Source organism: Clostridium sp. (assembly GCF_047718555.1).
In the GTDB taxonomy this organism is placed as follows: Bacteria; Bacillota; Clostridia; order Clostridiales; family Clostridiaceae; genus Clostridium_I.
The window spans coordinates 1-57,671 of the sequence record NZ_JBDNRK010000008.1; the positions used below are offsets into that span (position 1 = coordinate 1).

General features: G+C 29.5%; 59 protein-coding genes and 1 pseudogene (1 of these 60 running past the window's edge). 47 read left to right on the forward strand and 13 right to left on the reverse strand.

Annotation, left to right across the window (positions count from 1 at the left end):
* The first annotated feature begins 203 nt into the window (after positions 1-203).
* The 6 genes from ABF633_RS04905 (at position 204) to ABF633_RS04930 (ending at position 4,126) form a co-directional block, all read left to right on the forward strand.
* Positions 204-425, forward strand: a complete 222-nt coding sequence (locus ABF633_RS04905; RefSeq protein WP_415522529.1) for a hypothetical protein — start codon at positions 204-206, stop codon at positions 423-425.
* Between the two features lie 129 nt (positions 426-554).
* Positions 555-968: a nucleoside-diphosphate kinase gene (gene ndk / locus ABF633_RS04910; protein WP_415522530.1), complete on the forward strand. Its 414-nt coding sequence runs from the start codon at positions 555-557 to the stop codon at positions 966-968.
* Positions 969-1,047: 79 nt separating this feature from the next.
* Positions 1,048-1,872 carry an MBL fold metallo-hydrolase gene (locus tag ABF633_RS04915; protein ID WP_415522531.1) on the forward strand — a complete coding sequence of 275 codons (825 nt, stop codon included), beginning with the start codon at positions 1,048-1,050 and terminating at the stop codon, positions 1,870-1,872.
* Positions 1,873-1,934: 62 nt separating this feature from the next.
* A complete protein-coding gene (locus ABF633_RS04920; protein WP_415522532.1) occupies positions 1,935-2,342 on the forward strand; it encodes a hypothetical protein in 408 nt (135 codons plus the stop codon).
* A 194-nt stretch (positions 2,343-2,536) separates the two neighbouring features.
* A complete protein-coding gene (locus ABF633_RS04925; RefSeq protein WP_415522533.1) occupies positions 2,537-2,959 on the forward strand; it encodes a PPC domain-containing DNA-binding protein in 423 nt (140 codons plus the stop codon).
* Between the two features lie 144 nt (positions 2,960-3,103).
* Positions 3,104-4,126 carry an ABC transporter substrate-binding protein gene (locus ABF633_RS04930; RefSeq protein ID WP_415522534.1) on the forward strand — a complete coding sequence of 341 codons (1,023 nt, stop codon included), beginning with the start codon at positions 3,104-3,106 and terminating at the stop codon, positions 4,124-4,126.
* 315 nt (positions 4,127-4,441) lie between these two features.
* On the opposite strand, the gene ABF633_RS04935 is transcribed toward ABF633_RS04930, so the two are convergent.
* From ABF633_RS04935 to ABF633_RS04950, 4 genes are all read right to left on the reverse strand, one after another.
* Entirely contained in the window at positions 4,442-4,660 is a 219-nt protein-coding gene (locus ABF633_RS04935) for a glycosyltransferase (RefSeq protein WP_415522535.1), read from the reverse strand.
* Between the two features lie 13 nt (positions 4,661-4,673).
* Positions 4,674-5,327, reverse strand: coding sequence for an NAD-dependent epimerase/dehydratase family protein (locus tag ABF633_RS04940; RefSeq protein WP_415522630.1), 654 nt, complete (start codon positions 5,325-5,327; stop codon positions 4,674-4,676).
* A 15-nt stretch (positions 5,328-5,342) separates the two neighbouring features.
* Positions 5,343-5,528, reverse strand: a complete 186-nt coding sequence (locus ABF633_RS04945) for a hypothetical protein (RefSeq protein ID WP_415522536.1) — start codon at positions 5,526-5,528, stop codon at positions 5,343-5,345.
* A 187-nt stretch (positions 5,529-5,715) separates the two neighbouring features.
* Positions 5,716-6,231: a DUF2127 domain-containing protein gene (locus tag ABF633_RS04950; protein WP_415522537.1), complete on the reverse strand. Its 516-nt coding sequence runs from the start codon at positions 6,229-6,231 to the stop codon at positions 5,716-5,718.
* 430 nt (positions 6,232-6,661) lie between these two features.
* Here ABF633_RS04950 and ABF633_RS04955 point away from each other — a divergent pair.
* The 4 genes and pseudogenes from ABF633_RS04955 to ABF633_RS04970 all read left to right on the forward strand — a co-directional run bounded on the left by ABF633_RS04955 (position 6,662) and on the right by ABF633_RS04970 (position 10,158).
* Positions 6,662-7,305: pseudogene (locus ABF633_RS04955) on the forward strand (sulfite exporter TauE/SafE family protein).
* A 659-nt stretch (positions 7,306-7,964) separates the two neighbouring features.
* The gene (locus ABF633_RS04960; protein WP_415522538.1) at positions 7,965-8,129 is read left to right on the forward strand and encodes a hypothetical protein; all 165 of its coding nucleotides are present in this window, start codon (positions 7,965-7,967) and stop codon (positions 8,127-8,129) included.
* Between the two features lie 234 nt (positions 8,130-8,363).
* Entirely contained in the window at positions 8,364-9,164 is an 801-nt protein-coding gene (locus tag ABF633_RS04965) for a hypothetical protein (protein ID WP_415522539.1), read from the forward strand.
* Positions 9,165-9,474: 310 nt separating this feature from the next.
* Positions 9,475-10,158, forward strand: coding sequence for a polysaccharide deacetylase family protein (locus ABF633_RS04970; protein ID WP_415522540.1), 684 nt, complete (start codon positions 9,475-9,477; stop codon positions 10,156-10,158).
* Between the two features lie 212 nt (positions 10,159-10,370).
* On the opposite strand, the gene ABF633_RS04975 is transcribed toward ABF633_RS04970, so the two are convergent.
* Positions 10,371-11,150, reverse strand: coding sequence for a transglycosylase domain-containing protein (locus ABF633_RS04975; RefSeq protein ID WP_415522541.1), 780 nt, complete (start codon positions 11,148-11,150; stop codon positions 10,371-10,373).
* Positions 11,151-11,598: 448 nt separating this feature from the next.
* Between ABF633_RS04975 and ABF633_RS04980 the strand changes: the two genes are divergently transcribed.
* Together ABF633_RS04980 and ABF633_RS04985 are read left to right on the forward strand one after the other, a co-directional pair.
* Complete coding sequence (locus ABF633_RS04980) at positions 11,599-12,168, forward strand: phosphatase PAP2 family protein (protein WP_415522542.1); 570 nt, start codon at positions 11,599-11,601, stop codon at positions 12,166-12,168.
* A gap of 26 nt (positions 12,169-12,194) precedes the next feature.
* Positions 12,195-12,371: a hypothetical protein gene (locus ABF633_RS04985; RefSeq protein ID WP_415522543.1), complete on the forward strand. Its 177-nt coding sequence runs from the start codon at positions 12,195-12,197 to the stop codon at positions 12,369-12,371.
* Positions 12,372-12,400: 29 nt separating this feature from the next.
* Here the strand turns inward: ABF633_RS04985 and ABF633_RS04990 are convergent, their stop codons facing one another.
* A complete protein-coding gene (locus ABF633_RS04990; protein ID WP_415522544.1) occupies positions 12,401-13,270 on the reverse strand; it encodes a LysR family transcriptional regulator in 870 nt (289 codons plus the stop codon).
* Positions 13,271-13,629: 359 nt separating this feature from the next.
* Between ABF633_RS04990 and ABF633_RS04995 the strand changes: the two genes are divergently transcribed.
* Positions 13,630-15,918: a hydratase gene (locus ABF633_RS04995; protein WP_415522545.1), complete on the forward strand. Its 2,289-nt coding sequence runs from the start codon at positions 13,630-13,632 to the stop codon at positions 15,916-15,918.
* A gap of 181 nt (positions 15,919-16,099) precedes the next feature.
* On the opposite strand, the gene ABF633_RS05000 is transcribed toward ABF633_RS04995, so the two are convergent.
* Positions 16,100-16,282 (reverse strand): hypothetical protein, encoded by a 183-nt coding sequence (locus ABF633_RS05000; protein ID WP_015616410.1) that lies wholly within the window; start codon positions 16,280-16,282, stop codon positions 16,100-16,102.
* Between the two features lie 353 nt (positions 16,283-16,635).
* Here ABF633_RS05000 and ABF633_RS05005 point away from each other — a divergent pair, with 353 nt between their 5' ends.
* The 5 genes from ABF633_RS05005 (at position 16,636) to ABF633_RS05025 (ending at position 21,090) form a co-directional block, all read left to right on the forward strand.
* Positions 16,636-17,397 (forward strand): ABC transporter ATP-binding protein, encoded by a 762-nt coding sequence (locus tag ABF633_RS05005; protein WP_415522546.1) that lies wholly within the window; start codon positions 16,636-16,638, stop codon positions 17,395-17,397.
* A complete protein-coding gene (locus ABF633_RS05010; RefSeq protein WP_415522547.1) occupies positions 17,394-18,200 on the forward strand; it encodes an ABC transporter permease in 807 nt (268 codons plus the stop codon). The genes ABF633_RS05005 and ABF633_RS05010 overlap by 4 nt, the downstream gene beginning before the upstream one ends.
* A gap of 146 nt (positions 18,201-18,346) precedes the next feature.
* Positions 18,347-19,276, forward strand: a complete 930-nt coding sequence (locus ABF633_RS05015; RefSeq protein WP_415522548.1) for a patatin-like phospholipase family protein — start codon at positions 18,347-18,349, stop codon at positions 19,274-19,276.
* 229 nt (positions 19,277-19,505) lie between these two features.
* Positions 19,506-19,631 carry a hypothetical protein gene (locus ABF633_RS05020; protein WP_415522549.1) on the forward strand — a complete coding sequence of 42 codons (126 nt, stop codon included), beginning with the start codon at positions 19,506-19,508 and terminating at the stop codon, positions 19,629-19,631.
* Between the two features lie 340 nt (positions 19,632-19,971).
* On the forward strand, positions 19,972-21,090 hold the full coding sequence (locus ABF633_RS05025) for a hypothetical protein (RefSeq protein ID WP_415522550.1): 1,119 nt from the start codon (positions 19,972-19,974) through the stop codon (positions 21,088-21,090).
* A 145-nt stretch (positions 21,091-21,235) separates the two neighbouring features.
* Here ABF633_RS05025 and ABF633_RS05030 read toward each other — a convergent pair whose 3' ends face one another.
* Positions 21,236-21,634, reverse strand: coding sequence for a hypothetical protein (locus ABF633_RS05030; protein ID WP_415522551.1), 399 nt, complete (start codon positions 21,632-21,634; stop codon positions 21,236-21,238).
* Positions 21,615-23,102: a nicotinate phosphoribosyltransferase gene (locus tag ABF633_RS05035; protein WP_415522552.1), complete on the reverse strand. Its 1,488-nt coding sequence runs from the start codon at positions 23,100-23,102 to the stop codon at positions 21,615-21,617. The genes ABF633_RS05030 and ABF633_RS05035 overlap by 20 nt, the downstream gene beginning before the upstream one ends.
* A gap of 361 nt (positions 23,103-23,463) precedes the next feature.
* Between ABF633_RS05035 and ABF633_RS05040 the strand changes: the two genes are divergently transcribed.
* Entirely contained in the window at positions 23,464-25,470 is a 2,007-nt protein-coding gene (locus ABF633_RS05040; protein ID WP_415522553.1) for an ATP-dependent helicase, read from the forward strand.
* 300 nt (positions 25,471-25,770) lie between these two features.
* On the opposite strand, the gene ABF633_RS05045 is transcribed toward ABF633_RS05040, so the two are convergent.
* Complete coding sequence (locus ABF633_RS05045) at positions 25,771-25,905, reverse strand: hypothetical protein (RefSeq protein WP_415522554.1); 135 nt, start codon at positions 25,903-25,905, stop codon at positions 25,771-25,773.
* Between the two features lie 299 nt (positions 25,906-26,204).
* Between ABF633_RS05045 and ABF633_RS05050 the strand changes: the two genes are divergently transcribed.
* The 8 genes from ABF633_RS05050 (at position 26,205) to ABF633_RS05085 (ending at position 35,080) form a co-directional block, all read left to right on the forward strand.
* Positions 26,205-26,384, forward strand: a complete 180-nt coding sequence (locus ABF633_RS05050) for a hypothetical protein (protein ID WP_415522555.1) — start codon at positions 26,205-26,207, stop codon at positions 26,382-26,384.
* 364 nt (positions 26,385-26,748) lie between these two features.
* Positions 26,749-26,952, forward strand: coding sequence for a hypothetical protein (locus tag ABF633_RS05055; protein ID WP_415522556.1), 204 nt, complete (start codon positions 26,749-26,751; stop codon positions 26,950-26,952).
* Positions 26,953-27,448: 496 nt separating this feature from the next.
* Positions 27,449-28,294 (forward strand): polysaccharide deacetylase family protein, encoded by an 846-nt coding sequence (locus ABF633_RS05060; RefSeq protein WP_415522557.1) that lies wholly within the window; start codon positions 27,449-27,451, stop codon positions 28,292-28,294.
* A gap of 303 nt (positions 28,295-28,597) precedes the next feature.
* Positions 28,598-28,897, forward strand: a complete 300-nt coding sequence (locus ABF633_RS05065; RefSeq protein WP_415522558.1) for a hypothetical protein — start codon at positions 28,598-28,600, stop codon at positions 28,895-28,897.
* A 98-nt stretch (positions 28,898-28,995) separates the two neighbouring features.
* Positions 28,996-31,107: a cell division protein FtsA gene (locus tag ABF633_RS05070; protein ID WP_415522559.1), complete on the forward strand. Its 2,112-nt coding sequence runs from the start codon at positions 28,996-28,998 to the stop codon at positions 31,105-31,107.
* Between the two features lie 25 nt (positions 31,108-31,132).
* Positions 31,133-32,311, forward strand: coding sequence for a M20 metallopeptidase family protein (locus tag ABF633_RS05075; protein ID WP_415522560.1), 1,179 nt, complete (start codon positions 31,133-31,135; stop codon positions 32,309-32,311).
* A gap of 177 nt (positions 32,312-32,488) precedes the next feature.
* Positions 32,489-33,442: an RluA family pseudouridine synthase gene (locus tag ABF633_RS05080; protein WP_415522561.1), complete on the forward strand. Its 954-nt coding sequence runs from the start codon at positions 32,489-32,491 to the stop codon at positions 33,440-33,442.
* Positions 33,443-33,463: 21 nt separating this feature from the next.
* Positions 33,464-35,080 carry a putative polysaccharide biosynthesis protein gene (locus tag ABF633_RS05085; RefSeq protein ID WP_415522562.1) on the forward strand — a complete coding sequence of 539 codons (1,617 nt, stop codon included), beginning with the start codon at positions 33,464-33,466 and terminating at the stop codon, positions 35,078-35,080.
* On the opposite strand, the gene spoVB is transcribed toward ABF633_RS05085, so the two are convergent.
* Positions 35,072-36,577, reverse strand: a complete 1,506-nt coding sequence (gene spoVB / locus ABF633_RS05090; RefSeq protein ID WP_415522563.1) for a stage V sporulation protein B — start codon at positions 36,575-36,577, stop codon at positions 35,072-35,074. The genes ABF633_RS05085 and spoVB overlap by 9 nt on opposite strands.
* A 353-nt stretch (positions 36,578-36,930) precedes the next feature.
* Here spoVB and ABF633_RS05095 point away from each other — a divergent pair, with 353 nt between their 5' ends.
* From ABF633_RS05095 to ABF633_RS05155, 13 genes are all read left to right on the forward strand, one after another.
* Positions 36,931-37,455 (forward strand): hypothetical protein, encoded by a 525-nt coding sequence (locus tag ABF633_RS05095; RefSeq protein WP_415522564.1) that lies wholly within the window; start codon positions 36,931-36,933, stop codon positions 37,453-37,455.
* Positions 37,456-37,649: 194 nt separating this feature from the next.
* Positions 37,650-38,210 (forward strand): ferritin-like domain-containing protein, encoded by a 561-nt coding sequence (locus ABF633_RS05100; protein ID WP_415522565.1) that lies wholly within the window; start codon positions 37,650-37,652, stop codon positions 38,208-38,210.
* 72 nt (positions 38,211-38,282) lie between these two features.
* Positions 38,283-39,602 (forward strand): PQQ-dependent sugar dehydrogenase, encoded by a 1,320-nt coding sequence (locus tag ABF633_RS05105; RefSeq protein ID WP_415522566.1) that lies wholly within the window; start codon positions 38,283-38,285, stop codon positions 39,600-39,602.
* Between the two features lie 40 nt (positions 39,603-39,642).
* Positions 39,643-40,365, forward strand: coding sequence for a zinc dependent phospholipase C family protein (locus ABF633_RS05110; RefSeq protein WP_415522567.1), 723 nt, complete (start codon positions 39,643-39,645; stop codon positions 40,363-40,365).
* Between the two features lie 110 nt (positions 40,366-40,475).
* Positions 40,476-41,012, forward strand: coding sequence for a hypothetical protein (locus ABF633_RS05115; protein ID WP_415522568.1), 537 nt, complete (start codon positions 40,476-40,478; stop codon positions 41,010-41,012).
* Positions 40,987-42,666 (forward strand): B12-binding domain-containing radical SAM protein, encoded by a 1,680-nt coding sequence (locus ABF633_RS05120; protein ID WP_415522569.1) that lies wholly within the window; start codon positions 40,987-40,989, stop codon positions 42,664-42,666. The genes ABF633_RS05115 and ABF633_RS05120 overlap by 26 nt, the downstream gene beginning before the upstream one ends.
* An 83-nt stretch (positions 42,667-42,749) precedes the next feature.
* Positions 42,750-43,256, forward strand: a complete 507-nt coding sequence (locus ABF633_RS05125; protein ID WP_415522570.1) for an ECF transporter S component — start codon at positions 42,750-42,752, stop codon at positions 43,254-43,256.
* Positions 43,257-43,637: 381 nt separating this feature from the next.
* Complete coding sequence (locus ABF633_RS05130; RefSeq protein ID WP_015616381.1) at positions 43,638-44,471, forward strand: Rpn family recombination-promoting nuclease/putative transposase; 834 nt, start codon at positions 43,638-43,640, stop codon at positions 44,469-44,471.
* A gap of 389 nt (positions 44,472-44,860) precedes the next feature.
* On the forward strand, positions 44,861-45,631 hold the full coding sequence (locus ABF633_RS05135; protein WP_415522571.1) for an ABC transporter ATP-binding protein: 771 nt from the start codon (positions 44,861-44,863) through the stop codon (positions 45,629-45,631).
* A 2-nt stretch (positions 45,632-45,633) separates the two neighbouring features.
* On the forward strand, positions 45,634-46,761 hold the full coding sequence (locus tag ABF633_RS05140; RefSeq protein WP_415522572.1) for an ABC transporter permease: 1,128 nt from the start codon (positions 45,634-45,636) through the stop codon (positions 46,759-46,761).
* Complete coding sequence (locus tag ABF633_RS05145; RefSeq protein WP_415522573.1) at positions 46,758-47,951, forward strand: ABC transporter permease; 1,194 nt, start codon at positions 46,758-46,760, stop codon at positions 47,949-47,951. The genes ABF633_RS05140 and ABF633_RS05145 overlap by 4 nt, the downstream gene beginning before the upstream one ends.
* 133 nt (positions 47,952-48,084) lie before the next feature.
* Entirely contained in the window at positions 48,085-49,218 is a 1,134-nt protein-coding gene (locus tag ABF633_RS05150; RefSeq protein WP_415522574.1) for a histidine kinase, read from the forward strand.
* Positions 49,219-49,379: 161 nt separating this feature from the next.
* Positions 49,380-50,009 carry a response regulator gene (locus ABF633_RS05155; RefSeq protein ID WP_415522575.1) on the forward strand — a complete coding sequence of 210 codons (630 nt, stop codon included), beginning with the start codon at positions 49,380-49,382 and terminating at the stop codon, positions 50,007-50,009.
* Between the two features lie 50 nt (positions 50,010-50,059).
* On the opposite strand, the gene ABF633_RS05160 is transcribed toward ABF633_RS05155, so the two are convergent.
* Entirely contained in the window at positions 50,060-50,560 is a 501-nt protein-coding gene (locus ABF633_RS05160; RefSeq protein WP_415522576.1) for an amidase domain-containing protein, read from the reverse strand.
* A gap of 187 nt (positions 50,561-50,747) precedes the next feature.
* On the opposite strand from ABF633_RS05160, the gene ABF633_RS05165 reads away from it, so the two are divergent.
* The 5 genes from ABF633_RS05165 (at position 50,748) to ABF633_RS05185 (ending at position 55,532) form a co-directional block, all read left to right on the forward strand.
* Positions 50,748-51,068 carry a putative heavy metal-binding protein gene (locus ABF633_RS05165; RefSeq protein ID WP_415522577.1) on the forward strand — a complete coding sequence of 107 codons (321 nt, stop codon included), beginning with the start codon at positions 50,748-50,750 and terminating at the stop codon, positions 51,066-51,068.
* Between the two features lie 134 nt (positions 51,069-51,202).
* Positions 51,203-51,889, forward strand: coding sequence for a GntR family transcriptional regulator (locus ABF633_RS05170; RefSeq protein ID WP_415522578.1), 687 nt, complete (start codon positions 51,203-51,205; stop codon positions 51,887-51,889).
* 181 nt (positions 51,890-52,070) lie between these two features.
* Positions 52,071-53,087, forward strand: a complete 1,017-nt coding sequence (locus ABF633_RS05175; RefSeq protein ID WP_415522579.1) for a zinc-binding alcohol dehydrogenase family protein — start codon at positions 52,071-52,073, stop codon at positions 53,085-53,087.
* 225 nt (positions 53,088-53,312) lie between these two features.
* Positions 53,313-54,632 (forward strand): gluconate:H+ symporter, encoded by a 1,320-nt coding sequence (locus ABF633_RS05180; RefSeq protein ID WP_415522580.1) that lies wholly within the window; start codon positions 53,313-53,315, stop codon positions 54,630-54,632.
* A gap of 330 nt (positions 54,633-54,962) precedes the next feature.
* Entirely contained in the window at positions 54,963-55,532 is a 570-nt protein-coding gene (locus tag ABF633_RS05185) for a non-canonical purine NTP pyrophosphatase (RefSeq protein ID WP_415522581.1), read from the forward strand.
* A gap of 111 nt (positions 55,533-55,643) precedes the next feature.
* Here the strand turns inward: ABF633_RS05185 and ABF633_RS05190 are convergent, their stop codons facing one another.
* A complete protein-coding gene (locus ABF633_RS05190; RefSeq protein ID WP_415522582.1) occupies positions 55,644-56,327 on the reverse strand; it encodes a DUF4397 domain-containing protein in 684 nt (227 codons plus the stop codon).
* Between the two features lie 274 nt (positions 56,328-56,601).
* On the opposite strand from ABF633_RS05190, the gene ABF633_RS05195 reads away from it, so the two are divergent.
* Positions 56,602-56,925, forward strand: coding sequence for a HesB-like protein (locus ABF633_RS05195; protein WP_415522583.1), 324 nt, complete (start codon positions 56,602-56,604; stop codon positions 56,923-56,925).
* A gap of 414 nt (positions 56,926-57,339) precedes the next feature.
* Positions 57,340-57,671 carry the 5' portion of a metallophosphoesterase gene (locus ABF633_RS05200; RefSeq protein WP_415522584.1) on the forward strand. The gene runs 847 nt beyond the window's last position, so 332 of the gene's 1,179 nt are visible here — the first part of the coding sequence; its start codon is at positions 57,340-57,342; the stop codon falls past the right edge of the window.

Sequence of the window (57,671 nt, forward strand, 5' to 3'; positions counted from 1 at the left end):
ATTTAAAAGAGTTAATTTAAATGTTTAAACATTTTTTCATACTTTATGAATGTAATTAAAGGTATAAAGTAAAAAATATTTTTTAAATTTCTGTTAATTGTTATCATTTCAGTAAAAACTATTTATTTTTCTATCATAATAAGCTATAATGGAAAAAAAGATCAATGTAAACATTATCATTATTTATGGGAGGGGTTGTTATTATGGTCAAATGTCCATTTTTAAGTACTCATGATGGAATTGTAGAGTGCTTTGAAAATTGTGCATTTTATAATTTTGAGGATACAAAAGGGGAGTGTCCTTTTAAATCAATTAAAGGAAACGTTAACAGTAAAGTGAGAAGGATGGATTATAATTATTATGTAAATCCCGAGGAGGATATCTTAGATTTTGATGAGGAATATAGAAAAGTAGGATATCTATAAAAAATTAATAAACATATATGAATTTTTATAAAAACCTCTAAATTTTTAGAAGATTCATTTATTAAGGCATATGAAAATAAATAGTCTAGTTATTTATTTAAATGTTCCTAAAGTAAGGGGTTGTGTATTATGGAAAGGACTCTGGTATTAATTAAGCCGGATGGAGTTAAAAGAAAACTTATTGGGGAAATTATAGGCTTTTATGAGAAAAAAAATCTCAATATAATTGCTTTGAAAATGCTCAGGATTAATAGAGAATTGGCAGAGGAACATTATAGCCAGCACAAGGGAAAACAATATTTTAATGAATTAATTGAATATATAACAGAGGATAAACTCTGTGCTATGGTGATAGAGGGTAGAGATGCAATAACTATTGTGAGAAATATTAATGGGAATAAAGATCCTAAAATTGCACCTATGGGAAGCATTAGAGGCATTTATGCCAGTGACACTACAAAAAATTTGGTTCATGCATCAGATAATATGGAAAATGCAGAAAGGGAAATAAAAATATGGTTTCCAGAGTTTGAAATTTGTTAGAGATAATATTAGAATAAAGTAAAGGTATTTTATAATGCCTTTACTTTTTTATTTTTGAAGATATTTGGAGGTAATAAATATGAAAAAGCCCCGAATTATTAAAATGTTTGGTTATATGTATGAACTTAATAAACGTAATTTAAGAGTATATAGAGTTCCAAGGAGAATTCCTAAAGCTGCTCCAATTATAGAAAATTCTATTCATTGGGTAGGACATGCTACTACAGTTATAAATATGTATGGAAAAGTTTTTTTAACAGATCCTGTGATGGGAAATCTTGGACACCTAAAACGACTTGTAGATCCATCCATAGATTTAAGTAATATTAATAAACTGGATTATATACTTATAAGTCATGGACATATGGATCACTTAAATTATAGAGCACTGAATAAGCTGAACAAAAAAGCTACAATTATTGTTCCTAAGGGAATAAAAAGCATGCTCAGGCTGTTAGGCTTTAAGAATGTGCATACTTTAAGTGCAGGTGAGGTATACAAGGATAAAGCTATTACAATTAGAGCTATAGAGGCAAATCATGTAGGAAGAAGATATCCTGGCTTTGGCTTTGGAAACAGCAATTCTTATATAGTACAGCATAGGGATAAGAAGGTATTGTTTGCAGGGGACACAGCCTTTACAGATATATACAAGGGAATCACTGTAGATGCGGCCATAATGCCGGTTGGATGCTATAAACCTGATGAATTTACAAAAATGCATTGTACACCTATGCAAAGCTATGAAATGTTTAAAATGATGAATTCAGGAATAATGATACCAATTCATTATAAAACTTATATTCTAGCTCAGGATGAAGATAGGGAAACTGAAAATACCTTAAATAAGATAAATGATAGTACAATAAAAATTATTGATATAGGTGAGACTGTAAAGATATAAAAAGTATAAAAATTTGTTATCTTCCTAATAATATTTAATATATTCCAAGGGAGGTAACAATAGTGAAAAAGAGTTTAGTTACAATTTTATTTTTATTTCTTATGTTAAATACAATAATTCCTGTCTATGGAGAAGTGAATTATAGTAACAGAGGAGATGTTTTATCTAAAAATCATAATTTATCAGCTGGAGGTTTTGTTCATCCTATACTATCTATAGAAACTGTTTTAGAAAAAGATTTAGGTTTTAGTAAAGAAGAGATTCAAAAATCAAAAGCTTTAGGGGAAAATGCCTTTGACTTAGCTAAAAAAAATGGCATCACTAAAGAACAGCTCAAGGATAGTATAATAGAAGTAAAGTGCAGGAAAGTAGATGAAGTATTTAATAAAGGTATTATTACTACAAAACTGTCTAATATGATGAAAAGTATTATAAAATCCAGAACTGAAAAATGGGACGGAAGTTTTTGATATTATATTAAGGCATATTCAAATAAATAACTAGTCAGTATGCTATCCTATTTTGAATCCTACTGCGTCAGCAGAACCCTCAGATAGTACAACTATCCTCGGAACCTGCTTCCTTGTTGGATTCAAAATATTCGTCGCATCTTTGACTTACTATTAATTTTCATATGCCTAATATATTTTTGGGGGGATAAAGTTTGAAATTCAAGAAAGTTGATAATAAGTGGATAGTGAGAATTGATAAGGGAGAGGAAATTATTTCTACATTAAAAAAATTCTCTAAAGACAATAATATAAAATGTGCCTTTATAAGCGGAATTGGAGCTACTGATAAGATACAATTAGGTGTATTTGATGTTAAAAAGAAAGCCTATAATTTAAGAGATTTTTCAGGTGATTTTGAAATTACATCTCTTATGGGCAATATTACAACTCTAGATGATGAGGATATCTATATACATTTACATGCAACTATTGCAGATATACAGTGCAATGCTCATGCAGGACATGTAAAAAGTGCCTATGTAAGTATAACTTCCGAAATACTTATAGATGAAATAGAAACTGAAGTTGGAAGAGACAAGGATCCGGATTTGAAAATTAATATATTTAAATTCTAATAAAAATTTTTGTATCAAAAGCTGCCTTAAATTCATAGTATATAACAATGAATTTAAAATTGGGCATTAAAGAAGATTAATAAGTCAAAGGTATTAAATAAATATAATGACTGGGTATTTCTTTATCGTGCCAAGGAGGTAGCTATGAAAAAAAAGATATTTTATTTCTGTACTTTGCTTTTATCTATGATTTTAATTGCAGGGATTTTCACAGGCTGCGGCAGCAGCAATAAAACTTCCCTTAAAAAAGTACGATTAAATGAAGTAGCTCGTTCAGTATTCTATGCTCCTATGTATGCTGCCATAAGTCAGGGATATTTTAAAGAAGAAGGACTTGATATTGAGATTAGTACTGGCCAAGGGGCAGATAAAACCATGCAGCAGGTAATAAGCAGAAGTGCAGACATAGGTTTTTGTGGACCGGAACAGTCAATTTACATTCAAAATCAAAATAAAGAAGACTATCCTGTAGTTTTTGCACAGCTTACTCAAAGAGACGGATCTTTCCTAGTGGGTAGAAAAGACGAGAAAAATTTTGATTGGAGTTCTGTTAAAGGTAAAACCATTATTGGTGGAAGACCTGGGGGAGTACCAGAGATGACACTGGAATATGTGCTTAAAAATCATGGTATAGATCCTAAAAAAGATGTGAATATAATAACCAATATAGACTATACTGCTACTGCAGGTGCCTTTAAAGCAGGAACTGGTGACTACGTGGCACTTTTTGAACCTACAGCAAGTATTTTAAGACAGAGTAATTCTGGATATATTGAAGCCTCTGTTGGAGCTTCTGCAGGACCTATACCTTACACCTGTTATTTTACAACAAAATCCTATATGGATAAAAATCCAGATGTAATTCAGAAATTCACAAATGCTATTTATAGAGGGCAGAAATGGGTGAATAGCAATAGTGATGCAACGGTAGCTGAAAACATTAAATCATTTTTCCCTGGAACTGATGTAAAACTTATAGAACAAAATGTTAAAAACTATAGAGCTGTAAATGCCTATGCACCAAATCCTGTAATACAGGAAGCAGATATAAACAGACTTATGGATATAATTCAAGGATATCAAAGCAGTTTGATTAAACAGAGACCAGCATTTAATAAGCTTGTAAATACTGACTTTGCTAAGAAGGCTGTGAAAGAGATTAAGTAAATGCTTTCATGATATATTTTCAAATGAGGTGTACATCTTATTGATGTATTTATTATAGGGTTTATATAGATACAAGTTTTGCTGGATAAATTTATAGATAATGAAACAGAGTACCATGAAAATTTGTTGAGATTAATAAATTTTCATGGTGCGCTGCTATATTTCAATGATATATAGTATTAATTCTTTATATTTTACTATACTTCAATTTATAGATAAATATAAAATCTTGTTAGCACTTTATTAAAATTTAATTGAAATTTCTACAAAAATAAAAACAATAGTAATATTACGATTCAAAGAGAATACTTGATTCTAAAATGTACTCTTTTTTTGAAAAAGCTTATTGTGCATATAAATAGTTTTATAGTAAAAATCCAATAAATGTTGTGATGCTTTATCCCAGCTATTTTGTTCAGCTTCTTGCCGAGCATTCTTTTTCATAGTTTGTAACAGTTCCTTGTCATCTAACAGCTTTATTGCATTTTTTATGCTTTTCAAATCCTCATTTTGAAAGATTAATCCATTCTCCATATGTCTAACCTGTTCAATTTTTAGCAGGATTATTAACAGCTATTTCTATACATCTTACTGTATCCTCAATATTTAAAAATGCTCTTGTCTGTCCTCCTTTACCATATACAGTCAAATCATATCCAACTGCTGCTTGAATTAGAAATCTGTTTAAGGCTGTGCCATAAACCCCATCATAATCAAATCTATTATTTAAAATCGGATCAATCATGGTCTCCTCAGTACGTAACCCATATACTATACCTTGATTTAAATCAGTAGCACGTATATTCCAAATTTTACATGCAAACATAATATTATTACTGTCATGAACCTTTGATAGATGGTAAAACGATCCTGGCTGCTTAGGATATGGCAATCTATCCTTACGACCTTTGTGCTCTATTTCAATAAACCCTTCTTCTATATCGATATTTGGATTCCCATATTCACCCATGGTTCCTAGTTTAATTAGATGACAGTCAGGAGCAAATTCCTTGATTGCATATAGTACATTTAGATTTCCTAATACATTGTTAGATTGAGTATAAACTGCATGCTCTCTATCTATCATAGAATAAGGTGCGGAACGTTGCTCTGCAAAGTGAATGAAGGCCCCTGGATTAACTTGACGGAATACCTCACTTAAAAAATCATAGTGATTTAAATCACCTATGTAGATTTTTATTTTATTTTTTGTAAGTTATTTCCATTTATCTACTCTTTTTTCTAAGGAGGCTATTGGTGTTAAAGAGTTAGAACCTAATTCTTTATCGATCTTCCTTCTCACTAAATTGTCTACAATGGCTACAGCATGTCCTTGCTTTGAAAGATAGAGTGCTGTTGGCCAGCCGCAAAATCCATCTCCTCCTGCTACAATTATATTCATAACTTTACCTTATCTTCCTCCATCTATATTATCTATGTTTACCATAGATATGTTTTATTCAATAGTGATATTACTTGTAAAACTAATCATTTTATCGCTACTCTTTTTTTTTATTATATTTCATGAAGATTAAAATTATATTAAAGTTATGTTGAATAAGTGGCTTTTTTATTAAATAAATAGTTAATTATTCAACGATTTTATCCCTAATATGGTTGTATTCTATAAGTGTTAATATTATCATTACAATATCAAAAATTGTTAATACAATAAGCCATAGCGAATGCCTAATTGTATAATGATATATTTGATATATAATAAATAGAGCTAAAGAAAATATAGTAAGTGGATAGGCGAACATCTTTTTATTCCATAACAAAATAACAAGAACTAATTTTATCATCCCATGAGAGATCAAATAAAAGACAGCAAAATGTTGAACACTTAAATTAAATCCTAAACTTGATTTTACAATAAAGTTTGCAATGGTATCTCTTGGATTTTTTGATAATTCATGCTGCGTTAATAAAACAACTATTCTACTTATTCTATGTGGATTTAAGAATGTCAGTAAGATTCCACCTGTAATTTGTAGTATTGAATCAATTCCTTTTAATAATATTCCGATTTCAAAACTTTTATGGAGTATATCATTTTCTTTATTGATTTTCTTACTTTCTAATAGCTCATTGTTAAGCATCATTATTTATTCTCCTCAACATTATATTTAACTTTAGTTTTAATATATTACTTATTTGATATTCATGTTTTACCAAGAATTCATTAAAATATCATTAAATTATCATTAAAATTTTGGTAACATTGAAATATACTTTTTTATGCGGCAGGCTTTCTTTTACTCTAATTTATTAATTCTTTTCATATAAAATAATGGATTGAAAAGAATAGTATAATATAATTTCTGCATAAATTAAGTAAGCCCTATAAAATATTACAATATAACGAGTATTTTTAATAAATATTTTTCGTACAAATTACTTTAAGTGAATCACAATCATAATTAGAAACAGCGGAGGAGACATATTTTTATGAATTTAATATTTTATTTATTAGCAATAGGTATAGGTGTTATCACTGGCGGTATGACAAGTCTTATAGGCGCTAGTGGAGTTATGATTATAGTTCCTATTTTAACTATGTTCTTTAAAGTTGCTGTTCATACCGCAATAGGTACAAGCCTTTTTGTAGATGTTATAGCTTCTTTAACTGTACCTTATTTTTACTACAAGAATGGCAATATAGACCTTAAATCAGGTGTTTGGATAGCTTTAGCTTCTGTTATTGGAGCTCAATTAGGTGCATCATTTGCAAACAAAATGGATCCTCTAGCTTTGGAATTTTTTTAGTTATTGGAGGTCTATCGATGTTTTATAATAGCTTTAAAAAGAAAAATAATTCATTGGATACTGTAAGAGGATTTATTCATTTTAAAAGAGAATGGCAAAGAATATTAGTAGTTATAATAACAGGATTAGGTATAGGAATATTAAGTGGACTGTTTGGAGCTGGTGGTGGAGTTATGATACTTATGTCTTTAATAATATTAATGTCATTTCCACTTCATAAAGCTATAGGTACTTCTACTCTTATAATGTCTGTAACGGCTTTTTCTTCTGCTGTAGGTTATGCGGCTAGAGGTAATATCAGCCTTACATTAGGTAGCTTCTTAGCTGTGGGAGCAGTCTTAGGTGGAATTTTAGGTTCTCGTTATGCTAACAAGGTTAATGAAAAGACTTTACAAAGTGCTGTGATATAATGATACCTCCTGTAATAAGCATTAATGCAGTAGAATTTACTATCCCCAATACAGATCCTGCTATAGATGCAACAGCGGCTGAAAATATTAAATCATTTTTCTATTGAACTGATGTAAATCTTATAGAACAGAATGTTAAAAATGTGTCTATTAAACCAGATACACTACGACTTGTTTTTACTATGTTAAAAGAATATTAATACATATTTAAAATAATATCTACATTGTAGCCAGTAATTTTAATGAAATTTTAATTTAGAAATATCAATATAGAAATGTATATTGGCAACATACATTTATAGATAAAAAACACATTCAGACTTAGCACTGGCAGAAATACCGTTACTTTTGTTGTTCTTAAAATAAATTAAAGATGTAATTAGAAAGAGGAAAACAAACATATTAGTAAAAATATAGGATGATAATGAGTACTATAACCTTTATGGAGTAGATAAATATCTGAAATATAACCATGCTATATCTTCTGTGTGTAGTAATTTATAAGACTTATACGCAGCCAAAAATAATATTTGCATAATGAAAAATACTTAAAGTGAAGTAAAAGATTTATCTAAAACTATGATTAAGTTTTTAAATGAAATGTTATGGAATATTTAAAATAGGACAGGAGATGTTGGTCTATGTTTATCCAAACTCATATGTTAATAGCTAAGCATATTAACAAAGTCATCCAAGAAAATTTTAATATCATGATAAATTTTAATGGTTTTAGATATGGAAGTATTAAACCAGATATAGATCCTAGAATGATATCAATACCACATTATAAAAATGATTCATTAGAAAATTTCATGTCACTATAGCAACGATTAATGATAAAATGCTTTATTTAATTGTCATAGAAATTATATTTTATAAAAATCAGGGCTTTTATAATACAATAGAGAAATATTAAATCAAATACAAGTACCTCAAATTTTCTATTATTGTTCATTAACAAGAGTAGAAATAAGTTTGCGTTATTTTTGGATACCGCCCAAATCTAGTGTGGACTTTGCAGTGTACAAATTAATGAATGCAATTGGAGGAAATAGCATATGAATAAACCTTTATCTGACACCATGAATAACACACAGCGCGTCTTTACTAAGGTTCCAGAAATTACGGTCTACTTTTGGATTATTAAAGTGTTAACTACTGGAATGGGTGAGGTAACATCCGACTATTTAGCCCACCAGATAGATCCGGTGATTGCGGTAGCTCTCGCAGGAATTGGTCTAGTAGCCTCGTTAGTACTGCAGTTCTTAGAACGCCGATATGTAGCATGGATCTACTGGCTAAATGTCGTTATGGTAAGTGTTTTTGGTACAATGGCTGCTGATGTTTTGCACGTTGGGTTTGGCATTCCATATATTGTTTCAACTATATTATTTGTGGTGGTATTGGCAATTATCTTTGTAACCTGGTATGCGAATGAGAAGACTCTGTCTATGCATAGCATCTACACTCGCCGTCGTGAGCTTTTTTATTGGGCCACTATACTGACCACATTCGCACTGGGAACGGCTGCCGGGGACATGACTGCGGCAACTATGCACTTAGGGTATTTCTTTTCAGGTGTGCTGTTTGCCATCTTGATTGCTATCCCGGCTTTTGCCTACTGGCTGTTTGATTTTAATAAAATTTTTACATTCTGGTTTGCCTACATAATTACACGCCCGTTAGGTGCCTCATTTGCAGATTGGATAGGGGTTCCCTATAATCGCGGCGGTCTTGGACTTGGAACTGGAGCAGTTAGCTTGGGATTAACAATTATTATCCTTTGTCTTGTTGGCTACTTGGTGATTACCCACAGGGATGTCAAAGCTATTGATGAGGATGATAAGATTCAATATTAAATTTTATATTCTATTAAAAATTTTATCGTGTTTGCCATTTCTATAGAACATTCTTTCTTATGAACTTATTATACATATTTTCCTATGTATCTATTTTTAGAAGAGAATAATAGAAATCAAAAGTATCTTTTAGCAACCCCAACTGCTAGTATTTATGCATCCTACATAATAGTTGAAACGGGTAAACCTGTAATGGCTTAATGAAGTAAGAGAACCTTATGGAAAGATAAAAAGTATTTAATTTAGAGAGATACAATTTTTAATGTTATTAAAAAAAATAATAGGACATTGATAGAAAGACGTGTGAGAAATGAATTTATTTATTTTTTGTATAGTAGTATATGTTATATTACCTAATTTGTATTATAGAAAATTCTCAAAAAAAATAATAAAAAAAGTTTCATCGAAAGAAAAAGTAGTTGCTCTTACTTTTGATGATGGACCAGATCCAAGATATACTCTTGATTTACTTGATGTACTCAAACAGAATAATGTAAAATGTACTTTTTTTGTTCTTGCGGAAAAAGCACAAAAATATCCAGAAATAATTAAACGTATTGAAGAGGAAGGACACTATATTGGACTTCATTCTTTAAAACATATAAATGCTATCTTTAGATCTCCTAACAAAATTGAAGAAGATTTTTTAAAATCAATAAAAATAATGAATGAACTCGGGTTAGAAATTAAATTTTTTAGACCGCCTTGGGGTATGTTTAATCCTGTAACGTTTTATTATGCTAAAATAAATAATTTGAAAGTTGTACTATGGTCAATACATGCTATGGACTGGAGCAGATGGGTAACTGTAGATTATATTAAAAATAAACTTATTAACAATGTGAAATCTGGAGATATAGTATTATTACATGATGGAAGAGGTGCTCAGCAATCTCCATTAAAAACAATTAATGCTTTAAAATTTGCTTTGCCTTATTTAAAAAGTAATGGTTATAGGTTCGTTATGATTAATGAAATATTTTCTAATTATTAACTATATAAAAATGGACGTGGAGTAAAAAACATAAGCTTTAAATTTTATGACACTCACGATGGTATTAGGCCTTATGATAATTTAAATTGTTTTGAATCATCTGTAGCTATGTGATAAATAATTAGAAAAATACTGCAGAAGACTCAAGATATTAAATTGGCAGACCATAAAAAATGTATGATGATAATGAACTTTTGACTTAAGTTAGTTTTTTAGTTTTTACTAAGATTTAATACTATTTTATAATTAATAGCATTGTTATATTGTTCATCTGTTATATAATTGTTTTCCTTCATTTTTTCCAATATTAAATTTCTTCGCTGTAAAGTATTATTCAGATGTTTTATTGGATCATAATATTCAGGATTATTAGGTATAGCTACTAATAAGCATAATTGTGAGAGATTTAGTTGACGACAGTCTTTGTTAAAAAATTTTCTGGCAGCTGGATTAATTCCATAAGCACCGTTACTAAAATTAATATCATTAATATAAAACTCTAATATTTGATCTTTTGAGAACTTTTGTTCTAATTTAATGGCAATAAACATTTCCTCTAACTTTCTATCATAGCTTTTATCAAAATTTAAAAATACATTTCTTGCCAATTGTTGGGTAATAGTACTCCCACCTTGGGTTATTTCTCCACCATTAGCAAAAAACGAATACATGGCTCTAAAAACAGCTTTTATGCTTACTCCACCATGTTTATAAAAGTTTGTATCTTCAATAGCAACAAAAGCATTTTTTACATAAGTGGGAATTTGATTAGATTGTAAATATGATGAATTAATATTATTTAAAGAATTTGCTTTATTTTTAAAAGTATCTTCTGAACAATTATTTACTTTTATAGTTGCATCTTTATATAAATATGTAACAGTTGGCCAATATTTAAGATAAATAAATCCACTGAAAATGATTAGCAATGTAAAAATACTTAGAAATAAATGCATTATTGATTTTTTCACCTTAGTTTTTTTCTTTTTCATTTAAAGTATCCTTTCGTAAAACTAAATTTCTCTTTTGTAAAATTGTGGAAATATCATTCTGTTTGTTTTATATAGAAGTGCTATAAAGAATTATATTTGTTCTTTATAACTTGAACTTGTTCACCATAATTAATAAGATTGCCATTATAAATAATTACTATTCTATTACACATAAGTTCAATTTCAATCTGTTATATTTATATTAAATACATGTAAGATTAAAATTAGCTTAAAAAATGTTAAAAGAATTTTTTGCATATATTTTGTTTAACATTTTAGTTTTTATAATAGCTTTTAATTTAATGTAATTTTAATCTTGAGTATCCATAATGAAAAAACATTATATCAAAGATATTTATAAAAGAATATCTTAAGAAAGCAAATTTAATTGCTGCTATAATAATATCTATTATTATAGGAATAGTTATATTTGATAGAGAAAAGAAAAATGGAGGCAATAAAGAAGATGATGTCATTAATACAGAATCTTGATAATTCTATTCTCTTGTATATAGAGAATAATATGCATGGACATATAATGGATAGGACTATGGTTATTATAACTTCTTTAGGTAATTGGGAAATCATATGGATTATAATATCTATTTTATTAATGATTAATAAAAAATACAGGAATATAGGTTTTATGACTTTAGGAGCTTTATTATTAAGTACAATGCTAGGAGATGGGATATTAAAACATATTGTTCAGCGGGCAAGACCTTCAGCAGATATACCGGCGGTTAATCTTTTGATTTCAAAACCGTTATCTTATTCTTTTCCATCAGGACATGCTGCTTCTTCATTTGCAGCTGCAGGAGTATTAGCAAAGTATTTCAAAAATTATACACTTGAAATTTTCACATTAGCTTTTTTAATAGCCTTTTCAAGATTGTATTTATATGTTCATTATCCTACAGATGTTTTAGCTGGTATTATTCTAGGATTAATATGTAGTAGAATAATAATTTATATGTTTAATAGAGTAAATCAAGAAGATATTATAATTTCTGTGTAAAAAAGAGGCGATTATATATACTTATTATGGATGTAAAAGAGGTTAGGAAAGATGAGTGGGGGGGTGACTTTGTTACAAAGGAAAAAGAGGCTGATACTTATCCTGTAATTGGATATAGTGTTGTTAATGTAGAAAAACAAAAATGTGGTGACTATAAGGGCATTATAATAAATGATGGAGGTTCAGCTATTAGAATCAGGTGAAACGTAGTGGACTACTTTTCATTGAATATCTATTTTTCATAATTTCTCTCATTATTCAACAAATATTCTATAAATAATTTAACCTGTGGCAGTGAATAGTAAAGATCCTTATACAAAATATAAGTACTGCGGGTAAAAGGAGTACCATCTGTAAAGTAAAGATTTTTCACGTATCCATGAAAGTTTTCAAGACAAATCTTTGGAAGTATTGCCCATCCAAGCCCGTGCTTTGCCATTTCTACACAGGTATCAATATTATCAATCCAGATTTTTGTATTATCCGTGGATAATCCATTTTCAAGAAGCCAAGTTTGAATTTTTCCATGAAGAATACTATCAGTGTGTCTGCCTATGTATGGATAGGAATCAAGAGGACGTTTTGAGTTTTCATTGCTGCATACCAGGCACATGGGTTCTGTACATAAATGTATTAACCCTTGGTTCCATTTATATTCTCCCCTTAGAACTGCAATGGAGATATCATCATTTTCAAGCATGTTGTATAGGTTTTTACTTTGATCAGTAATTATGCTTACATCAACATTTGGAAATGACTGCATATAATTTTTCAGAGTTTCAGGCAGGCGATAATGAGAATAATTTAAAGATACTCCAATGCTTAAACTTCCGCCTATAATGCCGTGATTAGAATCTATATGCTGACGCATTTGTTTCAGAGTATTTGTCATAGTCCTTATATAGGGAACTATGCTTTCACCTTCAGGAGTAAATATTACCCCTTGCTTGGAACGAATTAGCAGCTGGATTCCAAGGATTTTTTCTATTTTTTTAATTCGCTTTGTAAGTGCAGGCTGAGTCATAAATAATTTTTTTGAAGTTTTAGTCATGTTTTTTAAATTATATAACGATAGAATTACTTCATAATCTTTCTCATCCATAGTAAATTATCCTTTCATCCATTACTTTTAGTTATGACCTTTAATAAAATAATACTATTGTACATTATGGAATTCAAGATATATAATAAATACATATGTATACTTAAAGAAAAGTTTTTTATTTATATGAAAATATATCCCAAAATGTTTTGTATGTCTTTCTGCAAATGTTCTAAATATTTTAGAATTGCTAAAGATAGTTTTTGCACACTGGAACATAAAAAATACTAATAAGTATTTAAAATTTAGAATTATCTAATATAATGTCTAAATTTAGAGGAGAATTGTAAATAATAGTTTCACATTACTTGGGATATAATTTTAGTATATAAAAATTAGAGATTTTAGGAGGAATACTAATGATTACTTTACATGATGAAGGTGCATATTTAGTAAATGGAAATGAGATCTATTTTAACAATAGGCAATCTGATGCAAAGCTTAAAGAGAGATTTGGCAGTAGATGTTCTTTAGAGGATGCAAAAAAGAATACAATTGCCTATTCAATTATGCAGAAACATAACACTTCTGGTGATGATACAAATTTGAAGCTTAAATTTGATGCATTAGCTTCTCATGACATTACGTTTGTAGGTATTATACAGACAGCCCGTGCCAGTGGACTTGAAAAATTCCCAATACCTTATGTGCTTACTAACTGTCATAACAGTCTTTGTGCTGTTGGTGGTACTATAAACGAAGATGATCATTTATTTGGACTTTCTGCTGCAAAAAAATATGGTGGAATATATGTACCTGCCCATTTTGCTGTAATTCATCAGTATATGCGTGAAATGATGGCTGGATGCGGTAAAATGATTTTAGGATCTGACAGTCACACTCGTTATGGTGCGTTAGGTACTATGGCAATCGGAGAAGGTGGAGGAGAGCTTGTAAAGCAGCTGCTTTCAAAAACTTATGATGTACAATCTCCACAAGTTGTGGGTGTATATCTAACAGGAAAGCCACAAAAGGGTGTAGGACCTCAGGACGTTGCCCTTGCAATAATCGGTCAGGTATTTAAAAATGGTTTTGTTAAAAATAAGGTAATGGAATTCGTGGGACCTGGTGTAGATAATCTATCAGTAGAATACAGGCTTGGTATTGATGTTATGTCAACTGAAACTACATGTCTTAGTTCCGTATGGAAAACTGATAGCAAAGTAAAAGACTATTTAACAGTGCACTGTAGAGAAAATGAATACGCAGAGTTAAACCCTGGAGAAGTTGCGTATTATGATGGAATGATTTGCGTAGATTTATCAGAAATAAAACCAATGATTGCAATGCCTTTCCACCCAAGCAATATATATACTATTGAAGAGCTAAATCAAAATCTTGATGATATTCTTGGAGAAGTAGAAAAACAGGGTCAGAAACAAGTGGGAAACAAAAATTTAAAATTCTCTTTAAGAGACAAGATAGTTGATAACAAATTATATGTGGAACAGGGATGTATAGCAGGCTGTGCCGGCGGTAACTATGAAAATGTCTGTGAAGCTGCTAGTATACTTGATGGACACTCCATTGGAAATGATGAATTTGCACTTAGCGTTTATCCGTCAAGTCAGCCTGTTTATTATGAACTTGTAGAAAATGGACTAGCATCAAAACTCATGAATTCTGGTGCAGTACTTAAAACTGCCTTCTGTGGACCATGCTTTGGAGGTGGAGATACTCCTGCAAATAATTCACTTAGCATAAGACATACTACAAGAAATTTCCCTAATCGTGAAGGTTCAAAACCAAATGAAGGACAGCTTTCCTATGTAGCCTTAATGGATGCACGTTCTATTGCAGCTACAGCAGTTAATAAAGGTTTCTTGACAGCAGCTACAGATATAGAAGATGTTAAATATGATATACCTAAATATTATTTCAACAAGAAAATATATGATGATCGTGTATATAGCGCCTTTGAAAAGCCAAATGCTGAAAAAGAACTTAGACTTGGACCTAATATAAAGGATTGGCCTGTGGTTCCAGCACTTGCAGATAATTTAATTTTAAAGGTTGCCTCTGTAATAAAGGATCCTGTAACTACTACAGATGAACTTATACCTTCCGGAGATACTTCTGCATATCGTTCAAATCCATTAAGACTTGCAGAGTTTACATTATCACGTAAGGACCCTGAATATGTAGGAAAGGCTAAGCAGATCCATAAGTCAGAAGAAGCAAGAATTACTGGCAAAGAGCCTTTTGAAGAAAATAAGGATTTAGAGAAGGTATTTAATACAATTAAGGAAAGCTTTAAAGATATAAATCTAGAAAATACAGGAATCGGTAGTGTAATATATGCCATAAAACCTGGAGATGGTTCTGCCCGTGAACAGGCTGCAAGCTGTCAGAAAGTTTTAGGTGGTTATGCAAATATTGCAAAGGAATATGCTACAAAGAGATATCGTTCTAATTTGATTAACTGGGGTATACTTCCTTTTATTATGGATGATGAACCTAAGTTTGAATGTGATGACTTTATATTTGTACCTAATATAAGAAAAGCACTTTCAGACAAATTATCAGAAATGGATGCCTATGTAATAGGAGATAAAGTGGAAAAAATCACTTTAAAAATTGATAAATTATCTAAGGATGAGACTGATATTCTACTATCTGGATGCTTAATTAATTATAATAGAAGTTAATAGTGATGATATTACCCAAAATTGCACCTTCTGGGTGCAATTTTTTTCAGTGAATTTTATGGAAAAAACATTTAATTCATCTTATTCTAATAGATTGAATTAAGTAGTGAGTTTATAATAAAAGGTGATATAATATATAAAAGTGAAGGATTTTTTATTCCTTCACTTTTTTAAGTACAGTTTAAACTTCTTCTAGTGTAATATTGTAGATCCAAGTATTAAAGCTCTCTACATTAACGACTTTGTAATTTTTACCTTTTTTAGAGAATACACCATCTTCAACTTCTTCATATCCATTATCTTCTAGAGCTTCTACGCTATCTCCATAATGCTCATTAATTTCTAATTTTGTTGTTTTGTCCATTTTTCAATGCACTCCTTTAGTTTTTATATTTTATTTTATTTTACTATATTAAAAACATTTTGACTAGTGCGAATTTATACTTTTTATTGATGTAAACGTTATTTAATAAAAAAATTATAAATACATTATATATTTAATAAAAAAATTGTAATGAATATGAATTTCTATTGCTAAGCTTTCAATATTGTTTTCACATAAGGCAATAAACGACTTATTTTGCATTTACAAAAATTGTGAAAAATATATTGTAGTCATTAAAAATATCTGAATTATATTTGTAATGGTTTTTAAATTACACAATATATATACATTTCTCATATAATAGTATATCAGTATAATGTGGGGGATGAAAAATGAACAAAATTGATGTAAAACATATATTTATGAATTATCACTCCATGAAAAGTGAAACAGAGGCAATAAGTGATGTAAGCTTCAGCTTGAAAAAAGGTGAGTTTCTAAGCATTGTAGGACCTTCCGGCTGTGGAAAATCTACTTTACTTAATATAATATGTGGACTTGTAAAACCATCTGGAGGAGATATATTTGTGGATGGTAAAAAGCTTCAGGGATTAACAACAAAAATAGGTTATATGTTTCAAAGAGATCATCTCTTTGAATGGCTGACAGTGTGGGATAATGTGTGTATTGGCTTAAAAATACAGCATAAATTGACAGATAACTCTAAAAGAAACCTTAAAGAATTGCTTAAAAATTATAAGTTGGAAGAATTTAAAAATTATCATCCCAGTGAACTCTCAGGGGGTATGCGTCAAAGAGTAGCGTTAATCAGAACTCTAGCACTTAATCCAGAAGTACTTCTTTTAGATGAACCTTTTTCTGCATTAGATTATCAAAGCAGGTTAAAAGCCAGCGATGAAATTTTTAAAATAATAAAGCAGGAAAATAAAACGGCTATAATGGTTACTCATGACATTTCTGAGGCAATTTCTATGTCGGGCAGAGTAATAGTCTTTTCCAAAAGGCCTGCAAAAATAAAAAAAGATATCAGTATAGATTTTTTAGATGATTCAATTACACCCTTAAATAGAAGAGATCATCCAAAATTTAGAGAATATTTTGATATCATTTGGAAGGAGCTTGAGTTTAAATGATTAAGGCAAGCAGCAGTGAACATATAGAGTATATAAAAGAAATGAAAAAAAAGAATGTTATGGTTTTTATAACAAGATTGTTGATACTGGTTGGAATATTTGCATTGTGGGAAGCAGCAGGCGATTTTAAATGGATAGACCCCTTTCTCATAAGTACACCTTCAAGAGCTTTTAAGAGTCTTATAACCATATATAATGAAGGAACACTTTTTAAGGATATTGGAATAACTTGTATGGAAACAGTACTGGGTTTTACTATTGGAACAGTGCTTGGAACAGCCATTGCAGTTTTACTTTGGTGGTCTAACTTCGTTTCTAGAGTTTTAGACCCTTACTTAGTAGTATTAAATGCACTTCCTAAAGTGGCTTTAGCTCCAATTATAATATTCTGGGTAGGAAATGGAATAAAAGCTATAATTGTAATTGCTCTTTTGATATCTATTGTAGTTACTATAATAAGTATTTTGGAGGGCTTTAGGCAGGTAGATGAGGATAAGATAAAACTTTTAAAAACCTTTGGATCAAGTAAATGGCAGATACTCTCCAATTTGATAATTCCTGCCTCTGTACCTACTATAATTTCAGCATTGAAGATTAGTGTTGGTCTTTCCTGGGTAGGAGTAATAATGGGAGAATTTCTTGTAGCTAAAGAAGGATTAGGTTTTTTAATAGTTTATGGAGGGCAAATATCTCAGCTTGACATGGTGATGATGAGTATAGTAGTTCTTGCATTTTTGGCTTATATAATGTATGAAATTGTATCATTAATAGAAAACAAAATAAATGCTAAATTTCAGAAGTAATTAAGTTCAACTAAAGAAATAGTAATAAAAATAGTCTAATATACTGACAGACTGTTATTTGAATATGCTTTAAAATGGTAAATTATACATTATTGTAAATAGTATTTAAATTCGCTGATAAATTAATTATATAAGGAGATTGTATTATGAAGTTCGATGCAGTATTCCAAGGAGGAGGCGTGAAAGGTATAGCTTTTGTAGGGGCAGCAGACTGTCTTCAAGAGAATGGATATAAATGGCAAAATTTAGCTGGAACCTCTGCTGGATCAATTGTGGCGGCTCTTTTAGCTGCAGGCTATACAGCAAAAGAATTAAAAGAAATTATGATAAATATGAGTTACACAAAACTTTTGAAGAAAAATATTTTAAATGATATTCCTGTGGTAGGAAATGTATTTCAACTGGTTAATGATTTAGGTGTATATAGCAGCAGGGTAATAGAAAACTGGATGTTTGAAAGATTATGGGAAAAGGGAAAGACTAAATTTAAGGATATTGAAAAAGAAGGCATTATGCTGAAAATTATTGCAGCAGATATTACTAGGAGAAGCATTTTAATTTTGCCAGATGATTTAAAAAAATATGGTATTAATCCAGGAGAATTTAGTATTGCAAAAGCAGTTAGAATGAGCTGCAGCATTCCCTTTTTCTTTAAACCTGTAAAGCTGGAATACGATGATAAAATAGATTATATTGTAGATGGGGGACTTATAAGTAATTTCCCAATCTGGGTATTTGACAGCGATACTGCCCCAAAATGGCCGACTTTTGGATTTAAGCTGACAAATGATTCTGGAAAAAATCATTTCAAAAAAAATATAGCGGAAAGTAAAAAAAATTTGATATCTTATTCTATTGATGTAATCAACACTGCTTTTGACAGAGATGAAGAAGTTTATGTGGCAGACAAGGATTCAGTAAGAACTATCAATATTCCCACAATGGGAGTAAATGCTACAGATTTTGCCATATCAAAAAAAAAGACTATGGAATTGTATCATTCAGGCTATAATAGTACTAAAGTTTTTTTAGATAGCTGGAACTTTGGTGAGTATATTTTAAGATACAGAATGTGAAAATTTTTTTCCCGATGACTAGCCACTCTAATACTCCCATCGCATTCTGTAAAAGTGATTTACTTGCTCTCTACTTTTTTTAAAATGAGAGTAAAGAGTGGCTAAGTCCCTGGATAACGAATTCTAAGCATCAGATGGAATAAAAAACTCCACCTGATGCCAAGAATTCTGTTTATAGGAATAAAATCATTTTCATCGGTAAAAATATTAATAGAGAGGAAGTGATTTTATGTCTCATGAAGTTGGTAAAAAGAAAACAAGAAAACAGGCTATGAAGATGTCAAAGCCGCAGGAGGTCCATGAAGATGATATTAAAAAGAACACAACTCCTGGAGTGATAAAAGGGGAAAGATAGATTTTAACACAATCTATCCCTTTATTATTTTTACTTAAACAGAGCTCTTAATATTAGTATTTATGATACTTAGAAATTGTTGTCCTTTAGGGTAAATCGTTATCTGAAGGCTGTAGCCACTCTTTACTTCCACTTATGAAAAGTGGTGGGAGTAAAGAGTGGCTAGTTATCGGATGAATTAATCAGGTAAAATACTACTTGGATAATAATTTGGACTGTAATGGATGCAATATTAGAAAATTGGAGCAATTGACACTTAGTATATAAAAATGTAAAATATGAATAACTACATAAATAATGACTAAGCATAAGATAAAGTATTGATATGAGGGGATTAACAATGAAGAAAAAAATAAAATTAATGCCAATGATTTTTACTGTTTTATTGACCATAAATATTGCAGGTAGTAATTTTAATTCTTTTAAACAATTTGAAGACATTTTAATACATAAGTATGTCTTAAAGGATACCACAAATGTAATATTGCTGGAAGCAGGAGATAATTCTAGCAGTGCAGCTTCAGCAGAAACTTCAGTGGGAAATACTGGCAATACATCGGGGGAAACGGCCAATAGTGGAAATATATCGGATAATGCCTCATCAACAGGTAATGGAACCTCTGAAAGTACAAATGAAAATAATTCTAGTGAAACTGTAAGTAAGGATAACTCTAGTACTGTGGAGCCAACACAGCCAACAGCACCAGCAGAACCTAATGTACCAGTAGCGCCAGCAGCACCTACGCAATCCACGGTTCCAAGTCCTTCGGTAGAAAATAGGACAAGTGTTTCTGGAAGTAGCACAAGTTCCACAACAAGTTCTAACACTAGTACCTTTGGAAAAAGCAGGACCCAAAGTAGTACCTCAACTAGCAAAAACAGTACAAGCACTAACAGTAGTATTTCAACATCGAAAGCTAAGGATACTAATGAAAATATTTTAAATGAAGATAAGCAAGCTGAAAATGCAGCTGAGCAACCAGCTACATCAAGCAATAATAATCAAAGTAATACTGAGGAAGCAGCTAAAAATTCAAATTTACTTTTAATTAAAGCTAACTTGGATAAAGGTAATGTAAATCTAAATGATAAGTCTAATGAAATAAAGCTTACCAGTGACGATCCAAACTTTAAAGAAATTTATTATGTAATTTCTAAAGATAAAAATGTAAATCCTGATGAAAAATGGGTCAAATATTCTGCTCCTTTAAAATTTGATAAAAATGGTATATGGTATATACATTATAAAGCAGTAGACAAAAATAATAGTGAGAATTATGGATATTTTGGTCCATATAATGTAGTTTATAATTATCAGGCCCTGGAAGCAAATGCGCCTGATAGCTCAGTAAAGAAAAAAATTATAGGATTTTCTATGATAGCCGTTATAGTAATTTTAGCTGTTCTCTATATTATAAAGACAAATAAATCTCCTTATCCAAGACCAGAGAATAAGTAAATGAAGGAAAAAAGAGTTTAAATTTAAGATATGAATAGTACACAATAATTTAAAGCCTGGATTAAATATTTTAACAATTTATTTAATCCAGGCTTTAAGGTACATTCAAATAAATGATTAGTCAGTATACAGTGTATTATATAGATTATTTATCTTTGTGAGCACACTGATTGTTAGATTTTTCAGAGCAGCCAGAGCAGTTGGTGCATCCACCTTTAGAGCAGCTGGCTAAACTATTATCAAAAGGTACACATTTTAACATAAAGGTAGAATTCTTATATATTAAATTTATACCTTTGATTTTATCCACTATTTCTTTAGAATAAGCAATGGGAATATCATTATATTTTTGAATAAAATCATGCTCATTGAGCTCATCTAAAATTATATCAACCCGAGCACTTTTACAGCAGGAACTCACATAGGAAAATCTTACACAGTTATATTCTTTATGCACTAATAAAAGATTAAGTAAATTTTTATATGCCTCCTGCGATATTTCTATTTTAGGGGTAATATTCATTTCATTCTCCTTGTTCTTCATATATATCTGAATAAGAATGTAATAGGCTTTGTTTTAAATCCCACAGCTTATTGGATAAATCCACATAATAAGTGTGAGGATTTTCAAGTCTTAAAACCTCAGGCCAAAGCTTATCAGTTTCTGTTTTAGCAAATTCTTTTATTTCGCTTACGCTGGGACTTTCATAAATAGCTTCCCCATTTTTAAAGATTTGAACCATCAATTCTTTAACATAATAATTTTTTAATTTTTTCTTTTTCCATGTATAAGTTGGATTAAATATTTCTAATCTTTTATTTTCATCAATTGTCTCATCATGCAATGTAATCAAATCCGCTAGTGCCTTATCTGTAGATTTATCAAATATTCTATATATTTTTTTAAAACCTGGATTGGTAATTTTTTCTTCATTTTCGCTTATTTTTATCCTAGGTATAATAGAATTTTTATCCTCTACAGCAGATAGCTTATATACTCCTCCGAATACCGGTTCAGATTTTGCAGTTATCAATCTCTCTCCTACTCCAAAACTGTCTATGCAGGCACCCTGAACTAAAACATCTGTTATTATGTGTTCATCTAAAGAATTTGAAATAGTTATTTTAGCATCACTGTAACCAGCTTCATCAAGTATTTCTCTGCATTTTTTAGAAAGATAGGTTATGTCTCCACTGTCTATTCTTATTCCCTTAGGTCTTATACCCAGTGGTTTTAAAATTTCATCAAAAATCTTTATGGCATTTGGAAGTCCTGATTTCAATACATTGTAAGTATCTACTAGTAACAGGCAATTTTCTGGATATGCCTTTGCCCAGGCTTTAAAGGCTTCATATTCACTATCAAAAAGTTGAACCCAGGAATGTGCCATAGTTCCTATAGCTGGTATTCCAAACATTTCCTCAGATATTGTACAAGCGGTAGCACTACATCCTCCAATAACAGCAGCACGTGATCCGTAGATGGCACCATCATAGCCTTGAGCACGTCTTGAACCAAATTCCATTACAGGTCTTCCTGCAGCAGCTCTGCATATTCTATTGGCCTTGGTAGCTATGAGGGTTTGATGATTAATAGTTAAGAGTATCATAGTCTCTACAAATTGAGCCTGTATAGCTGGTCCTCTAACTGTAACTAAGGGCTCATTTGGAAAAACTGGATTGCCCTCGGGTATGGCCCATACATCACAGCTAAATTTAAAATTTCTAAGATAATCTAAGAAATCTTCGGAAAATCCGCCCTTGGATTCTAAATAATCTATATCGTCTTTACTAAATTTAAGATTTGATAAGTATTCAATTAGCTGTGTGACACCAGCCATAATACAGTATCCACCGCCATCTGGTATTTTTCTGAAAAACATATCGAAATAAGCTATTTTATCTCCTACACCGTTTTTAAGGTAACCATTACCCATGGTAAGTTCATAGAAGTCAACAAGCATAGTGAGATTTCTTTCATTTCTCACATCAAAATTTTTAGTAAGTTCCATAAAAAATTTCTCCTATCTTTTTAAATAAATATAAATTTGTATATAATGTATAATAAGTATATTCAAATAAATAATTTTTTAGATTTATATTTTCTATTATAGGCTAAACACAATTATATTTAATTTATAATAGAATTATATTTATTGTAATACCTAATCATTTTTTATACAATAGCTTTGCTGTTTATCATAGACTGCTAACTTTAATATTCCTATATTTTCAGAATAGGAGTAAGGGGGAATGGGTACATAGATAATGGCTTTTAAGGAGATGGTGAAATAATAACTCCATCTTATGCCAAGAACTCGGTTTAGCTTTTATTGGTAATATTATATGTTACTTTGGGGGTAATAATTAAAGATGAAGTATAGTTTAGATAAAAATCAATTAGAAGCAGTTACTACAGAATATAATAATGTATTAATTGTAGCAGCACCGGGCTCTGGAAAAACTACAGTTATAATAAACAGAACGGCATACCTCATAAAAAATAAAGCTGTAAAACCTGAAAATATTATTATTATAACCTTTACAAAAGCTGCTGCATTAAATATGAAACAAAGATATAATGCTTTATTTAATAATATTGGAGAACCATTTTTTGGTACATTCCACGGCCTTTTTTATAAAATTTTGAGAAGACACTGCGATTCCATAAATATTATACAAGCCTATGAAGGTTATAGAGTAGTAAAAAAGGTTCTTGAACCCTATATGGATGAAGTAAGTGAGGATAAATTAAGGGAAATAATAAATGATATCTCTAAATATAAAAATTTCAGATATTCTTTTGAAGAATTTATACCATCTATTGAAAAATCTATTTTTAAACAGTGTTATGATGCTTATGAAAGCTATAAATTTGAAAAAAACCTTATGGATTTTGATGATTTACAGCTAAAGTGTTTGGAATTATTTAAAAAAGATGAAAGGCTTTTAAAGGGCTATAGAAATTTATTTAAATATATGCTGGTGGATGAGTTTCAGGATTGCGATTCTCTTCAAATAGAAATGCTTAAGCTTTTAAATGAAAATAATAATTTATATGCAGTGGGAGATGAGGACCAGTGTATATATGGTTTTAGAGGCTCAAGACCAGATTGCATGGTAGATTTTCATAAGATATTTAATCAGGGTAGAAAGATATATTTGAATATAAATTACAGAAGCGTATGTAATGTAGTTAACATATCAAAAAATCTCATAAAAAATAATATTATGAGAAATGAAAAGAACATAAAGGCCAATAAAAATGAAAAGGGAAATATCAGCATATTAAATAACGTAAATGAAAATTCTCAGGCAGAGGATGTATCTGAAAATATTATAAAGCTTAAAATTATAAACAATTTGCAATTTAAGGATTTTGCCATTCTATACAGAACTAATGTGGAAAGTCGAAGTTTAATAGATAATTTTATAAGAAAGAATATACCTTTCAGACTTTTGGATAAAGAGTATAATTTTTTTGAGCACTTCATATGCAAGGATATACTTTCTTATTTAAAGCTCAGTATTAATAGCAGTGATAAAGAGGCCTTTTTAAGGATAATAAATAAACCCTTTAGATATATTGGAAAGTCAAATTTAGATATATTGAGAAAACATGAGTATAAGGAAGATATGTTTGAAGTACTGAAAAACATAGAGGACTTGCCAGTTTATCAGATGAAAAACATAGACAAATTAAAGAGAGATATTCAAAAACTTAATAAAATGTCTTTAGGCCTAGCTATACAATATGTAGTAATTGAACTGGGATATAGGGATTATATTGTGGAGTATGCTAAAAAATATAAGCTTGAAATTCAGGAATTGGAGGATATAATAGAGGAATTTAAAAAAGCGGCAGAGGGATATAATGCTATAATTACGTTTTTGGCTCATGTAGAGGAAGTAGGGGAGACATTAAAAAATAATAGAAAAGAGACTAAAAAGGATGGTATCATACTCAGTACTATACATGGCGTAAAAGGCATGGAGTTCAAAAATGTATTTATTATAAATTGCTGTGAAGAAAATATACCCCATAAAAATAGCTTGCCGGATAATATAGAGGAAGAGAGGAGACTTTTTTACGTGGGTATAACAAGAGCTATTGATAATCTCTGGATATGCTTTAGCAGGGATATAAGGGGTAAAGATAAAAAACCTTCAAGATTTATAAAGGAATGTGAGCTTGATTGTAATGAAGATTGTAATGGAGGCTTCAATGTAGGCGACAAGGTAAAGCATATGTCCTTTGGAGAGGGTAAAATAATATTTTTGGATAGCAAAATTATAGAAATTGAATTTTCTGATGGAGTAAATAGAAAATTTGATGCTGTCATCCTGGGGAATAATAGGCTCATTGATAAGGTTCATTAATAGGAATAACCCTCATGCCACTCCAAAGCATAAGGGTTATTCCCTACAATGAATAGAAACTTCAAGTTTATCCGATGACTACCCACTCTAATACTCCTATCTTTTTCAAAGTGGGAGTAAAGAGTGGCTACGTCCCTGGATAACGATTTCTAGACATCAGGTGGAATAAAAACTCCACCTGATATCTAGAACTCTGTTTATGTGAAAATATATTTAAATGGGGTATGATTAAATAATATCAATAAAATGTGGAAGAAATATAAAATAATTATGTTATAATTATGTGATTTTTAGATATTACTACTTTCTTCTAATAAAATTATATATCAATGCTACAATTCCAATAAAAAGTAAAAATTTTATTGCTACTACTGTAATTCTAAGCAATAATATTAAAAAGAATATAAATATAATTCCATGTATTATTCTAAACACGTTTTTTCCTCCTTAGTATGCTCTTATTTTTTCTATACATTGCCAATAAGTAAATTGATTATTTGCAAAAATTGGTCACTTAACGCCACTCTCAGTAATTTTAATTAATAATCAAAATTGTAATATAACGATTATAACATGTTCTATAGATAATAGTAAATTTTATGATTTATATATTTTATTAGAGTTAAAATAATATATTTAATAAAAAAATGTTACTAAATTTGATAAATTATGATATAATTATCGTCAATTAATAATGTAATCTAAAAAATTAAATTTCAGGAAGGGGAGATATTATGGGAACTCAGGGAAAGACTTTAACAGATGAAGTAAAATCAGATATACTTAAAAAATTTAAAGAAGGAAAATTAGTAAGTGAAATTGTCAAGGAAACTGATTTAAGCAGAAGTGAAATTAAAGATGTTATAGAAGATTATCTTAATGCTAAACTTATTTCAGAAGACAAAACAATATAATATTTTTAATTTTCAGCTTTAAATTGAATATAAGGTCAATGAGAGAGTCTCAATGTGATCCTATTACTAAATTGTCAGTAAATAATCAGTTTAGTAAAGCTTAATAAATGCCGTAAATTTCTTAGAATTTACGGTATTTATATTATCATATTGACTAAGGCAGATTCAAATAAATAGCTAGTGTGCTAGGGCTAGGCTATTTTCAAACTTACTATATATTTTCATATACCTAAAGTAAGTGTAATTATTTACTTGTTATGATATTATATAAAATAAATTAACTCTAAGAAACAATAAGTAAGATTCTTTGATAAATCAGTGTTGTTTTTGGGGGATTAATAAAATTTTAGGAGTTGATATATAGGTGATAAATGCAATTGTAAATATGCTTATGGGTGTAAATATTTTATACATAATAGTTGGAGTAATAGCAATAGTTATTATTTTAAAAGTAGTAGGAAAGATATTAAGAATTGCACTTGTAGTGGGTGTTATAGCTTTAGTTCTATATAAAATAGGAGCATTTCCTCTTATACAGGATTTGTTAAAAACAATAGGTATATACTAATAGGATTCTTTATTTATATAGGTATAATTACTGTCAGATATTTATTTTCTAGACCTAAGACAATTTTAAACTAGCTTTAAATTTAAATTAATATTTACTCCCTTATTTCAGTCTTAAGAAATAAGGGAGTTTTTATAGTTTCTTTAATTACTAATTACTGGATAATTAATTCATTAAACAATTCACTGCTGTTTAAATAATATTTTCTTATTTTTATCATATAATTACTCAGTGAAGAAGTATTATACTGGCATAGGAGATAGGTTTAAAGTAACAACTTATAAAATATATTGTAGGTGATGAATGTAAAAAATATATAACAAAAAATAATTTTTTAAAAACATTGAAAAAAATATATACAAGCATTATTATGTAAATGTGTATACAATTAAGTTGTATTTTATAACTAATTAGCAAAGTATGTATGGGAAAAATTGGAATTATAATACATAATATCCACTAAGAGTTAATAAAAAATAATAGAGGAGATTTTCTTATGGAAGAAAGTAAAAAGAGTATTATTAGACGTTCGTTAATTTTATTCATAGCAATAGGTATATTGTTTAGTGTTTCATATTTTATTGGAATGAAAAACAAAAAGCCTGTAGCTTCCAGTAAACCCTTTAAAGTTGCAGAAATTAAGCATACTGAGGTGGTGAAAAAAGAAACTGTGCCCACACTGCCAAAAACGCCAGGTAAAGATGAATTGAGAAACTTAATAAACGTAAATGATGGACAAAAGGTTGCGTATCTTACTTTTGACGATGGTCCATCACCAAATAATACTCCCCAAATTCTGGATATCTTAAAAAGAGAAGATGTTAAGGCTACTTTCTTTATAATTGGAAAAAATGCAGAAAGAAATCCTGAACTCCTAGTGAGAGAGAAAAATGAAGGACATACCATTGGTATGCATAGTTATACTCATGAACCTGCAATAATATATAAAAATCCTGAGGCCTATTTAAAAGATTTGGATGAATGTTCAGCAGCTATGACAAAAGCTGTAGGGGAAGACGGATATGATAAATGGCTAATTAGATTTCCAGAAGGTTCTGGTACAGTAAAAAATAAGCCTGGTTTTAGAGAGGCTATAGCTGCAGCCGGATATCATTATGTTGATTGGAATGCATTAGATGGAGACGCAGAACATTCTAGGATGGAGACTCCACAATACCTAATGAGTAGATTTACAAGTACTATTGGCGAACAGCATCACGTAGTGATATTAATGCATGATGCAGCAGCTAAAAAATCTACAGTGGATACTTTGCCGCAGTTTATAAAATATTTAAAGGATAAAGGCTTTATATTTAAGACTATACCTAAATATCAATCATGAGTAATTACTTATATAAAGAAGTAATTTTAATAGAATTATTCAGGGAAGGTTAATAGATAGCACTATGATAGTTTTCCTAGCGCTTCAAATTAATTGAAATTATATGTGCTAATTATATAAAAAGTGGTATAATTAGCACATATAATTTTTTTGTAAGCTTGTAAATGTTTGGATATTTATTTTTGCTGATTATATAGCTAATGAGAAATAAGTATCAATGTGTTATAAAATTTTAAACCTGGACATAAATTTTCTATATGATATGTTTTACAATAATTGATTAAGTGGGGAGAGTTGATTTTCATGATTGCTTTTACAAGAATGTGGGAGGATGTATTTAAATTAATAGACCAAGGTAAAGTTAAAGATTTGAACATAATTAAAAGTTTTAAAAGTGGTTTTATAGTTTCTGAAAATGAAAATACTGATTTTGTAACTAAGCAGGATTTTCTGGATATTTGGTGTGAATTGCTTTATTATAATGAATTATCCAAGGAACATATACTTAAGGATGGAGGATTAAAAGCTAAATATGTATATGATTTAATCAGTAAACTGACCTATGTAGTTGAAGAAGAGGGAAAAATTAAGCTAAAAGAGTAGTTTTATTGAATATTTTGTAATAGTATTATATAATTTTATTAGGCTCATATTCTTAAAGAATATGAGCCTTTAAATTATATTATTAAGGGGTATAAATAATGACATATCCAGGTATTAAATCAGAAGACATTTTATTTTCTTTAGATATTGGTACTCGTACTGTGATTGGCACAGTAGGGATTATTAAAGATAAAAAATTTAATATTATAACTGAAAAATTTACAGAACATGAAGAGAGAGCTATGGTAGATGGGCAGATACATGATATAAGCCTAGTTGCTAAGGCTGTAAATAAAGTTAAAAGTGAATTGGAAGAGGAATTGGGTTTTGAACTTAAAAAAGTGGCTATAGCTGCAGCTGGAAGGTTTTTAAAAACTATTCTGGTTAAATCAGAAGTGGAAATTGATGAAGATAGGGAAATCGATAAAGAACTGGTAAGGAGCCTTGAGCTTACGGCAGTAAAGCAAGCTGAGGAAGAGGTTAATAAGAATACCCAGGGAAAGCTCTATTGTGTAGGATACAGTGTTAAAAATTACTATCTTAATGGATACGCTATCTCTAATCTTTTATCTCATAAGGGTCAAAATATTTCAGCAGAAGTAATTGCTACTTTTTTACCTAGATCAGTAGTCGAAAGTCTTTATGCCGTTACAAAGAAAATAGGGCTGACTGTATTAAACCTTACCTTGGAGCCTATAGCTGCAATGGAAGCCGCAGTACCTAAAAAATTAAGACTTTTAAATTTAGCACTTATAGATATTGGTGCAGGTACGTCTGATATTGCCATAAGCAGTAATGAAACTATTAGTGCTTATGGCATGGTATCTATGGCAGGGGATGAGGTTACTGAAGCATTGGCACAAGCTTGTCTTGTAGATTTTAATACTGCGGAGAAGATAAAAAAAGAAGTTATTGAAAAAAAAGAAGTAAGCTACGTAGATGTATTGAGTTTAGAAAATAGTATTACCTTTGACGAAGTAATTAAGATAATAACGCCTGTAGTTGAAAAATTATCTGTTGAAATATCTAATAAACTTCTTGAGCTTAATGGTGGTAAAGCACCTAATGCAGTATTTTTAGTTGGAGGGGGGGCACATACTCCACTTCTAAAGGAATTAATTGTTAAAAACCTGAATATACCATCTCAAAGGATTGCCATTAAGGGTAGAGAAAGTGTTGTGGATTGCGTATGTAATGATAATAAATTAGGTAGTGTAGGGGTAACGGTTTTAGGTATAGCCTTAGTAGCTATGAGAAAATTTGGTGGAGATTTTATCGATGTATTTTTAAATAACAGTGTAGTAAGTCTCTTCAACTCTAAAAAGAACACTATTATGGACGTTATTATGCAAGCTGGTATAAATCCTAAAATTTTAATTGGTAAGAATGGAAAGAATGTAAGATTTAATTTGAATGGCTCAAAACGTGTAGCCTTTGGGAGCATAGCAAAAGGTTCTGTAATTAACTTAAATGGAATATTTGCAAGTTTAGAGTCAGAAATAAGAGAAAATGATAAGATAGAAATAGATTTTGCACAAAATGGACATAATGCAAAGGCATATATAAAGGATTATATAAAAAAATTAGATTCTGTAGGATTTTATTTAGATAGTGAGGTTAAAAACCTTGAACCATTGTTTTTTGCCAATGATCAGAAAGTTAATATAGATCATATAATAGCTGAAGGGGATAATATTAAAATTGTATTTCCAAGAACTATTGGAGACTATAGAAAATTTATTGATAATAATTTAAATTTGGAATGTTATATTCAGTCTACAAAGCTTGAGGATGATTATATTATCAAAGAAGGAGACAACATATCTACCACTATAATGGATGAAGAAAAAAGTAATCAACTTGATTATGGAGAAGTAGTTAATACTGCACAAGCAGAAGCGGCGGTAGGTTATGCAGTAGATGAGGAAGAAAATTATATTGAAGCTAAAGTAGAAGAAAGTAAAAAGGTCTATGACAAAGCTTCCATGGAGATAGATAAGAATTCTTATAAATCAATAGAGGTTTTTGCAAATGATAATAGGGTAACTTTAAAAGGGAAAAGATCATATATATTTGTAGACATATTTAACTATATTGAATTTGATCTCAGTAAAGCAAAGGGAGAACTTGTACTGCTGTTAAATGGTAATAAAGCCGGTTTTTATGATGAATTAAAATCTGAAGACAGAATAGAAATAAAGTGGAAATAAATTTTTATAGGGAAAGAGGTAAATTATGGACTTTTTAAATGAAGCAAATAAAATAAAAGATCAGCTTATAGCATGGAGAAGAGATTTTCATTCTCATCCTGAATTAGATTATGAACTTTTTAGAACAAATGAAAAAATTAAAGCCTTTCTTGAAGGTGAGGGAATTGAATATACAATTGTAGCTAAGACCGGTATATGTGCTATCATAAAAGGAGCTAAACCTGGTAAGACTATAGCTTTAAGGGGCGATATGGATGCACTGCCGCTGCAGGATGAAAAGAAATGTGAGTATGCTTCAAAGGTAAATGGAAAAATGCATGCCTGTGGCCATGATGCACATACAACTATACTTATGGGTGCTGCAAAGTTATTAAATGCTGTGAAAAGTGAATTAAGTGGAAATATAAAGCTTTTTTTTGAACCAGCAGAGGAAACTACTGGAGGAGCAAGGTTAATGATTGCAGAGGGCGCCCTGGAAAATCCAAAGGTAGACGCAGTTATTGGGCTTCACGTAGATGAAGCTATTGAAGTGGGGCAAATAGGTGTGAAAAAAGACGTAGTTAATGCTGCTTCAAATCCCTTTACTATAAAAATAAAGGGAAAAGGCGGTCATGGCGCCCATCCAGACACAACTGTAGATCCTATAGTTATTTCTTGTAATGTAGTAAATGCTCTTCAGACAATAATAAGTAGAGAACTTCCACCAGTAGATGCAGGAGTTATAACTATAGGCTATATTCATGGTGGTACTGCACAAAATATAATTCCAGAAGAGGTTAAAATAGGTGGAATTATAAGGACTATGAAAACAGAACACAGAGCTTATGTTAAAAAGAGATTAAGGGAAATAACTGAAGGAATAGTAAGGTCTATGAGAGGCAGCTGTGAAATAAAAATAGAAGAAAGCTATCCATGTTTATATAATGATGATGATATACTTAATGTTGTGAAGGAAAGTGCAGAAGAGGTTATTGGAAAAGATAAGATAAATATTCTTCAAAATCCAAGCATGGGTGTTGAAAGTTTTGCATATTTTTCTTTGGAAAGACCTTCCGCTTTTTATTATCTTGGCTGTAGAAATGAAGCAAAGGGAATAGTAAATCCTGCTCATGGAAGTCTATTTGATGTAGATGAAACCTGCATTCCTATTGGTGTAGCAATTCAGTGCACAGCAGCAGTTAATTATCTTCAAAAAAATAATTAGAAAAATAGAATATGTGTTTTCACTTTTTATTTTTATATGTAAAGTATTAAAATAAATCATATCGTATTTATTTTAATATGGCTTAGTAGTATAATAATATCTTGTCAACTATAATTTAGGTATATCATTAATTAATGTATATACCTAAATTGTAATTTTTAAACCATGGAGGAAAAGATGAAAATTGAAATAGGACCAAATGAGGCGGGGCAAAGAGTAGATAAATTTGTTAGAAAATGGCTTAAAGATGTACCTCTAAGTGCCATATTTAAGGCTTTTAGAAAAGGTGATATAAAGGTAAACGGTAAAAAGACAAAAGAAAAATATTCTCTTGTAGAAGGAGATATAGTAGAAACTTATTACATTTCATCAGAGCCTGAAAAAAAGAAATTTGTAAGAATAGATAATAATTTTAAAGTTACCTATGAAGATGAAAATATGCTTCTTTTAGAAAAATGGCCGGGAGTTTTAGTACATTCCAATAGTGAAGGTGGAGAACCTACTCTTACAGACTATGTATTGTCCTATTTGTATGATAAAGGTGATTATGAACCAGAAAAAGAGGTTACATTTACGCCAGCTCCTTGTAACAGATTAGATAGAAATACTTCTGGTATAGTTGTATTTGGTAAAACTTTTGAGGCATTAAAGCTTCTAAATGAAATGATAAGGGAAAGAAAAATAAAAAAGTACTATACAGCCTTAGTTAAGGGAAAGCTTAAAGACGGAATTTATGAAGGATATATATATAAAAATGAAGATGCAAATATTTCTAAAGTATTTGACAGTGAAATGCCTAATACAAAAAAAATAGCTATGGAAGTAAAAACTATTCAAACCTGTGGCAGCTTTTCATTAATAGAAATAGATCTTATTACAGGAAGAAGTCATCAGCTTAGAGCTCATTTAAATCATTTAAATCATCCAATAATTGGAGACAATAAATATGGAGATAAAAAACTTAATAGTTTTTTTAATAATAAATATGGCTTAGACTATCAATTCCTATATGCTTATAAGCTTGTATTTAAGAATTGTCCTGAAAAGTTAGCATATATGGAAAACAAGACCATAGCAGAATCATTGCCACCTATATTAAAGAAAGTTAAAACAGATGTATTTAAGTTTTAGTGTATTAAAGAGGTTAAGTTTATGAAAGAACAATCAACTGGTAAAGGATTTGCCATTTTATCAGCTGCTACTATGGCAGTGAAACTTTTGTCAATAATTTATATGCCTTTTCTCTTAAAGATAATTGGAGGAAACAGACCCTATGCTATCTATCAAGTTACATATCAAATTTATGTTTTTATATATGTATTGACAAACACAGGTATACCAAGTGCTATATCAAAACTTGTATCTGAATTTGTAGCAGTTGGAAACTACAGAAGTGCTATAAAAGCCTTTAAAATATCAAGATTTCTTCTATTTATCATAGGTATAGTTATGGCAATTGTAATGTTTCTATTGTCAGGTCCACTTACTGTACATATGAATTATGTTGAAGCTAAATACTCTGTAATTGCCCTTTGTCCTGCTATCCTGTTTACTTCTGTAGCTTCTGCCTACAGAGGATATTTTCAGGGAAGAAGCAATATGAAACCCACAGCAATATCACAGGTACTGGAGCAGGTATTGAATACAATTTTTTCACTGCTATTTGCAGCCTTGCTTATAAGTCGCGGAATTGAATCTGGAGTTGTAGGTGCTACCATTGGAACTACTTTGGGAGCATTAGCTTCTGCTCTTTATCTAATAGTAGCTTATGAAAAGAATAAACATTTTATAGATGGAGGTTTGGGTAATAATAAGAGGATTGTAAGACATACAAATAAGCAAGTACTAAGAAGAATTATAAAATACAGTATACCTATAACTATATGTATTGCCATAACTAATGCAGGGAATCTTATAGATAGCGCTAATATAACCAGTAGACTTATAGCCGGTGGAAATTTAAAGGATTATGCTCAAGGACTTTATGGAATGTATGGAAAATATCTTACACTTATTAATATGCCTATAACCATAATATCAGCACTAACCATGGCAGTATTGCCTGCGGTATCTAAAGCTGTAGCCCTTAAGGATAAAAATCTTATAAAAGATAAAATAAATTTTGCATTTAGAATAAATTTTTTTATAACTATACCGGCAGCAGTAGGCTTTTCGGTGCTAAGCAGCCCTATATATGAACTTTTGCATATAGGAGACGGATATAGGATTATGATATTTGGCTCAATAATAGTGATATTTATGGCGTTGGTTTTAATTCAAACTAGTATTTTGCAAGGTATGGGAAAGCTTTATATTGTAACATTTTATTCAATTTTAGGACTAATTGTGAAGTATATTGTAAATTATATTTTAGTAGCTATGCCCCATATAGGTATTTATGGAGCAATTTTAGGCAGTGCAGTGGGTTTTGGAGTCCCAATAATTTTAAATATTATATACATACAGAAAATTTTAAAATTGAAAATAAATTTTAAGTCTTATATATTCAAGCCTATAGTCTCTTCCGTATTTATGGCTGCGGTAACCTATGTAATATATAATATTTTAAGTTACATATTACACTTTATTGTAAAAGGATATTTAAATAATGCAGTGTCTTTACTTGCAGCCATTGCCATAGGAGCACTGGCATATTTATATGCTATGATATTGAGTAAAGGTATTACAAAGGATGAACTGGATATCTTTCCTAGTAGAATGAAAAAATTTATACCTAAAAGGATACTTTCAAATATAAAATTAAACTAATATTTTTTCTTTTACTACTACAGTTAAAAAGAAATACAATAGAAATCCAGTAACTATAATTAATATATTTTTGGATATAAAAATAGAGTTGGACATAATATGATCCATAATTCCAAGCACCAGAAATACCAGTATACTCATCATGATGTCAATTAGAGCATTTGTAGAAGAAAAACTTATAGGGCACACTTTTTTTATTTCATAAATATTTAATATGAAGGAAGTAAGTCCAGTAATAAATAAAGTTATGGCAAAGCTATAAATATTTATACTTGGTATAGCTGTCAAAATATATAGAAGTATCAGTTCTTCCACTGAGACAAGCAAAGAATTAATTAATATGGTTGTCTGTTTACCAAGACCACTGAGTATAGAATAGGTAGAGGCGGCAGCATAGGTTATAGGCAGGCACAAAGCACTGGTTACAATAAATACGCCTAAATCATCTCTATTGAAAAATAGCTTGCCCAAATTATTTGGTATACAAAGACATATAATCATTGTTGCTATTCCCAGATAAAAAGATATTTTCAAAACTTCTCTTATTCTTTCTTCTAAAGCATAGTAATTTTTTTTACTAAGATTTTTTGATATATCTGGTACCAGTACAGTAGACATTGCCATAATAACTACCATTGGAAAAAAGGTTATGTTAAGTGCCATCCCTGTAAATTTTCCTATAAGGGAAAGTGCTGTATCATAGTCGATTCCAGCGGCAACTAGCCTCCTTGGAAGTACTAAAGTTGATGCTGTATTTAATATGGAGCCAAGAAAACCATTTACACAAAGGGGAACAGCTACAATTAATATATCAAATAAAAGCTGTCCTTTGTTTTCTCTATGAGTATTTACAGTTTTAAGTTTTCTGCGATATATTAGGTAGGCAGCATAGAGCATTAAAAAGCTTATCAATTCTCCAAAGGTTAGAGCTGCGTACACTGCACTAATAGTTTGTACCATAGTTTTTAACATCAATATATTTACAATTCCTATGACCACACAAATTCTTATAGCCTTTTCAAATATATCTATGTATGCTGGTATTTTGGCCTTAGATATTCCATAAAAATATCCCTTAAATATAGAAGATAGAGCTACAAAAATTAAAGCTGGACATATTATTTCTATAGAATATAGTGTTCTGCTGTCTTTTATTAAAAAGGAAGCTACAAAGCTGGAATTAAAAAATACCAATATTGCAATGAATACAGACCAAAGTAGGTCAAAAATAATAGCTATACGTATAAGCTTGTTTACATTTATGTAATCCCTATTTCCTGAAAATATAGCTGCTTTCCTCGATACTGCAATAATCATTCCACCGCATACCACACAGCAAAAAAGATCATATATGGGCATTATTATTGAATATAAACCTAGGCCTTCTGCGCCTAATTTATTAGACAGTATTATAGAAAATACAAATCTTAAAATACCTGTTGCAAGATTGGAGATTGTAAGTATAAGGGTGTCTTTGTAAAAATCATCAAATTGCATATATGTACCTCACAAAATTATTGATATATAATACTATGTTTATTAAAGTTTTAATATTCACCTACAGCCTCAATAAAATATAAGCAAATAAATATTACAGTCCCAAATAATACTATATTGTGAAATATGTTATAATAATATTAAATTTGTATTAAATTTAGATTAATAATCTATTGAATTTAGTTACATATTTTGATAAATTATTACTTGGGGAAAGTTATCGACAAATTTATAGGCATAATACCTAAGATTTTGAAAATGACAAATTGACTATATTTTTAAATAATTATTTAAAAATTAGTAAATAAATTTTAAGTATGAACGATTATTTTATTGAAAGGATGAGGTGGTAAATGTTAAATACAGTTAGAAGAGAAACTAGCAAATCTATTTTTTTAAAGGGAATTTTGAAATTTAAATTAGGATTAGCTGTAAAACAATGTGAGAAGTTAAAGAATTATGCAAAAATTAATTCGGATTTAAATAAGGATGACTATAGGTATAATTTATTTATTACATCTGAAGATGGAAAAGATATAGAAGATAAATATTTTTTATTTAAAGGTTCTCATATAGATGGAAGGCTAAAAGAACTAAAAAAATTTAAATTTGAAAGAAGCAATGCTAAATTAGTAATAGATAAAATTAAATTAAAGGTTTTAGCAGCAGACATATTCTCTAAAAATATTTTTATGTATAATTTTTCAGAAGATGAAGAGTACATATATGGAAACGAAATAAAAAAGATAAAGGATAAAAAATATCCTAATATAGTGTTTGTGGTAAGTAGAGATAGAGTGAAAGTACATAAAAAAAATATAAATAATACTTTAATATTTGATGACATAGATAGTTTAATAAACAAATATGGCTATTAAAGATTAATTAATGTTTTAGAATATTTTATTTAAATTGTTATTTATTTTAAAAGATTTAAAATGATAAAATAAAACAAAGCTGCTTAAAAAATAGCAGCTTTGTTTTATTGAGAAATTTGTTTTAAAATATAAAGTGAATATAGAAAAAATAGGCTAATAATTTTTTAGAAAAACTTAAATGCGGGGGTGCAAAGGTGAATAGAATAAAATGTATGGTTTGTGGAATGGATATTAATGAAAAAAATTTTTATATTAATAATTCTGCATTTCTAGAAAAAAATACAGAGGATAGAATAGTATACTGCCCATTTTGTGGGGTAAGTGAAATTTATCTAAGTAATAATGGAGAAACTTATAATGTTGATAGTAAATTACTAGATAAAAATGCACTGAAAATTATAGATCATGCTGTTAAGCTTGAAATTTTTAATGGAGATTTTTATAAAAAAGCTTCTGAAATGGCTGATAGTAGTGAAGTAAAAGAAATTTTTAATACTTTAAGTAAAATTGAAATGCTTCATGCAAAAATTCATTTTAGAATAGGTGGATTTAGTGAATTTCCTAAATTAACTGAGATAAATTATGATAAATATAATACGGATAAAGCTCTTTTAGAGGCAGCAGCAATTAGAGAAAAGCATGCTGTAACTTATTATGATAAATACAAAGGGGAAATTAAAGATAAAACTGTAACTAAAATATTTGAAGCCCTTTGTCAAGTTGAAAAAGAACATATTATATTAACATCTAAATAGAATTTCATGCATATCCTGGTATTTAATTAATATAAATTAGATACCAGGACTTTTTTTATTTAGGAGGAGAATATGAAGAAAATATTAGGTGTTATAGTGATAGTTATTGTTATGACTTTTTCTGTAAGTGTACTAGCTAATAAATTTTATAAAAGTTATAAAATAAATATAAGTGAAGAAGATAAGGAAGCTTCAGTAAAATTTAAGGGACTAACCTCAGCTAAAGATTTTGTTGAAGATGATAAAGGAAATTTTTACATAGCATTTAGTAATAGAATTCAATTTGTAAATAGTATTGGGAAAAGCTATAATATATTTAAAGATAACAATTTAAATATAGATAATATAGAATACTATGATGGGAAGATTTACTATACTTCTAAAAATGGTATATATTATTATAATTTACAAAATAGAGATCAAGAAGAAATAATTAATAATTTACCTAATTTGGGTGATTATAAGGATATAGGAATAAAAATATATAATGGTTATTTATATGCATCTATAGGTGCTGCAACTAATTCCGGTGTAGTAGGTAGTGACAATGCATGGATTAAAGATAATCCCTTTTATCATGACATAACACCTAAATCCATAACACTTAAAGGACAAAATTTTGGCAAAAATAAAACTGGAGCTTTTGAGCCAAGCAACACCAATAGTTTTAAAGGACAAATTGTTCCTGAGCATTTTCCGGGAAATGCCTCTGTTATTATATGCAATTTGAAAACAAAGGCCTCTGAAACTTATGCTTATGGAATAAGAAATATAAGTGGAATGGATTTTAATAGTGAGGGAAAACTAATTGCAGATGTAGGTGGAATGGAAGATAGAGGTCTTAGACCTATAAAGGGAGATTCTGATTATATATACTCAATAGAAAAGGGAAAATGGTATGGATGGCCAGACTATAGTGGTGGAGATCCTGTTGATTCTCCTAAATTTAAGGGTTTAAACAATACAAGGGTTGATTTTATTTTAGATAAGCATCCAACTACTAATCCTCCAGCACCTTTGTATCAGCATAAATCACTTTCTTCATTAGGTGCTCTTGTAGTGGATTCAAAGGGATTACTTAATGAAAAGGATGATATATATTTCTATGATAGCAAAGATAATTCAATATACTTTATAAATAATAAAAATATATGTACAAAGCTCATGGATTTTTCAAAAAACTCTCATGTAAGAAGCATGAAGTTTACTAATAGTGGACTTATTGTATTGGATTCAAAAGAAGGATATTTGATATCTGTAGCCAATAAAGGAACTATGGAGAGGAAAATTTTACACAGTTATATTATATATGTATTAATAGCAGTTGTATTAATAGGGATAATTGGAGTATTATTAATGGGAAAAGTAAATAAGGCATCTAAAAAGAAATAATAATTTAGAATGACTAAAAATAGGAAATAGGGGATTGAATATGGAGAGAGCAATTGAAAGGAATTATGGTAAAGCCCTTAGAGGTGTTATGGCCACTGTAAATCCTATAAAAAAATTATTAGTAAAGACTTATTGTACTGTTCATAAATATATAAATATAAAGGCAATTGAAATTATTAAGCATGAGGGAAATGATGAAATTTACAGATTCTTTATGAAATATTTAAAAGAGTTAAATGAGGGAGTGACTTGGGCTGATCAGGATTTTAAGAGTACAAATCATTTTTATCATTTTTCACAGGAAAAAGGTCTATATGGATTTTCAAACGCCTTAACAGAATGTAAGAAATACTATAAGATGTCAATAAATTATGCTAAAGCTGGTGATAGGTCAAAAGCATTATTTTATTTTGGAGCAGCTTGTCATTTGATTCAGGATACTACTGTGCCACAACATGTAAATAATAACCTTTTAAAAAGTCACAGAGCTTTTGAAATGTGGATTTTAAAAAAGGTGGTAAGCGGCTATAGTTTTCAAGAGGGAAGGGAAAGTAAAAGGTATGATTCTATAGATAAATATATTAAGGCTAATGCTTTAATGTCAAATAAAACTTATATTAAATTTCAGAGTACACTTGATATAGAAAAAAGATATAGAAGTATTACTAACGTTATTATTGTCGAAGCTGAAATGACTACTGCTGGGCTTATGATAGATTTTTACAATGAACTGTGCATAAACAATATAATTTCACTGGAGTAAATCAGTAAATAATTTTAAAGAGAAAATAAATAGTTCTTCCATTAATTGGAGGAATTATTTATTTTTTGTAGAATTTATTATTAAATACGTATTTAAAGGGTGTGAGTTTAATGAGTAAGGAGATATTTATTAATTTGGAAAAAGAAGTATTTACAGGCAATGTACTTGATATAGGTTTTGAAAATAATGGTATCGTTTATGATCTATGTAAAAATATAGATGATAATATAACTATTGATTACATAAATGGAAATGTAGATAAAAATAGAATAGAAAAAAATTATTATGACAGCTGTGTGGTATTTTTTTCATTGTTAGAATTTAAAACCAAAAGATCTAAGTTGAATTTTTTTAAAGAAATTTCTGAGTATATAAGAAAAGATGGAATATTATATTTATGGGATGTAGATAAACCTAGATTCAAAAGTATTTCTATGAAGCTTAAGGTATTTGTTCCAAATAGAAAATATAAAGTAGTACCAATAAATGCCAGAAATCCATTGATAGATGCTTCCTGCAAAAATACTGGTAGGCTTTTGCAATCTTATTTTAATATAATTGATTTAAAATGCTCTGATAATATATACTATATAAAGGCGCAAAAGAAAGGGAGTTTTTTAATTGAAGATATTATTAACGGCAATTAATTCTAAATATATACATAGCAATTTAGCCGTAAGGTATTTAAAAGAATACACTAGAGATATGGATTATAAATGTAAAGTGAAAGAGTTTTCTATTAATGATAGGATTGAAAAGGTGTTTGAAAATATAATAACTGAAAATCCAGATATTGTGGCCTTTTCTTGCTATATATGGAATATAGAATATGTAAAAAAGCTTGCAAATTTAATAAAAACCTTAAATAGTAAAATAGAGATATTATTTGGTGGACCAGAAGTATCCTATGATGCTGAAAACTTTCTGCTTCATAATCCGGGAGATTATCTTATTGAAGGTGAAGGAGAGGCTATATATAGGGAATTTGTACAGTGGAGAATAAGTAAAAGGGATTATCACGAAGCCTCAAATATCAAAGGCTTGTATCAAAAAATAGATAATAAAATTATATATGGTGGAGAAAGATCACTTATGAATTTTAATGAAGTTGTATTTCCCTATAGGGAAGATGACGACTTAAAAAATAAAATAGTTTATTATGAAAGTTCCAGAGGATGTCCGTTTAATTGCAAATACTGCCTATCTTCTATCAGTAATGGGGTGAGATTTCTAAATGTAGATAGGGTAAAGAGAGAACTGCAATTTTTTATAGATAAAGGAGTAAAACTTATAAAATTTGTGGATAGAACCTTTAATTGTAACCATAAATTTTCAATGGAAATATGGAAATTTCTAATTAATGCCAATACAGATGCAACCTTTCACTTTGAAATATCCGCAGACATATTAAAGGATGAAGAGATAGAACTTTTAAAAACTGCACCTAAAGGCAGGATACAGCTGGAAATAGGAGTGCAGACCACAAATGAGGATATATTAAAAAATATAAATAGAAATATTAAATTTAAAGATATAAAGGAAAAGGTTTTAAAGCTTCAGAAAAATAGAAATATAAAGCAGCATTTAGATCTGATTGCAGGGCTCCCAGGAGAAAACTATGAAAGATTTAGGAAGTCTTTTAATGACCTTTATTCAATAAGGCCAGAAGAAATCCAACTGGGATTTTTAAAACTGTTAAAGGGTTCTGCTATGAGATATGAAGCTGAACAATGGGGGATGGTGTATTCACCCTATGCACCTTATGAAATATTTAAGACAGATAGCTTAAGCTATGAAGAAATATTGAAACTAAAAAGAGTGGAAGCTATGGTGGATAAATACTATAACTCTGGAAAATTTATTAATATACTAAAATATTTTGTAGCTAAGTTTGAAAAGCCTTTTGACTTTTATTTTTCTCTTGGAAACTTTTTTAGGGAAAAAGGATATTTTGATAGAAATATATCTTCTTCCGATTATTATAAAGTATTTCTAGAATATAATGAGGAAGAGCTAGAAGAAGATAATAGCGATATAAGTGAAATAATAAAATTCGATTATTTAAAATTTAATAAGAAAAAATGGCTTCCCACATTTTTAAATAGAGATATTGATAAAATTGTGGAGAAGGAAATTAGAAATAAATTAAAAAAAGATAATGTATTTTCTAAAGAACAGAATTTTCACATAGAAAAATTTGATATAGATATATTGAAATATGAAGCAGAAAGTAAAATTCACAGGAAAACAAAATATGTAATTTTTGATGAGAATGATGTGGAGAATATATTTTATTTTTAAGTGGTATATTAACTCCTATTTACAATTATGAACTTTTCATGTATACTTCTGTATATACAATAGTATATACGAGGTGTATAATAATGAAAAATAATGTTAGAAAATTGACGGTTACGGGTTTATTAACCGCATTAGCAATCATAATTCCAATAGTATTTGGTCCATTTTTAAAAATTCAAATACCACCTTTTTCAGCTACCCTTGCTTCTCATGTACCAATGTTCTTGGCAATGCTCATAGCTCCTGAAGTAGCTGTAGTTGTAGGCATTGGTTCTGCACTAGGTTTCTTAATTACAGCACCGGCAGTAATAGCTGCAAGAGCTTTTACTCATACCTTTGTAGGACTAGCTGGAGCCCTTTTAATAAGGAAAGGTGTATCCTTTAAAAAGGTTATAGTATTTACGGCACCAATTCACGCAATTCTTGAAGCATTAATAGTAATCCCATTTGGTTTTACAGCAGTCAATGCATTGTATGTAGTTGGTATAGGAACAGTTGCACATCATTTTGTTGATGGAATTATAACAGTTATATTAGTGGGTGCTATTGAGAGGGCATTGAGAATAAAGTTAGTCAAGGCTTTCTCATAATAAGCTAGGTAAATCTAATTTAAATACAATTGTAAATTAACAATAAAGAACTTGGGAATAAAATCCCAAGTTCTTTATTCTATAGAAATAGTTAAAATAAAGGATAATACCTATAAATAGAATACAATGAATTTATTTAAGAAATATTTTTTAAATGTAGACTATAATAAAGGATATTAAGTTATAATGAGAATATGATATTTAGGCATCTTCAAAAAATAAATAAGTCAGTATACTAGTCTATTTTGAATCCTACTACGTCAACAGAACCCTTAGATAGCTCACTATCTGCGGAACCTGTTTCCTTGTACGATTCAAAATATCCGTCGTATCTTTGACTTGTTATTTATTTTCAGATGCCTTACAGGGAGAGTGATTATAATGTGTAAAATAAATCCAAAAGTAGATTTTGCATTTAAGAAGCTCTTTGGGAGTGAAGAGAATAAAGAACTATTAATATCTTTTATAAATTCAGTATTATCAGAGCAAGAACAAATAAAGGATATAACTATAAAAAATCCTTATAACATATCTAATTATATTCATGGAAAGATGTCAATACTGGATATTAAAGCAGTAGATGAAAAGGGTAAGTGGTATGATATAGAAATTCAAGTAGCACCGCAGATCTTTTATGATAAAAGATCTTTGTACTACTGGGCTAAAGTATACTCAGATCAACTTCAGGAAAAGGGAAGATATGGAGCATTAAATAAGACTATAGGGATAAATGTATTAGATTTTAACTATATTGAAGGAGAAGATTATCATAATAAATATAAGCTTTATAATTCAAAAACAGGAAAAGAGTTTTCAGATATATTAGAGTTACATTTTATAGAGCTTAAGAAATTTGATAAGGACATAAGGGATATAAAAACTACCTTAGATAGATGGATTACCTTTTTAAATAATGCTTATAAATATAGCAGAAATAGAATACCAAAAGAATTAGAAGAAGATAAAAATATCAAAAGGGCAGTAGAAGTATTAGATATAATGTGTCTAGATGAAGATGAAAGAGAATTATATGAGAATGACCTGAAAGACTCTATAGATAAACAGGAGCAATTGTATACCGCTAGGGAAGAAGGTATAGAAGAAGGTATAAAAAATGTAGCTAAAAGTTTGTTGGATGTACTAGATATAGATACAATAGTATCAAAGACAGGATTGTCTAAGGAAGAAGTATTGAAATTAAAAGATGAACAATAATATATAAGTACAATTAAATATAGAAATAATTTTTATCCGATGACTACCCACTCTTTACTCCCATCTCTTCAAAGTGGGAGTAAAGAGTGGCTACGTCCCTGGATAACGATTTACCCTAAAGGACAACGATTTCTAAGCATCGAAAATATCGATACTAAGAACTCTGTTAGTAAGTTTCAGAGGTCATAAACAAAAACTCCACCTGGTACCAAGAATTCTGTTTATAAGGCATTTGAAAATAGATAACAAGTCAAATATACTAATGTACTAACTTGATTATTTTTTGAAGATGCATAAATAGGTATTACTTTAGTAATACCTATTTATATCTTTTTGCACTTAAAAATAAAAAAAGAAAATGTTAATATTTAACCATGGAGGTGGTTAATATGGCATTGCCAATATTAAATTTAGATAAGGTAAGCAAAAAATATGACAATAAAACAGTAGTTGACCATATATCAATGGAGATAAATGAAGGTGAAATATTTGGACTTCTAGGGCCTAATGGAGCGGGGAAAAGTACTACTATGAATATGATTTGTTCTCTGGTAAAACCAACTACAGGCAAAATTACTGTATTCAATTATGATAATAAAAAAGAAATGAATAAAATAAAGGAGAAGCTGGGATATATTCCACAGGAGCTTGCTATACATGGAAATCTTAAAGCTTGGGAAAATGTAGAGCTTTTTGCTGGACTTTACGGATTGAAAGGTAATAAATTAAAAAATGCAGTGGAAGAATCTTTGGAGTTTGTTGGACTATCTGAACATAGAAATGGCTTCGCTAAAAATTTCTCTGGAGGAATGAAAAGAAGGCTAAATATTGCCTGTGCCTTAAGTCATAAACCAAAACTTCTCATATTTGATGAGCCTACTGTTGGCATAGACCCTCAATCCAGAAATTATATTTTGGAAAAAATAAAATATATAAATTCTCAGGGAGCAACAGTTATATATACCAGTCACTATATGGAGGAAGTTGAGGCTATATGTAGCAGGATAGCAATTATGGATAATGGAAAAATAATTGCACTAGGAACAAAGGAAGAGCTTGTATCCTTAGTATCAAAGGATGATAGGAATATGTCATTAGAAGAGGTGTTTTTAACTCTTACTGGTAAAAAACTTAGAGACTTTGGTGAGGAGGTTGGTTAATAATGTTATTAACCTTAGTTAAAAATAATTTTAAACTCATGCTCAGAGATAAAATGTCTATTTTGTTTTTGATATTCTTGCCAATTTTATTAATTGCCATATTATCCAGTGCCTTTTCACAGGAAATGAATAAAAATTATACTATAAAGCCTTTTACTGTAGGTTACAGCATTGAGGCTGGCAGTAATATAGAGAAAAGTTTCTCAAACTTTATAAAAGCTTTTCAAGAAAATAAAATTACCCTATTTAAAATGACAAAGGAAAAAGCTATAGAAGAAATTAAAGACGGAAGTGTAGCAGCTTATGTAGATATCAATGATGACAAATATATAATTTATAAAAAAGATACCTTTAATATTAATACAACAATATTTGAAAACAGTATGGGTAGTGCTATGTATTTATATGATGGAAATAAGGCGCTAATGAGTTATTTAGTTGAAAATAAAATTCCAGCTAAAATGAACAATGAAAATACAGAGGAGAATAAAAATTTTGTGAAGCTGGAAACTCTAAATGTTGATCCAATGCCAAGTTCAATAGTATATTATGGTATAACAGAAATTGTTTATGTTATTTGGTTTGGGATGTTGATGGTATCTGTCATAGTAAATAATGAGAGAAAATATGGAGTTACAAATAGAATTGGACTTACAAATGCTAGTTCCTTAACATTATTCTTTGGGAAGCTAATCCCTTCAGTGCTTGTGGTATCTATTCAAATAGGTATAGCAACAATAGCTTCAACAATTTTAATGGATGTAGATTGGGGTAATTCACCTCTAGTTTCAGCAGGAATATTAATTTTGGAGATTATAACATCTTCAGCTCTAGGGATATTAATTGCTTTAATAATTAAAAGTCAAGCTTTAGCAAATGTAGTAATATTTTTATTTGCATTCTTTTTTGGATTCGTAGGAGGGTCCTTTCAAACCTATATGTATAACTTTGTCAGTGATAATCTTGCTAAGCTGTCACCAATATATTATATAAATAGAACATTAGTAGAGCTTTCAACAAAAGGATATAGCGACTATACAGATAGTTGTATTATATTACTTTTAACTATTTCAATTCTAGCAATAATTATAGGAGTAGTAACTACAGCAAAAGGGAGGAAAGCCATATGAGTGGATTTTTGGTAATGCTGAAATCAAATCTAAAGCTGCTGTTTAGAAATAAAGCATCTATATTCTTGTTTTTATTAATACCATTAGCTTCAGCTTTAATATTGAAAATACCTCTTGAAAAGGATAACTCAGAAACTGCAGTATTTAAAACAAGTGTAACGGTATTTGATAACTCTAAAAGTGAAATGTCCAATGAATTAATAAATTTATTAAAAAGTAATAGTTCCTTTAAAATAACTGTGTATGAAGATTCAACAAAAGATTTGAATTCTGCCAAAGAAAAAGCAGTAAATATAGCCAATAGAACTCCTACCAATGGATTTATATATATTCCTTCAGATTTTTCAGATGATGTAATAAAAGGTAATAATGAAAATTTAATAAATGTATTCACTACAGGAACTGATGAAAGAGTAAAGCTTCTAGAGAATAATATTAATATGATATTGTCAAGATTTAATTTGTATTCAACGGTGGCAAAGGGTGATAAAATGGTTTTTCAACAGCTGATGAAAAAAGCATCTCAGGATAAAACAGAAGAGAAATTAATTTCTGTTGCTAAAGGGGAAAGAGCCTTAAATTCTGCAGAAAAATCACAGATTTCTAATTTTGGTTATCTTGTAGCTATTATGTCAATTACCTTAATGTTTAGTGGAAACTTTATAGCGTCTATATTCATTGAGGAAAAAAACAATAGAGTATTGAAGAGAATAATGCTTACTAAGAGTAATATCTTTAATTACGGAATGGTAAAGGTTTATGTAGCTATAGCTGCTCTTATAGTACAGATTGCCATGATTGCTGTTAGTATAAAACTATTTGTAAGAGTTGATACAGGCATGAATCTATTTGAAATTTCCATATTAATACTGGGATTAGGTTTAATATTTAATACCTTGAGTATAGCTTTAGGAGCTATTTTTGAAAGCTTAAGTAATTCAAACTATTTAACTTTTTTTATAACTACAATTACTGCACTAATGTCAGGCTTATATTTCCCACTGGATATAACTCCTAAATGGATGCAAAATATTGCATTAATTATGCCGCAGAGATGGGTAGTTAAAACGGCGGAGCAGATACTTCTAGGGACTAATTATTGGGGTGCAGTATTTGGAATGATTGTTATTGCATATATGGCATTGTTTTTATCTATAGGGTTTTTAGGTTTAAAGTTAAATAGTGATTAGAAAGATTAAGAAATAAGAAGAATCTCTTAAATAAAGGATTCTTCTTTATGTTCATAAGAGTCACTTAATTTTTTATTCTGATTTTGTGATATAATTAATCTAAAATATAATATTTATTCACAGAGGTTATTATATGAAGGAAAAGATAATGGAATATTATTTTCCAATTGCAAAGTTAATTTACATATTTTCATTAATTATATATTTTATAACTGCAAATGTAACAATCACATATGAAAGAAGTATTTTAGAGATAAGCATATTGTTTATATTTACTGCAGCAGCATTATTTTATGAGCTCCTTGATAAAAAGAGTATAATTCTATTGATTCTATGCTTAGCTGTTTGTATAACATTAATCTTTTATTTTCAAGTCTTTTATTCAATACTTATTCCCATTGTAGTATTGGATTTTATAGCTTATTTTGGTTTGCCACCATATCTGTATTTACTTACCTTTCTAATTGTTTTAGATAAGGATAATAGAATAATATATTTTATAGCCTGCTTATGCTGCAATATTATGTACTTTCAGCATTATTACATAATAAATACATATAAAGCATTATTAACTGATTTTTCAAATACTGAAGAAAGTTTAAAAACATCTATAGAAAAGCAAAGAATGAGACATAAAAATGATATAGAAAAATTTACATTAGCCCTTGAAAATAAATCTCTTGAAGAAAGAAGCAGACTATCCCAGGCGTTGCATGATAAAATAGGACATAGCATAAATGGATCTGTTTATCAACTGGAGGCATGTAAACTTTTAATTAAGGATAAGCCAGCAGATAGTAATAAAATTATTCAGGCAGTAATAGATAATCTAAGAAAAAGTTTAGATGAAATTAGAGCAATTCTAAGAAAAGAAAAGCCTAATAAGGGCCAATTATCTTTGATTCAACTGAGAAAACTATGTGAAAATTTTAAGGAAAATTATGATATAAATGCAAAGCTTGTTTGTCGTGGAAAAATTAATGAGGTTTCAGAGTATATATGGGAAATTATGTTAAATAATTCCATAGAGGCTTTTTCAAATGCTTTGAAATATTCAGGGTGTAAAAATATAAGAATAAATATAACTATTCTCAATAAATTGGTTCGCTGTTCAATAGAGGATGATGGGAGAGGCTGTAATAATATTAAAGAAGGAATGGGGCTGACGGGTATGAAGGAGAGAATAGAAGCAGCTAATGGTAATATTTTTATAACATCAAATCTTGGTTTTGAGATAAATATGCTTTTACCCATCAAGCAGATTTAATCAATAAATACTATTTAGTTAGAGTTTATATGCTATTAAGTATAGAAAAATTATCTTGAATGTGCTACCGCTATTCTATTTTTATATATGTAGTATTGTAGTGGATAGCCATTGATGGACTTACTTTGTTATTAATTATTTAAATTAAGGAGAGAGTATTGGTGGATAAGATAAAAATTGTAATTGCAGATGACAGTGATTTTGTAAGAGATGGTCTAAGAATAATATTAGATATGGATGAGGATTTTCAGGTGGTTGGATGCGCTAAAAATGGAAAAGAAGCTATAGCTCTTTCTTTGAAAAATAAAGTTGATATTATATTGATGGATCTTCAAATGCCAGAAGTAGATGGAATAGAAGCTACAAGGGAAATAGTGAAAAAATCTCTAGGAAAAGTATTGGTATTAACTACTTTTGATGATTATGATTTGGTAGAAAAGGCCATACAAAATGGTGCAAAGGGATATTTAATAAAAAACCATACACCAGAAAAGCTTAAACAGATGATAAAATCTCTTTATAATGGCGTGAATGTTTTAGATGAGAAGGTTTTTGAAAAGATAACTCAGAGAAGTAATAATATGAGCGTAGGCTTTGATGACAGTATTTTTACTGAAAGAGAGCTGGAGATTATTCAGGAGGTAGCACAAGGATTGTCAAATAAAGAGATAGCTGCAAAATTATTTATAGGGGAAGGTACAGTAAAAAATCATATAAGTACTATACTTGAAAAGGGAAATTTAGAGCATAGAACTCAATTAGCAGTATATTATTTGACAGGTAAAAGATGAAAATAATGATTAGAAACTTGTATATTATTTTATCCTCAAAATTATTTAAATTATAGTGATATTTTTATAAAGTGCATTTTGCTTGCCCAGGGTTTTATATAAGGTATATTTAAAACCTCAGGACTATGCTGTGATATTAAAGGCATATTCTTATTAAAGGAGGTTATAATTGCAGAATGAGTTAGTTTATCATTGCCATTTCTATAAAATATTAAATCTCCTATTTCCAATGAGGAAATAGAGGAAACTTCTCTTCCTTTAACACCGTACAAGTTATCATTTCCGCTTACTTTTAAGTACCAATAGAGAGAATGTGCTGTAGCCCAGGAAACAGACCAACCTTTACTATTATACCACCATATATTTCTACTTGAAAAAACCATAGGTGCTCCTCCTGCAAATAGACACTGGGAAGTGAAATTTGTACAATCACCGCCATTATCATATTGCACAGGAAAATATTTGTACGAAGGATTGGGATGCTCTGCATACTTTATAGCATAATTTACAGCATTAACTCGAGAATAGTTGGAATTTATTTTATTATTCATAATTTCTCCATAAGATTAATTATGTTATTATTTTATGATAAGATGTAAATAAAAAGTACAGTTTACACATATGAAGATATAAATTTTAAAGGTGTTTTAATATTATACTTTTGATAGTAGGGTGTGTATATGTTAAACTTATAACATGAATTTTTAAAATAAAAATAGTTTTTATGGGGGAATTAAAATGATTGTAACTACTACTAATAGTATAGAAGGTAAGAAAATTATCCAATATAAGGGGATCATTTTTGGAGAAGTAATCTCAGGTGTAGATGTAATTAAAGATATTGCAGCAGGACTTACAAATTTTTTCGGAGGACGTTCTAAGTCTTACGAAGGAGAACTTATACAGGCAAGGGAAGAAGCCTTGAGAGAAATGGAGAATAGAGCAGCAGCTGTTGGAGCTAATGCTGTTATTGGGGTAGATATTGACTATGAAGTATTAGGGCAAGGTGGAAATATGATTATGGTAACTGCTTCTGGTACAGCAGTAATAGTAGAATAAATTTTTGGGATAAAAGCTCAAAATTCATTAAAAGTGAGATTTGAGCTTTTGTTGTAAACCTTAAAGAGAAAATCTATTTTTAGATTATTAATAATTAGAGAATAGTAATAAGTGAGACAAAAAGGAGCGCGATTATGAATCTATTAGATAGATTAGATGGAGAAAGTGGAAGGGAATATGCATATAGAATTTTAAAAAATAATATTATGTCCTTAGAACTTAAACCAGGTGAAAACATTAGCGAAACTATATTAGCACAACAATTAAATATTTCAAGAACCCCTATTAGAGAAATTTTGATGAAATTAAAAGAAGAACATCTCGTCGAAGTAAAGCCTCAAATTGGAACCTATGTTTCATTGATAGATAAAAATCTTATTGAAGAGGCATTCTTTATGAGGTATTATTTAGAAATAGAAGTAATGAAACTGGCTTGTAAATATTTTCCGGAGGATAAATTGGCGGAACTTGAAAAATGCTTGATATCGCAAAAATATATTTCTGGAAAAACAGAATGTGAGATAGATTTTCATAAATTAGATGTACAATTTCATAATATAATATTTTCAGGTGTTAAAAGATCAGAAGTTTGGAAAGGAATATTGAGAATAAGTACTCATTATGATAGATTGAGATTAATATCAGAAATTAAATATTCCAATGCAAATACTATTAAACAGCATGAAAAATTTATTGAAATCATAAAAAATAAAGATATAAAATCTGTTGAAGCTCTGGTGACTAAACATCTTAAGGAACCAAAAAAAGGATGGGAAGAGATTTTTAATAAAGATTTCGAATATAAGAGTTATTTTAAATAGTTAATTAGAATATAGTAATAAGGGAATAAACTATAATGCATTGATATAAACATCAGGATAAAAGGTACCAATATTTCTTGATGTTTTTTTGTACATATGCTAGTATACAAGTATACAATAGAAAATGTTTACATTGATTATCAGAACTTACTAATATATTAAAAAAGGAGTTGAATATTATATGAAAACGGTTTATCTAGAATCGCCAAAGAATATAAGAATTAAAGAGGTTGGAGAGCCGGTTAGAAAGGAAAATGAAGCATTAATAAAGGTTAGGGCATTAGGAATATGTGGCTCAGATATTGGGGCCTATAGGGGAACTAATCCACTGGTATCCTACCCAAGGATAATAGGACATGAAATAGCAGGAGAAGTGCTGGAGATAGGGAATAACAGTAAGGGAATAAAAAAAGGAGATAGAGTTATTATAGATCCGTATATTTACTGCGGTAAATGTTATCCTTGTAGTTTAGGGAGAACGAATTGTTGCGAAGATTTAAAAGTATTAGGTGTTCACATAGATGGAGGAATGACAGAATTATTTACCCATCCATCAGAACTATTGGTTAAAGTTCCTGATAATATTCCCTGGGACCAAATTCCTATGGCAGAGCCATTAACTATAGCGTTACATGCAATTCATAGAACTAAAGTAAAAGAAGGAGAACATGTGGTTATAAATGGAGCAGGTGCAATAGGAATATTAATTGCATTATCGGCTATAGCCTACGGAGCAGTTCCAATAGTTATAGATATTGTGGATGAGAGATTAGAATTTGCAGCTAAATTGGGAATAAAAAATATTATTAATACTTTAACGGAAAATGCAGAAGAAAGGATAAGAAAGATTACAAATGGAAGAATGGCAGAAGTGGTAATTGAAGCTTCAGGTGCTAATTCAGCCATAAGAAATTCAATTGATTATGTATCCTATGCGGGAAGAATAGCACTTACAGGATGGCCTAAAAAAGAAACAAGTATTCCAACAGATTTAATAACTAAAAAGGAACTTGATATTAGAGGAGCTAGAACCAGTGCAGGGGAATTTGAAGAGGCATTAAAGTTAATTTCTGATGGAACTGTGGATGTTAAGCCTATAATTAGTAAAGTAGTATCTATAGATGAAGTACCAAGAGCAGTGGAGGAACTTTCAGATCATCCTGAAAAATATCTAAAAATTAATGCTATTTTAAAATAGCTTTGGTTTCATCTCTTGCTTGTAATTAAAAAAATTTATCCTATGGCTGCCCCTCCTTTAATACTCATGTCTGATTCAAAGTTGGAGTAAAAAGTGGGTACGCCAATGGATAATTCATCTAAATTTAATGGAAGTACAAATCACAATTAAATAAGACTCATTGACAATAAAAGATTTTTTTATAGAGCTATCATATCTAATATAATTTTAAAGGGGGAACTTTATATGCCGTTAATTATAGTTTGCATAGGAATTGCAATATTATTGGTGTTAATAATGTTTTTCAAGGTAAATGCTTTTGTTTCATTAATTATAACTGCACTGATAGTAGGGTATATGGAAGGTATGTCAATATTAAGTATAACTAAATCTATTGAAAATGGTGTGGGAAGTACGTTAGGTTATCTAGGATTAATTCTTGGATTTGGAGCCATATTTGGAAAACTCATGGCAGACTGCGGAGCGGCACAGAGAATAGCTATTACCTTAATTGATAAATTTGGTGAGAAACATGTTCAAATTGCCATTGTATTAACAAGTTTTATTGTGGGAATTGCATTATTTTATGAAGTGGGAATTGTTTTACTATTACCTATTATTTTTACAATTGCAATATATGCCAAGGTACCACCACTTACTATAGGAATATCTGCAGCAGCGGCACTATCTGCTACCCATGGATTTTTACCACCACATCCGGGAGCCACAACTATTGCTGTTATATATAAAGCAGATATAGGCTTGACTTTGCTATACGGAATAATAGTAGCAATTCCTGCGGCTCTATTAGGGGGTCCTTTTCTTGCTAGGTTCTTAAAAAAATTTGACCACGAAATTCCTAAGGATTTGTTTAATAAAAAAATGTTTAAAGAAGAAGAAATGCCAAGTTTTGTTGTAAGTGTGATTACAGCATTGATTCCAGTAATACTTATGACTTTGGCTACAATTGGCAAGATGATTTTAACTAAAAAATCTAGTCTACAAACTTTATTTGAATTCATAGGAGATCCAGTTATAGCTCTATTGATAGCATTACTTATAGGATTTTTTATTTTCGGCATAAACAGAGGAAAAAATATGAAGGAAATTGAAAAAACAGCAGGATCGGCTTTAGGTGCTATAGCAATGATTGTATTTATAATAGCTGGTGGAGGCGCTTTTAAGCAAATACTCATAGATAGCGGCGTAGGAAAATATATAGTTACGCTTATACAGGGAAGCAACATTTCTCCAATATTTTTAGCTTGGTTAATTGCATCACTTATAAGAATTGCTCAAGGGTCTGCTACTGTAGCAGCTATTACAGCAGCTGGAATTATGATGCCTATAATTCAAGTAAGTCATGTAAGTCCGGAATTAATGGTATTGGCTACAGGGGCGGGAAGTTTAATTTTCCCTCATGTAAACGATACTGGCTTTTGGATGTTTAAAGAATTTTTCAATTTAAGTGTACCAGAAACCTTTGCATCCTTTACCTTAATGGATACAATTTTGTCTTTTGTAGGCCTTGCAGGAGCATTGATATTAAATGCTATTATATATTAGGCAGCTTAAAAAAATAATTAATCCGGTATGTTAGTTTATTTTTAATACTGCTGCGTTAACAAAACCATCTGATAGATGAATCACTATCATGGTGACATGTTTTCTTGTTGAATTCAAAATAGACGTTGTATCTTTGAATTGTTATTTATTTTAAGATACCTTAATTTAAATTTATACGGGATAATCAATACAAGCGCAATAAGTCTGCATGTATTGATTATCTTTTTCTATACTTTCTATAATTTCATTCTTAGCTTTTGAATTATTTATAAATTTAATATAAAATATACTTATACACTAATATCTTATTTAAAAAGGGTGGTGGATAAAATGAAGGAAATTATCTTTGTGACAACAAATAAAGGTAAAATTGCTTCAGCAGAGAAAGAGTTAAAAAACATAAAAGTTTTATCTTATGATGCTGAACTCATAGAACCAAGAAGTGATGACATAAAGGAAATAGCTAAACAAAAAGTTATACAAGGATATAAAATAGTGAATAAACCATGTATAGCATTAGATGCAGGATTTTTTATTGAAGAACTAAATGGTTTTCCTAGGGCATATGTTAATCCCATGTTAGACACTATAGGAATAAAAGGTCTATTGAAACTAATGGAAGGCGTTGGCAATAGATACTGTGAATTTAGATCATGTTTAGCTTATTATGATGGAGTAGATATAAAGTTTTTTGAAAGTAAATCATCAGGAACACTTTCAGAAAGTATAAAAGGACAGGATAATGAAAATAAATGGTCTGATTTATGGTATATATTTAAACCAGAAGAATTTGATAAAACTTTAGCAGAGTTCGATGAAGAGGATTTCATAATATATGATAAGACAAAAGAGGACAGCTGTTTAAAGAAGTTTGGAGATTGGTATAGTTCATTGGCATAAAGGATTTTGAGACATTAGAGAAGCTTATTGATGATCTTAAGAATATAAAAGCCTGAATTAATAAAATAAATATTGTAAATTAAAAAAAGAGGAGGATTAAAAATCTCCTCTTTATTGTCGTTGCTCTGCTGTAACCACAGCACTTAAAGGGACAGAAGCTTCTGTAGAGCCTAAGACATAAATAGTATAATAAGTATTCGGTAAAAGCTGAACATTAGGAATAGTTAATAATGTATTATTTGATCCGGTGGCATTTATTGTGAAAGTATATGTTCCAGAAGGAAGGCAAGCATAATCAGTAATTTTTTTATAAGTAATATTGCTAAAAACTTTCGTACCAATGGATAAATTTAAATCAACAGCAGGGGCATCTGGTGAAAGGTGAACGAATCTAACACAAGGCCTTCCAAAATTTTGTGCAGTTACAGGCTCTGGAATAGTGTATAAACTTAAGTTTGGAGCATTTCCAATAATGGCTAAATTAGAAATAGTATTTGGTGCTACATAAAGGTCAGCATCAAGAAGAGGATTTATATTCTGCCCAGTAGGAAAAATTTTAATGTTATAGTTTCCGGTGGTAGCAGGAAAATAAAGTGAAAATTCTTTATAGGGTAAATTTTGTACAAGTAAAGTGTTGTTTACATAAATATCTAAAGCTGGAGAATTAGGTGAAGCGTTAAAAAATCTAATATAGGAATTAGTTTGAGATTCTCTGTAGTCTTTTTCTATGTTATAATCTGAATAAGTTTCGTTATTGTAGGCTGCGGAAGATTTTTCAGAATTTAAATTTGCCAAAGGAATACCCCCTAATAAAAATTATAATATATAACTTATTATATGAAGTAGAGCATTAATCTGTTAACATGTGTATATCAATTTTCTTAAGTTACGGCTAAAAAGTAAAATGTTGTTTAATATAAAATTAGAAAAATATCAAAATACAATTGATAAATAGTTAAAGATATGCTATTATAATTACCAGATAGATAAACAAAATATTATTTAATTATAATATTTTGAATGCATTACATTTACTGGTTTAAATTCTATTTATTTGGAGGTGCATGATATGAGTTTTATGCAAGTTAGTGATGAAGCTTATGAAGAATTCAAAAGCTTTTTAGTAAATACCAATGTACAGGATTTTAATTTAAGAATAACTTATTTAGGAAGAAACTGTAAAGAAGTAACTTTTAATCTTGATTATGGGGTTAAAGGTGAAAATGATGTTTCAGAACAAGTTAAAGATATTACTTTCATTATTGATAAAGAAGCATTAGAAGAATTTGAAGGATTTACAATATTATCTAATAGTGAAAATAAAGGAGAAGGTCTTGAATTAAAACCTATCAAAGTACCTGAAAGTCCTTGTACAGTTTGTCCGGGTTGCTAATTTTTGTATTTATGTAAAGTTAATAGATATTTAGGCGATGTTTTAAAATGAGCAGTATTTAAAGCATCGCCTTTTTATTTATCCCATGACTATCCATTCTAATACTTGAAGCCCACTCTGTGAAAGTTGGAGTAAAGAGTTGCTATGTCTCTGTATAACGATTTCTAAGTATAGTGCATTAATATTTAGTATTTATGAAAGTTGCCACAGATATAAAGATTTAATGTCTGGGTAACTTTTTCTATTGAAAATTTTACTTATTAGTACATTGAGGATTAAATTATAAAGTAATATAATTTAAAGTAATACAAAGTAAATGTTTGAAAAATTATCAAATTTGTTGATATGATGTATGCTATATGAGCTATTTAAATAATACATATAAATATAAGTGAATTTTTAAGAGGTGTTTAAATGAAAGTATTAAAATCAATAGCAACAGTTTCATTGATACTAATTTTTCTTTTACTATATATAACGGCTTGTTATTATATTGCTGGAAAAGGCATAAATATTTTTTTATATAAAAATGATAAATCTAAAATAATAGTATATTGGATAATATTTTGGATTTTGTCGCTTTCTTATATTTTAAATATTATATCCAGAAGTTTTTTGTCAGTAAATAATTTATTGACTTCAATATTTAAATTAGTTGGAGCAGTCTACCTTGCTGCCTTTTTTTATTTGATGATATTATTTCCAATTACTGATCTTATAAAATTTATTTCTGGGAAAATAGGTTT

Excerpts from the sequence above, each read along its gene's own strand:
- ABF633_RS04905 (WP_415522529.1), top strand. The coding sequence starts at position 204 with ATGGTCAAATGTCCATTTTTAAGTACTCATGATGGAATTGTAGAGTGC.
- ndk (WP_415522530.1), top strand. The coding sequence starts at position 555 with ATGGAAAGGACTCTGGTATTAATTAAGCCGGATGGAGTTAAAAGAAAA.
- ABF633_RS04915 (WP_415522531.1), top strand. The coding sequence starts at position 1,048 with ATGAAAAAGCCCCGAATTATTAAAATGTTTGGTTATATGTATGAACTT.
- ABF633_RS04930 (WP_415522534.1), top strand. The coding sequence starts at position 3,104 with ATGAAAAAAAAGATATTTTATTTCTGTACTTTGCTTTTATCTATGATT.
- ABF633_RS04935 (WP_415522535.1), bottom strand. The coding sequence starts at position 4,660 with ATGGAGAATGGATTAATCTTTCAAAATGAGGATTTGAAAAGCATAAAA.
- ABF633_RS04945 (WP_415522536.1), bottom strand. The coding sequence starts at position 5,528 with ATGAATATAATTGTAGCAGGAGGAGATGGATTTTGCGGCTGGCCAACA.
- ABF633_RS04950 (WP_415522537.1), bottom strand. The coding sequence starts at position 6,231 with ATGATGCTTAACAATGAGCTATTAGAAAGTAAGAAAATCAATAAAGAA.
- ABF633_RS04960 (WP_415522538.1), top strand. The coding sequence starts at position 7,965 with ATGTTAATAGCTAAGCATATTAACAAAGTCATCCAAGAAAATTTTAAT.
- ABF633_RS04965 (WP_415522539.1), top strand. The coding sequence starts at position 8,364 with ATGAATAAACCTTTATCTGACACCATGAATAACACACAGCGCGTCTTT.
- ABF633_RS04970 (WP_415522540.1), top strand. The coding sequence starts at position 9,475 with ATGAATTTATTTATTTTTTGTATAGTAGTATATGTTATATTACCTAAT.
- ABF633_RS04975 (WP_415522541.1), bottom strand. The coding sequence starts at position 11,150 with ATGAAAAAGAAAAAAACTAAGGTGAAAAAATCAATAATGCATTTATTT.
- ABF633_RS04980 (WP_415522542.1), top strand. The coding sequence starts at position 11,599 with ATGGAGGCAATAAAGAAGATGATGTCATTAATACAGAATCTTGATAAT.
- ABF633_RS04985 (WP_415522543.1), top strand. The coding sequence starts at position 12,195 with ATGGATGTAAAAGAGGTTAGGAAAGATGAGTGGGGGGGTGACTTTGTT.
- ABF633_RS04990 (WP_415522544.1), bottom strand. The coding sequence starts at position 13,270 with ATGGATGAGAAAGATTATGAAGTAATTCTATCGTTATATAATTTAAAA.
- ABF633_RS04995 (WP_415522545.1), top strand. The coding sequence starts at position 13,630 with ATGATTACTTTACATGATGAAGGTGCATATTTAGTAAATGGAAATGAG.
- ABF633_RS05000 (WP_015616410.1), bottom strand. The coding sequence starts at position 16,282 with ATGGACAAAACAACAAAATTAGAAATTAATGAGCATTATGGAGATAGC.
- ABF633_RS05005 (WP_415522546.1), top strand. The coding sequence starts at position 16,636 with ATGAACAAAATTGATGTAAAACATATATTTATGAATTATCACTCCATG.
- ABF633_RS05010 (WP_415522547.1), top strand. The coding sequence starts at position 17,394 with ATGATTAAGGCAAGCAGCAGTGAACATATAGAGTATATAAAAGAAATG.
- ABF633_RS05015 (WP_415522548.1), top strand. The coding sequence starts at position 18,347 with ATGAAGTTCGATGCAGTATTCCAAGGAGGAGGCGTGAAAGGTATAGCT.
- ABF633_RS05020 (WP_415522549.1), top strand. The coding sequence starts at position 19,506 with ATGTCTCATGAAGTTGGTAAAAAGAAAACAAGAAAACAGGCTATGAAG.
- ABF633_RS05025 (WP_415522550.1), top strand. The coding sequence starts at position 19,972 with ATGAAGAAAAAAATAAAATTAATGCCAATGATTTTTACTGTTTTATTG.
- ABF633_RS05030 (WP_415522551.1), bottom strand. The coding sequence starts at position 21,634 with ATGAAGAACAAGGAGAATGAAATGAATATTACCCCTAAAATAGAAATA.
- ABF633_RS05035 (WP_415522552.1), bottom strand. The coding sequence starts at position 23,102 with ATGGAACTTACTAAAAATTTTGATGTGAGAAATGAAAGAAATCTCACT.
- ABF633_RS05040 (WP_415522553.1), top strand. The coding sequence starts at position 23,464 with ATGAAGTATAGTTTAGATAAAAATCAATTAGAAGCAGTTACTACAGAA.
- ABF633_RS05050 (WP_415522555.1), top strand. The coding sequence starts at position 26,205 with ATGGGAACTCAGGGAAAGACTTTAACAGATGAAGTAAAATCAGATATA.
- ABF633_RS05060 (WP_415522557.1), top strand. The coding sequence starts at position 27,449 with ATGGAAGAAAGTAAAAAGAGTATTATTAGACGTTCGTTAATTTTATTC.
- ABF633_RS05065 (WP_415522558.1), top strand. The coding sequence starts at position 28,598 with ATGATTGCTTTTACAAGAATGTGGGAGGATGTATTTAAATTAATAGAC.
- ABF633_RS05070 (WP_415522559.1), top strand. The coding sequence starts at position 28,996 with ATGACATATCCAGGTATTAAATCAGAAGACATTTTATTTTCTTTAGAT.
- ABF633_RS05075 (WP_415522560.1), top strand. The coding sequence starts at position 31,133 with ATGGACTTTTTAAATGAAGCAAATAAAATAAAAGATCAGCTTATAGCA.
- ABF633_RS05080 (WP_415522561.1), top strand. The coding sequence starts at position 32,489 with ATGAAAATTGAAATAGGACCAAATGAGGCGGGGCAAAGAGTAGATAAA.
- ABF633_RS05085 (WP_415522562.1), top strand. The coding sequence starts at position 33,464 with ATGAAAGAACAATCAACTGGTAAAGGATTTGCCATTTTATCAGCTGCT.
- spoVB (WP_415522563.1), bottom strand. The coding sequence starts at position 36,577 with ATGCAATTTGATGATTTTTACAAAGACACCCTTATACTTACAATCTCC.
- ABF633_RS05095 (WP_415522564.1), top strand. The coding sequence starts at position 36,931 with ATGTTAAATACAGTTAGAAGAGAAACTAGCAAATCTATTTTTTTAAAG.
- ABF633_RS05105 (WP_415522566.1), top strand. The coding sequence starts at position 38,283 with ATGAAGAAAATATTAGGTGTTATAGTGATAGTTATTGTTATGACTTTT.
- ABF633_RS05110 (WP_415522567.1), top strand. The coding sequence starts at position 39,643 with ATGGAGAGAGCAATTGAAAGGAATTATGGTAAAGCCCTTAGAGGTGTT.
- ABF633_RS05115 (WP_415522568.1), top strand. The coding sequence starts at position 40,476 with ATGAGTAAGGAGATATTTATTAATTTGGAAAAAGAAGTATTTACAGGC.
- ABF633_RS05125 (WP_415522570.1), top strand. The coding sequence starts at position 42,750 with ATGAAAAATAATGTTAGAAAATTGACGGTTACGGGTTTATTAACCGCA.
- ABF633_RS05130 (WP_015616381.1), top strand. The coding sequence starts at position 43,638 with ATGTGTAAAATAAATCCAAAAGTAGATTTTGCATTTAAGAAGCTCTTT.
- ABF633_RS05135 (WP_415522571.1), top strand. The coding sequence starts at position 44,861 with ATGGCATTGCCAATATTAAATTTAGATAAGGTAAGCAAAAAATATGAC.
- ABF633_RS05140 (WP_415522572.1), top strand. The coding sequence starts at position 45,634 with ATGTTATTAACCTTAGTTAAAAATAATTTTAAACTCATGCTCAGAGAT.
- ABF633_RS05145 (WP_415522573.1), top strand. The coding sequence starts at position 46,758 with ATGAGTGGATTTTTGGTAATGCTGAAATCAAATCTAAAGCTGCTGTTT.
- ABF633_RS05150 (WP_415522574.1), top strand. The coding sequence starts at position 48,085 with ATGAAGGAAAAGATAATGGAATATTATTTTCCAATTGCAAAGTTAATT.
- ABF633_RS05160 (WP_415522576.1), bottom strand. The coding sequence starts at position 50,560 with ATGAATAATAAAATAAATTCCAACTATTCTCGAGTTAATGCTGTAAAT.
- ABF633_RS05165 (WP_415522577.1), top strand. The coding sequence starts at position 50,748 with ATGATTGTAACTACTACTAATAGTATAGAAGGTAAGAAAATTATCCAA.
- ABF633_RS05170 (WP_415522578.1), top strand. The coding sequence starts at position 51,203 with ATGAATCTATTAGATAGATTAGATGGAGAAAGTGGAAGGGAATATGCA.
- ABF633_RS05175 (WP_415522579.1), top strand. The coding sequence starts at position 52,071 with ATGAAAACGGTTTATCTAGAATCGCCAAAGAATATAAGAATTAAAGAG.
- ABF633_RS05180 (WP_415522580.1), top strand. The coding sequence starts at position 53,313 with ATGCCGTTAATTATAGTTTGCATAGGAATTGCAATATTATTGGTGTTA.
- ABF633_RS05185 (WP_415522581.1), top strand. The coding sequence starts at position 54,963 with ATGAAGGAAATTATCTTTGTGACAACAAATAAAGGTAAAATTGCTTCA.
- ABF633_RS05195 (WP_415522583.1), top strand. The coding sequence starts at position 56,602 with ATGAGTTTTATGCAAGTTAGTGATGAAGCTTATGAAGAATTCAAAAGC.